Source organism: Sulfuricurvum sp. RIFCSPLOWO2_12_FULL_43_24, from assembly GCF_001829605.1.
Lineage (GTDB): Bacteria > Campylobacterota > Campylobacteria > Campylobacterales > Sulfurimonadaceae > Sulfuricurvum.
In genome coordinates this window covers 1-48,121 of sequence record NZ_MIBT01000103.1, presented here as the reverse complement: position 1 = coordinate 48,121, position 48,121 = coordinate 1, and the positions used below count along the sequence as shown (strand labels likewise).

Here is a 48,121-nt window from a genome sequence, read left to right as displayed (position 1 = left end):
AAATTATATCAAAGCTAAGATTAATTATCCGTAAATATAATGTTAATTATAAGAAAATAGACAGAAATAGAGTGGGAACGAAAAAAGCAAAAAAGAGGATGGACTACTTTTTATCCCTTATATTTTTGACAATTTCTCCATCCAATATTCTTCTTCTTTTTTGTTGTCCTCTTTTTTATATATTTTAATTAGTTCTTTTATTGATTCTTTGTGAGCAATATTTGCACATTTTATAAATAACTGTTTTGCAATACTAATGTCTTTTTGAATCCCTTCTCCATTATTGTACATAGCAGCCAAATCATATGTTGCATTTACATTACCTTGACTAGATGATTTTTCGAACCACTTTTTTGCATTTGTATAATCCCTATAAACACCATCACCTCTTAGAAACATTAATCCAAAAGTCCATTCAGCAATAGCATTACCTTGTAAAGCTGATTTTTCAATCCAATATCTTGCTTCAGGGAACTGTTTAGCTTCAAGATACTTATAACCTATCATTAGCTGTTCATTAGAATCTTGTATATCATTACGGATCATAGATCTAAATTTAAAATTTGTATCCTTTAAAGACAAAAGTAAATTTTTTGCTTTTTCATAGTTTCGATAATCATTGCGTGATTCTAAAAATTGTTGAGACAATACAATGATTTTATTCTCTTTTGCAAAAAATAAAACACCTCTAGTCGCATTGATTCTATGTTCATTAACTAAAACAGATGAACCTTTTGGAAAATCGTAAAAAACAAAATAAACATCATCGGATATTTTTTCTTTTTTTATTATTTGTACATTGTTCATAAATTTTTTAAATGTAATTAATACTTCCTCATCTAACTCTTCTAATCTTTGTGTTTGCGTTTTATTTAAATAGTTATCCCAAAAATCTATTCTAAACAGTTGTCCAACATCATCAAGAAACGTTACGTATCCCTGTGATTTATCATTTGGATTCATAAAGTCATTAATTCTATAGCCTGGCTCAACAAGTGATGGAACAGTAAATTCAAAATCTTTATCCGGTGGAGTGTATATACCACCTTTATATGTTCCTTGGATATCTATATGATTTCTGTATGAACCAATTAAACTTTCAAGAATGTCTGCATTCAAATGCCCAAAATTAAAAAATATAAATATAATTAAAAAACAAATTTTATATTTCACGCTTTACACCTCATCTAACAATCAAAATTAATATTGTTTATTATAAAATAAAAAAACATAAAAAGGTATAAAAAAATAATTAACGTTCTATTATCCTCAATGTCCACGTTATTCATGTTTCCGCTTGAGAAAATAGGCATGCATAGAGGGATTATGTGGTCAGGTATTCAATCTTCACTTTTTTATTACCCCTCTCTCACCCCACGTTTAAAATATTAGATAATTTCAATCTAACACAACACAGGATTACAATAACAGATAAAAAACATTGAGAGAGATATACTTATTTCATTCCATTAAATTTTTCAACATTAATACATAATAATATTTTTTTTTGTTCTGATATAATAACATTTCTAGATATAAAACGGCATATAAAAGGCTCAACAGTGTCCACAAAATTTCTCCTTCTGTCGACGTTGACAACATTTCTTCTAGCCCAAAACAATCCAACCCTCTATTCTTTGTTAGGCAATAAACTCTACGATGCAAATTCTAAATTCGAAACCTTCGTTCATTATGAGATTCTAAAAGACAAAATATTCGCATACAGCGTTCAAAGCAAATCCTTACGCGAACAAGGCTTGTCTTTGGAATCAAAAGGGAATATTTCTGCCAATGAATACAATGAATACCTTTCATCACTGCGATTGCTTGAAAATAAGTATATCGGCATCGTCCATTTGTTACACCAGATGATGTTAAGCAGCATCAGAGAGAATGACTACGATACTTTTTTCAAAATCAACACCAGTGCCCCATCCGATTTTTTGCAATCGTATGTTCTAGAAAGTCAGGCTATAGCGTTTTATCAGAAAAATAAGCACAGGGGGAGGATTGCTTCTTTAGAGCGATTAATCTGTGACAAACAACTCGCCCAGCAAGCCGAATCGCTGCAGACACACGATGGAAAAGGAGTTTACGTGACAAAAAAACCGATCAAAAAATACGGTACCCAAATAGATCAGGAACATACCCTTGTAGGCGGTAGAGGAGGGTTGGAAATCACAGCCAATCAGACGGTAGCCCAGTCTTTCTCGATTGCCCAAAGCGGTAGGCTCATAGCATTCGATCTGATAGACATAAAACACCATCGGTGCACTCCCACGAAAAGCCTGCATGTCTCTTTAGTCACGATGGAAAACGGAAGATTGGGGCCGCATAGCTATTACACCCGGGAGTTGCATCCGAATGAAATTTCTCCCACAACGCGGTTGTATTTCGGACACTATGGGCCGATGGTCAAACCGGGAGAGCAATACGCCATCTATCTCAAGAGCGATGCGGAACCAGGGGGCTGCACGTATGCCTGGAGCGGCGACTATGAAACCTACCATGGCGGCAAAACGTTCATTAATGAAACGGAAAACATCCGGGATATGAAATTCAGATCGTATGTACTAATCAATTGATTTTCGACGGTGCGGCAATGTATTACATTTGAATGGAGTTTAATGAGCGAGTATCCGTCACAAGAGCAAAAATTTATTCATAACTATATGGTGATCAGAGAAATGGAAGAGGCCGGAAGGCAAAAACGTGTTCTTGCCGAAGAGATGCGTCATAGCAAAGAAGTCTGGATCGACATTTATCCAAAATCCGGCGACAGTGCCACAGATCTGGCAGAGATTCAACGGCTCGGGCAGATCGCAGGAGAGATCAAAAAAATCAATGTAGGTCAGGTCGCGCCGATTTATGATTTCATTCACGAAAATGAAGTTTATTATGTTGTGACGGAACCGCCCAAGGGCCGCCCCTTCTCCCGATGGTCGAGATCCGATGAAAATACGCTAAAGGCAATTGCTACAGAAACAGTCCGTCTGTTCCAATGGCTTCAAAACCATAATTTCGGAATCAACCATCTGTCGCCTCACGAGGTCTATTTCACAGCGCAAACGCAAAGTGTACAGCTCCTTTTCAATGACGGATTGTGTATCCGAGCGTCCCGGGAAAGCCGAGAAAAAGAGATCAGAATAATCGGGGAGCTGTTCTATTTTTTGATCACCGGTGAGATGTGGATTGAGGGTAGCGATGTTGAGAAAAAGGTGGAAGAACTCGGTCCAAAAGGCTGGGGTGATTTGATCTCCAAAATGATATCCGACGAGGAAGGCAAACAAATTAAAAGACTAGAAGTGTTATTCCCTTTGATGAGAGCAAATGGAATGGAGGCCAAAAATATGGAGGCCAAGAACATGGAGGACCCTACGATGAAAATGCTCGCGCAGGAAGAGACTACTACCTACAAACAAACCGTTCGTCTCTTTTTTATCTTGCTAGGGACAGTGTTCTTTTACTTCGGATTTGTACAAACGAAGGGCGATAGATTGCAGGATATATCGACATTAGATGTGACACGTTTTCAAGTGATGGGTTATTTCGGGGCAGAAAACGCTCAACAGGCTTTAGGGGAAATCTACGAAAAAGGGTATGGAGTCGGGATCGATCTGCAGCAGTCGATGTATTGGTACAAAAAAGCGGCCCAAAGCGGAAATATTTTTGCCCAAATGAGTTTGGGACGTTTTTATGATCGGGGGATCGGCGTAGACTCAGATCAAAAACAAGCCTTATACTGGTTTACGTTGGCAGCTGCGAACGGTGATAAAACGGCACAGCGAAACATTGAGATCATACACGAGAACGAGCGCATCCTTTCTGCTCCATCAGATACTGAAGAGAGTGTGGAAACAAAGCCCGAAGTTGCCAGTCAGCCCCCCGTACCATCGGAAAATACTCCGAAAAAAGAAATGTCCATCGCACAGACGGAAAGATTCCAGCCAATCTTGGCAGCACCTTATGCCAATAAACCTGTCATAACGCAAGCACCCTACCGCGAGCCCAAAAAATCATCGCAAACGAATATTATGTGGCAGGATAATGAAGATGTTATTCGTGTGAAGCGCTCTTGGAACGGGGCAATGCATTACTGTGAAACACTTTATTTAAACGGCTATAGCGATTGGACTTTGCCCGATAAAGAACTATTATTCGATCTTTTCTTTGAACAAGCGGATTTACAATATGTCGCAAACGATTTGTACTGGACCTCATCAGAAGCTTCACATAATTCCGCATGGCGAATCTATTTTGACTATTCCGGTGGTAAAAATCGTCAAGGAAATATGTCAAGCAACTCTAAAAGTGACGAATGGTATATTCGGTGTTATCGAAAAATACAATAATATAAGTTTATCTAAATAGTAAATTCAGATCATACTATGTGATGCATTGTCGACTATGTTTACAATGCAAATCTGCTTTTTATCATTAGAAATTAGTAAAATATTTAATAACTTCAAAAAGTAAAAACTCCCCCTCTTCCGAGTGGGAATGAAAGAAGCATGTGTCCAGACACACATGCCCTTTTCTTTGCTCCAACGTAATACTTTTCCATCACGTATACAATTATCCATTATTATTTCTTATCGAAAAAGATGTAGAATCAAGTATAAGTTTTGAGCTAACCGGAAAAGATTAACTTTAGTGCTTGAAGGAGAGCCAAATGGAACATGAAACAGCCCGAAGATATACTCGTATCGCCAAACTCTATGATCTGCTCCAGTGGCCTTTGGAACTATTGCATCTCTCCCATCTTCGGAGTGAGGTGATTGCAAAAGCGGAGGGGGAAATTCTTGAAGTGGGGGTCGGTACGGGGAAAAACTTCTCCTATTATCCCTACACTTCCGATTTGATCGGGATCGATTTCAGCAGTGGAATGCTCAACATAGCCAGACGAAAAGCGGCTCAAATAGGTCTAACTCATATAACTTTGATCGAAATGGACATCGAAGCGATGAGCTTTCCTGATAATACCTTCGATACGATCATCAGTACCTTTGTGTTCTGCACCGTTCCCCATCCCGACAAAGGGCTGCACGAACTCTACCGCGTCCTTAAACCCGGAGGCAAGGCGATCTTTCTCGAACACATGAAAAGCGATTCAAAAGGGCTTAATGCCATCCTTTGGGGGATGGAGAGATTTTCCAAACCGCTGCTGGGGACATCGATGCTCAGAGAAACCCAAAAAGGGATCGAAAATTCCGGTTTAAGGATTCTCTCATCCCAAAACAAAGTCTTTGATATACTCCGTCTGATTGTCGCAACTAAACCGTAGCCTGCGCGACCCCTTCCTCTGCCACCTGCACCATTCGATGGAATAGTAATACAGCTTTTTTTTTCAACTAATGCTTTCTTAATTGAAAATTAAAAGAAACACTTCCCGTCAAATCTTATTGACATCCTTTCTTTTGCCTCTGTACTATTAGGGATATCAGGATTGAACGTAAAGGGGCAGTTATGGCACACGAAGGTTTTCACGAAGATCCCACTAAACTCTCAGAATTTACAAAAGATTATCACCGCATTATCCAAAGTACCATGGAAGAGCTCGAAGCAATAGATTGGTACAACCAGCGCGCAGAAGCCTCAAACGACCCCTCAGCAAAAGCGATCATGGAACACAACAGGGATGAAGAGATCGAACACGCGTGCATGGGACTCGAATGGCTTAGACGCAATTCTCCTGTTTGGAATGAAATGATGCAAAAATTTATGTTCACAGAGGGCGATATCATCGTTCAGGAGTCCGGCAACACGGATCAAACCGTTCAGGGCAGTCCCGAAATCGTTGCAGCGCCAACGGGGACACTGAAAATCGGTAACAATAGCTAAGGAGTTGACAATGAAATTTTTAAATCGCGAAACCTCTCCGATTGCGGCGGCTGTCTGGACTCAGATTGATAGTGTATTCACCCCCTTGCTCAGCCAGCGGCTGAAACTGCGCAGTCTCGTCGGGTTTACCCCTGTCCCTTTTGAAACCGATGCCGTCGCGACGGGCAACCTGAAAACACTCACATCCTCGGAAGAACTGACGCTATCGGTAAGAAAACCCATTCCGATGGTGGAAATACGGTACGATTTCGATCTGCCCAAATCGATTGTCGAAGCGTTCAAGCGGGACAAACCCGATTTTGACGACTCGGTCTTCAAAAAAGTTTCCAACCGTTTCAGCGCGGTTGAGAATTCGCTGATTCTTGATGGGGTGAAAGAGGCGGATATCGAAGGGATTTTGAACAAAATCCCGCGCAAATCCATCCATGCCAAACATACCAAGGGGCTGATCGATGCGGTCGCCTCGATGATCGCCGCTTTCGGAGCCGAATTTGTCGAAGGGCCCTACAAACTCGTCCTCTCCACCGCTACACTGATCAAAATGGTCGGAGAAAGCGAAGGGGGAGTCAGTGTCAAAAGCCGTCTGGAGACCCTGATAGGACCAAACTTTTTCGTAGTATGCGAAAACATCGGAGACGACAAAATTCTGGCACTTTCACAAAGAGGGGGAGATTTTATCCTCTATAACGGTCTGGATGTCAGCATCGGATTTGCCGAAGAAAAAGAGGAGAGCTATACCCTCTTTATAAGTGAGAGCTGCACGTTCCGTATCATCAACCCCGAAGCGGCACTCCTGATCACCCTCTAGATACCGTCATGAAGATAGCCATAAGCGGAGCGGGAGGTTTTATCGGCACCCATTTGGTCTCTATGTTCAAAGAAAAAGGGTGGGAGGTATCGCCCTTGCACACAACCGACTTTGATCTTGATGAGACGGCCTTTGGCAAAAAGCTCTTGGGCGCGGATGTCGTTATCCATCTCGCCGGTGCTTCCATCAGCAAACGGTGGAGCGAAGAGTACAAAAAAGTGCTCTACGCAAGCCGTGTCGATACGGCTAAAAAGATTGTCACCGCGATGGCGAAGATGGAACAAAAGCCGCAACTCTTTATCTGCACCTCGGCTGTGGGGATCTACGCGGCGAGCGGCAAGTACGACGAAGAGCACGCCCTCTACGCGGAGGATTTTCTAGGGCGGCTGGCCAAAGAGTGGGAAAGTGCCGCGCTCAAGAGCAAAGAGCTCGGTATCCGAACGATCATCTTCCGCTACGGGATTGTCCTCGGTCACGGCGGGGGGATACTCAAAGAGATGCTGCTCCCTTTCAAACTCGGACTGGGAGGGACGATCGGCGACGGAAAACAGAATTTTAGCTGGGTACATATCAATGACCTGATGCGAGCCTATCTCTTTGCCATAGAACACCCCGAGATGAAAGGGATCTATAACCTGATGGCTCCGAACCCGACCACCAACTACGGTCTGACCAAAGCGCTCGGCTCAGCTCTCCACCGCCCTACCCTCTTTGCAATCCCGAAATTCCTGTTACAGCTGCGCTTCGGTTCCGAAGCCGCCGAAGCAATTTCGAGCGGACAGTACGTCACGTCCAAACGGCTTCCCGAAGCGGGATTCGAGTTTGAATTCAAAACCATCGAAGCGGCACTCAACAACCTCTACGGCTAAATATCAGGAGGAGATCATGTGGAGTAAAGTCTGGTATACGATAGCATGGCTGATTGCGGGCATCGATCTCTTTCTCATTTCACTCTTTCCCGCCCATGCGGACGAACTCTCCGAAAAACTCAATACCCTCAAACTGCCGAGCGGGTTTCAGATCGGCCTATACGCCCGCGACGTCGAGGGAGCACGTTCCCTCGCTCTTGGCGAGCGGGGCACCCTCTTCATCGGTACACGTTCGGAGGGGAAGGTATACGCCTTTCAGGACATCGACGGCGACTTTCGCGCCGACCGGCGCTACGTCATCGCCAGCGGGCTTAACAGCCCAAACGGTGTCGCTTTCCGAAACGGCGCACTGTACGTCGCCGAAATCAACCGTATCATCCGCTTTGATGCCATCGAAAGCCGCCTCGCCAATCCGCCCAATCCGGTGGTCGTCAACGACTCCTTTCCCACAAACCCTCACCACGGCTGGAAATTTATCCGTTTCGGCCCCGACGGATACCTCTACGTCCCGATAGGCGCACCCTGCAACGTCTGTGATTCAAACGATCCGCGCTATGGCTCCATTATGCGGATGCGACCCGATGGAACGGGACTCGAAATTTTTGCACGGGGTGTCCGAAACAGCGTGGGCTTCGACTGGCACCCCCAAAGCGGCACCCTCTTCTTCACCGACAACGGTCGTGACTGGATGGGAAATAATGCGCCGAGCGATGAACTGAACTCGGCACCGAAAAAAGGGATGCACTTCGGCTTTCCCTACTGCCACGCCAAAAACCTCTCCGATTCCAAATTCGGCAAGGGGAAAAAGTGTGCAGATTTTATCCCACCGCTCAGGGAACTCGACCCTCACGTTGCCGCACTGGGGATCCGTTTTTACACGGGCAGCCAATTTCCGCAGGAATACCGGAATCAGATATTCATCGCCGAACACGGTTCATGGAACCGTATCCCCCCGCTGGGTTACCGCATCACTCTTGTCCGTTTTACCAAAGGGCTTCCCCCATCCTACACCATCTTTGCACAGGGGTGGCTCGAAGGGATCACTTCGTGGGGAAGACCTGTCGATCTGCTGATCCTGCCCGATGGTTCTCTGCTCGTATCGGATGACAAGGCGAATGCCATCTACCGTATCTCGTACCGCAACGATAGGTTATAATGTTACACGACAGCCCAAGGTAAAAGAGAGACATGAACAAATTAATTATTTTTATCTATGGGATACTTGCCTACAGCGTTGCACTGATTGCACAGGTATGGTTCATTTTCTATATCGGCGAGTGGGAATTTATGGAGAGAACCATTAGCACGCAATATCCGGTGCCATTCATTACCGCTTTTAGTATTAACCTCGTTTTAGTCTTGATATTTGCTCTGCAACATTCGGTTATGGCCCGTTCATTCTTCAAAAAACATCTCACCCAAATTATTCCACAAGCGGCAGAACGAAGTACCTATGTCCTTTTTTCAGGATTGGCCTTGGGCTTGATATGTTTGTACTGGCAGCCGTTAGAGGGATTTTTATGGCAAGTGGATAATGGAATAGGAAAAACCTTATTAACAGCCGGATATCTGTTCGGCTGGATCTTTTCGCTCTTTTCTACTTTTATCATCAACCATTTTGAACTTTTCGGGTTACAGCAAATTTATTTAAATCTACTCAATAAACCTACCCCGCCCGCTGATTTTAAAGAAAAATTGTTTTACAAATTTGTACGCCATCCGATCCAGCTGGGAGTGCTGATCGGACTATGGCTGACACCGGCTATGTCCTATTCGCATTTGATGCTCTCACTCACACTTACCCTTTATATTTTTATCGGTCTTACGTATGAAGAGAGGGATTTAGTTGCAACGATGGGGAAGACCTATAAGGAGTATCAAAAACGGGTGCGGATGATGCTCCCGTTTCCGAAATAAGATAAGGAAAAAAAACCTAATTATAAAGTTTCAACGTCTTACCGACACTCACATGCCCTTCTCTTTGCTCTATCGTAATACCCTCGCGCCACGGTTGCGGGTTTACCTCAGGAGACATCAACCCCCTCTTCTTATGTTCACGGATCACGTAGCGATCGCTTAGGACAAAGTAATCATTGTACTCTGCGATGTAGGGCATATCCCAAATAATACAATCCTCCGTAGGACAGACATCGGCACACTTCGGAACTGCAGCATCTACACACTCGATACATTTATCAGGTTTCACATAGGTGTATTCACCCTTACTGAGCGGCGACTCATCGGCACTGACAATCGCAGTCGCTGGACACTCTTCTATACAGGCGTCACAATTTATACAAGAGTCGGTAATAATAACAGCCATCAATTGCTCCTTATGTTTATACAATCATATTGTGCTAACTATGCAATATATGTTCAATCAACAAAATATAGATTTTTGCTGTTTAAGAATACTGAATATGATTTTTTTATTATTAAATTTTGCTATAATCAATACCCTTGAAAAATCCGACGGAAGGATAAACAGTAATGAACCCTATATTTAACCGTCATGGGCGAACAATCGGATGGCTTTATAATGGTGTCATCTATGACCGTAAAAATTGCTACAGGGCGTTCATACGTGACGGTAATATCTTCACCTACGACGCCCAACATCTTGGTATCATTTATAAAGGGATCTTTCGTGACAAAAGAGGACAGTGCATAGCATACATGGATGAAGCCTCTGGCGATCCGATGCTTCCCATCCCGGAGATCACACCTGCTCCGCCGATACTCATCATCCCATCGGCTACACCGATCCCTCCTATACCGCCTCAAGTTTCCCCTGCTTCCTATCAATGGAATCCATTGAAGTGGGAAACATTTTTAGACGGATAAAAGACGAGATTTCGCCACTCGAAATCTCTATAGCGGTTTATGCATCTCTAACATAAACGGCTATTCAAAAAAGCTCAAACGATGCTTCTATGTGGCCTGATGACAACGTAAAATCTCAATATTTTCTCCATCCCATACCGTACATAACCGATATTCGTCTGCAAGTCTTTTGATATGCATCGCTTCTTCTATCCCCTCGGGTATAAGTGCGGTGGCGGCTAGAAAGATTCTATGCCCGTCAAGTTCCAAGAGTTCATGATATTTCAATTCCATTCTCGACAACTCGTTATAGAGATTTCTAACCACAGCATCCTCCATATCTTTTAATTTTACCATTGTATAATATTTTAGATAGTTTTTTTACATTTTATTGCAATATTATATTTATAAATAGAAATAAACTGCATTTTATACCCACTGCTTCAAATCAACCATGCATTTTATTCTGGAAAAAATCAAAAGAGGAGAATTTCATAATAAAGGGGGTAAAGAATATCGTTTAATTGCCGATTTAGCTTATCCAATAATTTAAGTGAGCCGTATCAATGAAAACAACCAAACTTTTTTCTCGATTTATGACACTTTTTCTTCTTCTGCTTTTTGGATTCGCACTAGGTGCCAAATCAGCAGGATTGGAAAATTCTCAATTTGCCGTACTTATGAGTGTGATAGCAGTAATCTCCTTCGTACATTTTAAAATGATCCGTAAGAAGTTTGCTTGATATCAAAGGGGTAACCCCTTTTCTTATTGCGTGAGCGCGTAATCGAATTCGCAATATATATTATTGTCAGGATCTCGATGGATAATATGGTTGGCTTCTAACAAGCGTTCGCAAACACCCTCAATCGTTTCCCCTTTTTTTAAAATGATGAGACTCCCTTTCAAATCATACTCTTTATAGAGATTCACCAGTTTATCCAAAGCACGTCGAGCACCCACATGATCCACAAAGGTAAACAACACGGAGATGTAATGTTCATTCACTTTTTTGATAATATCGCTTTGTCGCACGCTGTCCATCAAATGCACTTTGTCGATATCATAATCATCACAGGCAACCAAAGCAAGATTTGCTTCAACGTTGTAACGCTCAAGCGTGTAGAGAGCCATTTTGATGTCCTGTTCAAACGCGAGTTTTAAATCAAATATGTTCAACTCTTTCATGCGATCCCTTGTATCTCAGCTATAAATATTTTAATTCACTTGGTCTGATATTTTATCTAAAATCCCTAACGAGATACCACATCTTCATATTTTTAGCAAAAATCACTACAATACGCTAACTGATAATACGATACCAAGGATACACCATCAAACCACCTGTCAATAGAAAGCCTGCACCAAAACGAGATTTTAAAAATCCTCCCAAAAACTTTGCACGCAAAGCACCGCCCAAAAAAGAGAACATCGAAACGACCCAAAAAAACGAGATCAAAACGATGTTTATGAACTGGTTCAAAAGCAGTCGTGCCGTTGCAGGTCATGTCATGACCAAACAAGATGTCATCAGCGCGATTTTAAAAAAACTCGATTCAAAACAAGACCGCCCTTTTCAAATTGCGATGGATGAACTAAAAAATGACGGTGTTATCGAGATCAAAGAAGACGGCGTGACCGTCGTACTGACCCAAAAAGGTGCCGAAAAGCTCTAAGGAATCATGATGCTTAAAAAACTGATCCTCTCCCTATTGACATCTTTTGCTCTCATCACCTCAGCCCATGCAGCCGAAGCAAGCGCGTGGGAACTGTTTGCTTGGATGGAAGACGCCCTTATCGGTGATTGGAAACTATCACCCGCCGAAGGACAAATCGGAACGGAATCCTACAAACATAAGGCGGTATTGCCCATCACAGGGACCGACGCAACAGGAATGTCATTCAAACTCATCGGCGGTGAAGTGACGATCCAAGAAGAGTTGCTTCCGGGTACTGCCAAACAAATGGTGAGTATGTACCATTGCAAAGATATCGCATGTACCAACCTCAAAGCAACCCATTACTGTTCCAAACAAAACCAACCCGAATTTCTCGCTAATCTGCGTGAAAGTACCCCGAATCGAATCGTATTCGACTGTGATATGTCTACCGAACTGTGTCAATCGGATGAGGATCACATTCACCAAATCGTCCATGAACTCTCTAATGAGGGAAAACATCTCAAAAGCTCCTATTTCGCGTGGAAAGAGAAAAAGCTCAGTTTTACCCACTCGATCTACCATTTCGATCGCAAATAGCTGTTGTAGAGGACCATTATTGCTATCCGATGAATTCTGCAAAACTTTTTCCATAAACAAACCACGATTTTGACGACATAATTATTTAACAAAAAACATAGTTAATACATCTCTAAAGCAATACGTCCTACAATACTTTATACAATCAATTTCAAAGTATAAAATCACTATTTTATCTTATAGACAGTAGGGACTATTTTTTGACATCATATAAAGGCTTTATAAAGACATTTAGCACAATTTCATTACAACGCAAATTGCTGTTGTTCATTGTTATTGCCCTCTCCATGATCTTTACTCTCAGCGGTATGTTTATTTATACACTGGTAAATGACTCCTTTATACAATCCGAGAAAAAGCACATTAAAATAATATCTGAATCACTTTCATCAAAAGTGAGCATATGGTATTTTATCAACAAAGACAATCAGCATCTCAATATGGATGAGTTTCTCAAAAGTATGCTGATCGACTATCATTTAGAGAATATAACCTTTAAAGACCAAAATGGAATCCTAATTTCCGAAGTCAAGTCATCCGAATACACGCTGGATGATCCGTATAATTTAACCTATGAAAAAGCCGTTTATACCCCGGGAGAAGGCAATGAGAAAAACAAGCTAGGAACGCTTCAAATAGCGTATGCGCACCATACGCTCAAAGAACTTTCTATGAAATATTACATGGTTGGAACCATTCTCATTGTATTGCTCACGTTGTATTTTTACCTAGAAATGCGTCTATTAAAAGAGCTTCTTACCCCTTTACGGAAAATTGCTTCCGAGATCAAAGGCTATATACCCGGGGATAAACTCGTTTTTGAGTCTATTAACAGGCATAGGGATGATGTTATATCAGAGATTGTCAACGGATTTCTCCATATGCAGCACAACATTGATGAAACGATGGAAAAAAAAGAGATCGAAAAAGAGAACAATAGAATTAAAGATGCTCTTTTGATGAAGCAGTCACGGTTTATTGAAATGGGGACGATGATCAACAATATAGCCCACCAGTGGAAACAGCCCCTCAACATTATCGAGCTGTGCATCACCGATTTAACGGTAAAAAGTATGATGGGAAGTGTCGATCAAGAGTATCAGCACAAGCTGTTTAGCAACATGCATAATCAAGTAGAGTTCATGTCAAAAACCATTGATATCTTTAAAAACTTTTTGAATGATGATCAAAGTGACAAAAAGATGGAGGTATTTACCCTCAAAAAAGCCATCACAGACAGTATGCATCTGCTTGGGAGCAGATTAGAAAACAACAAGGTATCCATAACATTTAATCTCGATGAAAAAGCATGTGCTTACGGTTCGATCAGTGAAATGGAACAGGTAATCTTAATCATTATTAACAATGCCATAGATGCTCTTAGTACTAAAATAACGCTCGAGTGCACACAGAGTAAAAAGGGCAATCTTCTTAAGATATACGATAACGGTGGAGGATTTTCACCGGATATCATTGACAAAGTATTTGATGCCTATTTTACAACCAAACACCAATCTCAGGGGACAGGGTTAGGCCTTTTTATTGCAAAAATGATTGTCGAAATAAAGCTTAACGGCACCATCGAAGCTCACAATTTTAAAGATGGGGCACTCTTCATAATTAAACTCCCTTTTCCACCGACCTATTCTCCACCACTCACTTAGGCTATAATGCGATAATTAATAGAAGGTAGCTTCACCATGTCCAAACACCCGACCCTCCTCCAACAATTTCGCTCTTTTTGTTTCCAGAATAACGCAACCGATATTGAAAAAGCGATCGAATATTTCACCGTGTTCGGCGGGATGGGATGGAGTGTCGATATGACAAAACCTCTCGAAGAGCTGATCGAGGAAAAAGTACTCGCCAACTACCGATACATCCATGCCGATTTGACCAAAATTACCCAAAGCAACAAAGCGCACCATGCACTTCTCTCGGCATTGGCACTCGGTGATCGACGAGAATATTCAGCCTATCGCCGTGCTAACCTAACCCGCAAAGAGGGAGAAGAGTCCGCAGCCTTTTTGATCAAATTCGGCTTACTGACTCGGCAAGGCTCACAAGAAGAACCTGCCGATGAGAGTGAAGAGGTCTCCGATCGCCTTATTTTTACCGCTCCGTTTTTGCGCTTTTGGTTCTCTTCCGTATCACCGTATTACAAAGGGATTAAAGAGGGAGATTTCACCGAGGTCAAAGAACGGTGGGAAAATACCAAACAGACTTTTTTTGATCCCATCTACGAAGGGCTAATCATCGCTCTGGTCAAACAAAGCTATAAAGAGGACTGGGTCGCTAAAATCGGCTCCTACTGGGATAAAAACACCGAAATCGAGATTCTCGGACAGAGTAAATCGGGTAAGGTAATAGCAGGATCGTGCAAATATGCCAAATCCAAAGCCAACAAATCGGAGCTAACCAAACTTCAGGAAAAATGTACGAAGGCTGCACTGAAACCCGATTGGTTCGTCATTTTTTCCAAAAGCGGATTTTCGAGTGAATTTAAAAAAGAGAAAAGTGATACCCTAAAGCTCCTTTCCCTCAAAAATCTCAAAACACTGATGGACGAACTGAGCGAAAAAGATCTTCTCGTCAATACCAATAAAAGATACTGAATACTGTATACCTTTTAATCACTCAAATCGGCAATGGCTCCATCTATTCGGCTATACTATTGTTACTCACTACCATTGAATCGGCTCCCGTATTGGGAACTTTTTACATCCTTAGAGGGTAAAAAGGATACCGATGCCACTCTATCATCTCGAACTCCTGGGGCGTGATGCCTATATCGCCTCTACTGCCCTCATCCAAGATACAGAAAGTATACGTTTCGCTAATCAGTCACTCGCGTGGTGGGACCGCCATTTCAGTTGGAATACACAAGGATGTGTCGTCCTCTGTGATGAGCGCAATGAGCATTTATGCTATCTTTTTTCCAAAATCGATCGTTACAGCCAATATCTCACACTCTATAATCTCTTTACCCCTCTCATTTCCCAACGCAAGGGGTACGCAACTCAAATACTCCGGCTGATACTTGATCAGGCTCTCGAGAAACATGTTCGCCGAATCACGTTCACATCCATCTCAACCTCTCTGGATTTTTATACCCTTCTGGGGTTCATTTACTGGGGAATCAATGATATCGGTGATTACTACTGTAATCTCCCGCTGCCAAAGAATGGCTTGGAGGGGGTGATAGGAATGATCCAAGAGAATGATCTCAAAACGCTGATTGGCTCAAATATGGACAAAATATATGCCAAAATAGAGGGAAATGAGCATCATCTTTCCCCTGCACGACTCCTTATCTACGAAGCGGATATTCTAAAACTCGGAAAAAATTACGTTCGCGAAAAGTTAGGCGTTCTAAAAACCGATGCAATAGTGTAAAATTTCAAAAACAAAAAAAGGATCATCATGGCATGGGCAACCGCACGACATATTTTAGTAAGTACGGCAGACGAGTGTAACGCACTCAAAGCAGAAATTGAAAACGGAGCCTCTTTTGCTGAAGTGGCGGCAGATCATTCTCAATGCCCATCCGGACGCAAAGGTGGTGATTTGGGACGTTTTACACCCGGTCAAATGGTAAAAGAGTTTGATACGGCAGTATTTACCGGTGATGTCGGTGTTTTATACGGTCCGATAAAAACACAATTCGGCTACCATCTTTTAGAAGTAACCAGCAGAGGATAATCTCATTTCCCCTCCCTTCGGCACACCTCTATCTGCCGAAGAAAATCCATTCCTTCACCGTAAAGTTCTCCTGATGATTGAAATCAAATAAAAATTAATCCAGTTTTTAAATATTGTTATTAGTAAACAAAAACTATCATAATGCAATATCGTTTATTTTAAACGACCCCAATACAGACTTGAATAAAGGAGTATATTATGGAAAAAGCATTTATGACGTGGAAAGATGGAGCCCCTTCATTTGACATCATTGGCCATGGACTCTTTATCGGTATTTTAGCCGGCATTAGCGAAGCGGCTATCGTCCGCTTTATTTTGGATATTTTTGGAGTATTTGATAAAACTCCTATTTTCGGCTAATTTGCCTACTATATTAATCCTATCTTAGATCCACAAACTATTAAAAAATATTATAATTTAATAACCTATCCTTGCTTATTATTTAGTTATATTGATTTAAGGAGTTCATCATGTTACGCTTGATTTTTTCTACGCTCTTAGCCGCTTTATTGGCAACGGCGCTTAATGGTGTCGAATACGACGGTGAAAAAAGTATTATTTTTGAGACGAAATACGACATCTGTATCATCCCCCCGCAAGTAGACGATGCCATCGCCAAAGGGATCAACGTTATCGATGTGAAAAAAGCGAAAGCGCTGTATGACCAAAAAGCCTATTTTTTTGATGCCCGTGAAAAACGCCATTATGTAAAAGAGCATATAAAGGGTGCGTACCCCGTCTATTTCGACGTATCGAAAGCCGAATATATCGTCATTCAACTTCCCGAGGATAAAGTGCAGCCGCTTGTCTTTTACTGCTACGGCGAAACATGCGCCAACTCGTATGAAGCCGCTTTGGCAGTACGAAAACTGGGATACAAAAATGTTTATTGGTTCCTGAACGGATTTGGAGAATGGAAAGAGAACAAGTATCCCGTTATCGAAAAATAGGAGAAATATAATGGTGTATTAATGCAATAGACTCTACAATGGTTGACCAAAGCCGTAAAAGAGTCAAAAATGCAGAAATACATCCATTATGATCCCTCTCCTGAAGATATCCACTTATATCACATGCAAGTCAGTTCTGACAACAATCACCACTATTATAAAATACATCTCTCCGAACTGACCGAAGGGCAGCGTAAACATATCTCCCAAAAGTTTGGAGTGATGCTCAATATTTTAGAAAGCGAACCTTATCTCGTACTGGTACGTATTACCGATATTTAACGATTCCCAATTTGGGTTTCCCCCTCTGAGCCGCTATAATGCGATATGCAAAACTCCTCAAAACTTTCGTATGATGTAATCGTAGTCGGTGCCGGAGCAGCCGGAATTATGGCCGCTATCACGGCGGCACGAACGGGTAAGAAAGTACTTCTCTGTGAAAAACTCTCTAAAATCGCCGCCAAGCTCAAAGCGACCGGCGGCGGCCGATGCAATCTGACCAATACCCTCTCCAATGAAGATTTTATGGCGCGTTTCGGACGAAACGGACGATTCATGACCCCTGCCCTCAATGCTCTGGATCATCGTGCACTCATCGCCTTTTTTTCCGAAATCGGGGTAGAGAGCCATGCACCGGACGGGTATCGGGTATTTCCAATCTCCCACAGTTCGGTAAGCATCATTACAGCCCTCGAAGAGGAGATGGAACATTTGGGGGTAAAACTGATCACATCCTGCCGTATCGAAGCATTAGAGCATGATTGCGAGCATGTGCGCGGAGTCAGGACCTCCGATCAAACCTACATGGCCCCCAATGTCATCATTGCAACCGGAGGCATGGGATATCCTCAATTGGGAGCTGAAGGGGATGGATTTACCATCGCTTCCGAAGCAGGACACAAAATCACCGAGCTTTATCCTGCCATGATGCCTCTGCGCACACGTGAGACATGGGTGGCCGAGTGCCGCGCCGACACGATCCCCAAAGTAGAAATTCGCATCGACCTCCCCAAAGCCAAAAATATCCGCGCTTTTGGGGATTTGATCTTTACCCAAAACGGCATCCGAGGCCCTGTCGTCCTCGACGTTGCCCGCGAAATCACCCCATTGATCGAAAAGTACGGTTCCGTCCCTCTGATGATCAACATGACCAAAGGGCTAAATGAAGAGCAGCTGCGAGCCCATATCAAAAAAGCAATCGATAAAAATCCGGAACAACCCATATTAACCCATATGATGACTCTCCTCCCCGAATCTCTCTGCCGCGCCCTCTGCACACTCGCTAGTGCTGATCCTGAGAAAGGGTTTAATAAACTCGAAGGAATTCAGCGTGATAGCCTCATCAAACTCCTCGCGTGGACGCCGCTCACCGTCATAGGACACGATGGATTCAAAATGGCAATGATCACCCGTGGCGGTATCTCACTCAAAGAGATCTCCCCCGAAACAATGGAGAGCAAAATCATAAGCGGTCTCTATTTTTGCGGTGAAGTGATGGATTTAGACGGTCCCTGCGGAGGGTACAATTTGCAGTGGTCGTTTGCCAGCGGGTATTTAGCGGGACATTTAAAAAAGTAGTAACAAAAACAAAAATTTCATAAAAAAACCAAAATAATTGTATCATGTTCATTCGAATACCAATTTTTAAAGGCTTTTGATGAGTATCCCAAAAAGTTATCCCTTTGTTTTCACCGGTTCCGGGGGTGAATATTTCCGTATTTGGATCGTCAACCTCGCATTGACGATCATCACTATCGGGATCTATTCCGCATGGGCAAAAGTACGAACCAATCGATGGTTTTACGGGCATACGTTGCTGGACAATACCCCGTTTTCATATCTGGCGACGCCGATGCAAATCCTCAAAGGGCGACTGATTGCCGCCGCTCTTTTGATCGCCTACACCATCACCAGCTCTGTTGCACCGATGATTGCAGGTTTGATTATGCTGGGTATTATGATCGCTTCACCCTGGATTATCGTTATGGCATTGCGTTTTGCATCCCGTCAAAGTGCTTATCGCGGATTGAAGTTTAACTTTATCGGGACCGTCGGCGAAGCGGCTATCGTCTATTTACTCCTCCCTGTTCTTTCCTTTGTGAGTCTTGGTCTGGCCCTCCCCTACACAGCGTATCGTCAAGTAAAATTCTTGGCCTCAAACTATGTCTACGGAGAAACACCGGCAACGTACGATGGGTCATTAAAGCCGTTTTGGGGTGTCTATCTGATCGCTCTTGGGTTGCTCTTTATTCCAATGGGGATTTTCGCCTACGGTATCTTCAGTGCCTATCAACTCTCAACGATGGGAATGCCGAAAGAGCTTATCATCACGGCAATCAGTTCGCTGATTCTCGTCGGACTCATCTCTTTTTACCTTATTATTCCTATCCTTATCGCTTTTATCCAAGCCCGAAAAGCCAACCTTTTTTACAACCATCTCGTCTTGGGAACGGTCCGTTTTAACTCAACACAACGCGCACGCGATCTGATCTGGATTTACATCTCCAATCTGATCCTTATTGCTGTTACCTTCGGGCTTTTTATCCCGTTTGCCGCTGTCCGCCTCGCCCGTTACCGATCAGAGCATTTGAACCTTCTCTCGGATGATTTAGGCGCTTTTGCTACCCAAGCACGTGAGAACATCAGTGCCCTCGGCGGAGAGATCTCCGATCTGTTCGATATGGATATCGGTATCGCATGATAGAGTTCGCAGGGGAATATTATGACGGGAAAACCTCCCGTCTTTATCCGGCAATTATCACGGTCTATGAGACGATTCTCACCCTAAAATGTGCCGATTTTAGCCTTGATATACCCCTGTCGAATGTTACTATCGATCCAACGGTCGGAAGCGCACGCACGGTTATTCATCTTTCGGATAATGCAGAGATCCACAGCAGCGATAGGGATGCGATTCGACGTTTGGAAATAACATTAAAATCTGCTACACCCGAAAATCTTGCCCGTCATCTCGAAAACAGACTCCTCTATGCGGCAGCTGCACTGATAGTGACGGTGGCAATTATTGCCTCATTATTACGCTGGGGACTCCCCGCACTCGCCCAATACGCCGCGACCGTATTTCCAACTGATACAGAAGCGAAAATAGGGGCTGAAACATTAGAGACACTCGATGAACTCTATCTTAATCCAACGACATTAACCGTCCATCGACAAAAAGAACTGTTAGAGCATCTCAAACTCATGTGTACGACACAAGAGTGTCCGCCGTTCGAGCTTTTATTTCGGAACAGCACAACCATCGGAGCAAATGCTTTTGCGCTTCCGGGAAATAAACTCATCATTACCGATCAGCTTATTGACAAAGCCAAACACGATGAAGAGATCATGGCCGTCTTAGCACATGAACTCGGACACATCAAACAAAAGCATATTGTACGAATGATGCTTCAATCCATCGGTTCGGGAGTTATTTTGGTCATGGTGACCGGTGATATCAGTAATTATTCCGATCTTGCCGCAGGGATTCCGGCGATATTGCTCCAACAGGGGTATTCACGTGATATGGAGGATGAAGCTGACATATTCGCCCTTGAAACACTCCTCAGAGCGCATATACCTCCGCACCGCTTTAGCGATATTCTCATCCGAATCGATCCGGACACCAACACGTCATCAACACTCTTTTCAAGTCATCCCGATACCAAAGAGCGGGTTAAAGCCTTTTCCCGTTAGGCTATAATAACGCGATTTTATTTGACTTTGAAATGACCGTATGAAAAAACTGCTGATTATTCTCCTCACCCTCGGACCTATTGTTCTTTTTACCGGGTGTATTTCTCACTACTGCATTCGAGGCGATTCCCCCCAGCTGGATTCAAACCTCACACACTTTTTACACCAATGGCGCGATAATACAACGGCTCCGATCCGTGATGGAAAATACACCCATATTTATCTGAACGGAGATGGTTCACAGGGAAAAAAATTGGCTCTCACGTTTGATGATTCTCCGGATGAGAACAATACCGACAAGGTTTTGGATATTCTCAAATTCTACCGTATCAAAGCGAGCTTTTTTATGATCGGCGCACCGATGGTCGATCAGAATATTACCGTCACAAAACGGGCGTTTGATGAGGGGCATTTGGTACTGAACCACAGTTTCACCCATCCCCATTTTAGTAAGATCGATAAAGAAAGAATCGTAGATGAACTCAATGCAACATCCCATCGGATCGAAAACATTACCGGAAAACATCCCCTCCTCTTTCGTCCGCCGTACGGTTCGATCAACCAAGAGGTAATGGATACGATCAATGATCAAGGATATACAACGATTCTTTGGTCCCTTGATTCACTCGACTGGGCACTCCAAGATAAAGATGCTATTACCGAAAATGTGATTACCCATGTGCAAAACGGAGATATTATCCTGATGCACAGCAGTCGTGCCAATCATGCGAGCGTCGAAGCACTCCCGGGTATCATCGAACAGCTCCAAAGCAAAGGCTATACGTTCCTACGTCTCGATGATATGCTGGGGATTAAAGCGTACCGATAAACATTGACACCGAATCACGTGGCGAACTTGGGCACTAAAGCGCTATAATAATTTTTATGAAAACGACAACACTCCTTTTTCTCCTCCCTCTTTTCATCTTTGGCGGATGCCAAAAAGCAGACACGCAAACATATAACGGATATGCCGAAGGGGAGTATATCAATATCGCCTCAACCCAAAGCGGCAAACTCGATAAACTTTTCGTTAAACGGGGAGATCAAGTATCTCTTCATTCCAATCTTTTTGCTTTGGAATGCGATAGCGAGCTATTGGCACTGCAGCAAGCTGCTGCTGATCTCTCTGCGGCGGAAGCAACCCTCAAAGATTATCAAAAAGGCTCTCGTCCCGAAGAGATCGAAGTACTCAAGGCTCAACTCTCTCAAGCACTCGCCAATGCGGACAATGCCGCTATACAACTCAACCGAAATAAAGCACTCTATCCCGCCAATGCCGTCTCAAAAACTCAACTCGATGATTCCGAAGCTCTGGCAAAAACGACTGCCGCTAAGGTCAAAGAACTCAAAAATACGGTGGACGTGGCGAAACTTTCCAAACGTCTCGATCAAATCACCGCACAAAAAGCCCGTATAGAGCAGCTTACATCAGCAGTCGCACTGGCGCAATGGAAAGTGGATGAAAAAGGGGTGAAATCACGCTATAACGCGCTGGTTTTCGACACACTCTACCGCGAAGGGGAATTCGTCCCTCTGGGAGGAATCATCATTAGACTCCTCCCCCCTGAAAACATCAAAATCCGCTTTTTTGTCCCCCAAAAAGTTTCGGAATCCCTCCGAATCGGCCATGGAATATCGATTATTTCCCGCAATGACGGGAAAAAGATCAGCGCCAAAGTCACCTATATCTCTCCCGAAGCGGAATTTACACCTCCGATTATCTACAGCAACGAGACCAAAGATAAACTCACCTACATGATCGAAGCGTATCCTGATCGGATCGATGCACCGTTCCTCCATCCGGGTCAGCCTGTGGAAGTCTCACTTGAACGCCATTGACACTGCAATCGACGTTCGAGGTCTGAACAAATATTTTGGCGACAAGCACGTCGTTAAAGATTTATCGCTTACGGTCAATCGCGGAGAAATCCTCGGATTTTTAGGGCCCAACGGAAGTGGAAAAACAACCGCTATTCGGATGCTGTGCGGGTTACTGACCCCTGATAGCGGTGAAGGTCACTGTCTGGGCTATGACATCACGACCCAAAGCGATGCAATCAAACGGGAAGTAGGATATATGACCCAAAAATTCTCCTACTGGGAAGATTTAAGTATCCGCGAAAACCTCGATTTTGTTGCACGGGTGTACGAACTTACCAACCGTAAACACATCGTTGACGAAGCACTCGAAACGCTCGGACTTACCTCCCGTTCCTCCCAGCTGGCACGTTCTCTCTCAGGAGGATGGAAACAACGTCTCGCACTTGCAGCCTGCATGCTACGCCATCCTAAACTCTTGCTGCTTGACGAACCCACGGCCGGGGTAGATCCCAGTGCACGACGCGATTTTTGGGAAGAGCTGCATCAACTCGCCGCTCAAGGGGTTTCAGTACTCATCAGTACCCACTACATGGATGAGGCAGAGCGATGCCATAAACTCGCTTATATCGCGTACGGAAATCTCCTCGCACAGGGAAGTGCCCAAAGCATTATTGAACGCCAAAGACTTTTTACCTATGAAATTATGGGTGATCGGTTGATGGATATTTCAAAATCGCTTGAAAAGCACTCTGCCATCGAGCAAACCGTTATTTTCGGATCAACCCTGCATGTCAGCGGAAAAAATCCTCAAGCGATCGAAGAAGTACTGAGCGCAGAGTACTATAAATCCATACCAACCTCTTTGGAAGATGTCTTTATTTATCTCATGAAACAGACGCATGATAATTACGGAGAGACTCGTGATACCCTTTAATGCTTTCAGTTTCAAACGTTGGTGGGCAATCGTGCTTAAAGAGTTTTTACAGCTCAAACGCGATCGTGTGACGTTTGCCATGATGGTGGTTTTACCCATCATCCAGCTTGCACTGTTCGGATTCGCGATCAACACCGATCCCAAACATCTCCCAACCGCCGTCGTCTCTTATGATAAGAGCGAATTTACCCGTACATTACTCTCATCGATGCAGACATCTGAATATTTTGCCATTGATACCCAGATTACAACTCCCCAAGATGCCCAAGAAGCCCTGCAAAAAGGGGAAATCCAGTTTATCCTCACCATCCCTCCGGGTTTCACCCAAAAGCTTCTAAGAGGCGAAAAACCCTCTATTCTCCTCGAAGCCGATGCGACTGACCCTATCACAATTTCCATTGCCCTGTTGTCAATCGAAGGGATCGCCGAGCAAGTGGTTAAAAAAGATTTAACAGGATCTTTATCAGGACTTTGGTCTCAAAAAAAACCGTTTGATATACGGGTCCATCGCCTCTATAATCCCAACGGTATCAATCAGTACAATATCATTCCGGGACTCATGGGAACCGTTATGACCATGACCCTCACCATGATGACGGCGCTCGCTATCACTCGCGAACGTGAACGCGGTACGATGGAAAATCTCCTTGCCACCCCCGCACGACCGCTGGAGATTATGACAGGAAAGATTATCCCGTATGTTTTTATCGGGCTTATCCAAGCCTCCTTGATCTTATTCGCTTCCCATTTTGTATTCGACGTCCCCTTTAACGGTTCGATTATTTTAGCCTATAGTGTTGCTCTGCTCTTCATTGCCGTCAATCTCACGATCGGTATCACCATCTCCTCATTGGCGCAAAATATGCTGCAGGCGTTACAGCTGACAATCTTCTATTTTCTCCCCAGTATTCTCCTCTCAGGCTTCATGTTTCCCTTCTCCGGAATGCCGACATGGGCACAGCATATCGGCGAGATACTTCCACTCACTTACTTCAACCGTCTGATTAGAGGTATCGTCCTCAAAAACAACGATTTTGCGATGCTTTGGCCTAATATTTGGCCGTTGATCATCATTGCTTTGGTGATGATGACGCTTGCCGTCAAGTTTTACAAAAAGACCCTCGATTAAGCCATCTGAATTACGCTATAATTACACAATCATTTGCGTTTTCGGTCTACGCTTGAGACTCTTCACCGACCGCTTATCCCCACCTCATGTATGAGGCTTATGTATCCAAGGACTTTTTATGTCATCGACACCAATCAAACGCCAGAACCATCGTATCCACCCGTGTAACCGCCCACGTAAAAATGAACTTATCCATTTTTTAATCGATCGCAATGCGGGAAAAACCATTCTCATCGCTACCTCTAATGATGCCGGAGAGCTTCCAGCCCTATTTGCAGGAAAAAACATCACTGTTCTCAGTGATGCCGAATTGGCAAAAACTCCTGATTTACGCTGTGAAGTACTCATCAGCTATGATCTCCCGGAAAAAGCGATCGTCTATATGTCACGATATGCACGAGCGAGAGAGTATGCCCTCATCACCCTCGATGAAGAGGATCAAAAACGTCTCTATCCTATCGAATTGCTCAACGGACGCACTATCACTCAAGAGGTAGTCAAAGGATTCGAACCTGACTTCGGAATCGCAGTCGACAATCAGCAAAAAGCCGAAGCAAAAGCGCGCCGCGAAGAGCGCGAAGCTCGTGATGCACAAGATCCGAGAAATCGTGATAAAAAGCCGGTCCGTGATACCCGTCCTGAACGCAAGCGCGATGAGGGGGATGGTTTTTCCGCTAAAAAACAGTACAACAGTAAACCTCGATTCGTCGGTAAAGATGAAAGCGGTAAACCGATCTTCGAGGGGAAAACCCGCGAGCGGAACCATTACATCGACGGTACACCTCGTTCAGATGCAGAAAAAGCAACCCGAACTCCTTACAGCAGCAAACCAAAATTCTTCGGTGACAAGGAAAAAAGCTCCGACGAGCGAAAGCCATCCGATAGAGAAAAAAAGCCTTACGGGGAGAAGAAAGCTTACGGAGACAAACCTGCCTTTGGTGAGAAAAAAGCCTATGGCGACAAAAAACCGTTCGGAGATAAGAAGCCTTACGGTGACAAACCTGCCTTTGGTGAGAAAAAAGCTTATGGCGACAAAAAACCGTTCGGTGACAAGAAGCCTTACGGTGACAAACCTGCCTTTGGTGAGAAAAAAGCTTACGGAGACAAAAAACCGTTCGGTGACAAGAAGCCTTACGGTGACAAACCTGCCTTTGGTGAGAAAAAGGCTTATGGCGACAAAAAACCGTTCGGTGACAAGAAGCCTTACGGTGACAAAAAACCTTATCAGGATCGAAAACCATCCGAAGCACCTGCAGCACCAAAACGGACACCTCGCCGAATCGATGTAAAATCGTTTAAATCACCAAAAGATAGCGAATAAACTCTGATAAATCGATGTCCTTAATGGTGTATTAACGCTAACTGAAATACAATACCTCTATAACAATCCGATAAGGAGAAAATAGTGGCAGGTATTTCGACAAAAGGGAGCTATGGCCTTGCAGCCATGTATGAGTTAGCACTTCATTACGGGCAAGGCCATCTTCAAATTCGTGATATTGCTGAAAAAGCCAATATCCCCCAAAATTATCTGGAACAAATCCTTGCAACATTGCGTAAAGAGGGGTTGATTCAAAGTATACGGGGAGCCGGCGGAGGCTATTTACTGGCTAAATCTCCAAATACCATCTCAGTATTTGATATCTTAATCGCGTTGGAAGGGGAGTTGTGCAACCCATCGGACGAACGATTGCAACCGATTTTGCATCTGTATTGGAATCGTATCCGAGATGATATGAGAGGTGTTTTTAACGAAACACTCCAAGATCTCGTCGATCAAGGCAATGCCCTCGATCAACAATCAATGTATTTTATATAATCGGAACTTCCTGACGTTGATACTGCGGCAGTTTTCCGTAAAGTTTAACTACATTGCCAAACACAATCACCGCCGGACCATCGACATTCTTAGCGGCTCGTTCCAATCCTGCCAAGGTCGTTATAATACTTTCTTGTTCAGGGCGCGAAGCGTTCGATACGATCGCTACCGGCAGATTATGGGGAACTCCGATCGCATACGCCGACGTTTTAATCTTTCGTGCAATACTCAGCCCCATCAACACAACCGTGGTATGGTTAGAGAGTTTTAACAACGGCAGCCAATCGGCATTAAATTTACCCTCCTTCAAATGCGCCGATACTACCGAAAAACTGGCAGCGTATCCTCTCGCGGTCGGAGGAATACCGGCACAGGCAGGTCCGCTTACTGAGGAAGATATCCCAGCGATCACATCAACGTTGTAGCCTCTCTCCAGTAAATAAAGCGCTTCTTCCGCTCCCCGTCCGAAAATGTAGGGATCACCGCTTTTTAAGCGTGCAACGCTGTATCCCTGATCAGCATAATCCGCTATTAAATGATTGATCCGCTCTTGGGTAATACTATGAGATTTTTTTGGTTTTCCTACATAGAGTTTCCGTGTTTCAGGTGGGATCAAATCTAAAATCTCTTTACTTATGAGATTATCATACAAAACAATCTGAGCTTCACGGATAATCCGATACGCTTTGAGTGTCAACTGTTCAACATCTCCCAAGCCGCAGCCTACGAGATATACTTTTCCTTTTCTCGCCGAAAATGAATAATGTGATTCGGCCGAAATCGGTTGTAATATTTTGGTCATCCGAGCCTCTTTATCGATTTTTTAATTGCTTCCAATAACGCATCGATATCGTCTATATCCTGCGAATAATGGATACTGATACGCAACCAACCTGGCCGCGCTTGGAAGGGTGTATCATCCTCCAGTCCTAATAAATCATGTCCGTAAGGTCCGGCACACGAACATCCCGCACGTGTTTGAAACCCTTTTGATTCCGAGAGAAGCGCACACAAGGCGTAAGGATCAATCCCTTTTACATTGAATGAGACAATCCCTATATTTTCTGCCTTTCGACAGCCGTAACAGGTCGCACCCCTAATCTCTTTTAATCCTTCGATAAAACGCCCATACAAGCTTTTTTTACGTTCCGCTATCCACTCAAATCCGAGTTCGTTACGAAGCTGATACGCCAAAGCTGCGCGAATAAGCTGTAATATCCCCGGTGTTCCTGCATCTTCACGATCTTCGACACCATCAATAAAATAGTGGCTGGTACGGCTAACATAGCGTACCGTGCCACCCCCGGCAAAGGTAGGTTTGGCATCTGCATCGAAAAGATTTTTTCGGATTGCCAACAAACCGCATGATCCCGGTCCGCCCAAAAGCTTATGCGGTGAATAAAACATCGCATCATAAAGCTCGCACGGTATATTCAGATACGGTGACGAAGCTGCCGCATCAAAGCAGACAATAGCTCCGTAACGTCGAAGTATTGCCGAGATCTCTGCATAAGGGGTAATCGTTCCGGTCACATTGGATGCGATACAAAACGACCCGATAAGCTCTCGATCTTTGTTCTCTTCCAAAATTTCTTCAAGCTGCTCAAGATCCACCAATCCTTTTGCATTCAATCCGATCCGTACCGTTTCACAAAGTGCTTCACGATAGCTGATCTCATTGGAATGGTGTTCATACGGTCCGACAATCACCAACGGCATTTCATTGACAGGCGGCAATGAACGATAACGTGCACGTGTTGCCGGGGGGATATAAAGTCCCAAAATTTCCTGCAGCCGTTTCACCGCTCCCGTAGCACCGCATCCACACGGCATCAAGGCAAATGAACTGTCCAACCCCAATAAGGTTTTTAAATGCTCTCTCGCCTGACGGTAATAACGATCCGTCCGTGCGGCCATTGATGCCTCTTTAGAATGGGTATTCGCATACGTTTCAAGCACTTCCCGAACCCGTGCTTCGATTGGTTCATACGCCAAACCCGACGCCGTAAAATCGAAATAGGTTTTTTTATGGACACCAATCGTATTTCGCCCTAATTGGGCGTATTTATCACCCTCTTCAAGGAATGGACGGAATAACTGATTCATGTGCGTATTTCTCCAATAAAAAATTTCCAAAATCGACACTCTTACTGGTTTCAAACTCATGGATCAATGTTTCAATAAGCGGTGCAACCTCATCGGCAGAAACTTTGACCCCCGTTTTTACGGCAAAACGGCTTTGTTCACCTTCAAGATGCCCCCCAACAATTAAATCGAAACCCTTAAGACGTTCATCGCCCCGTTTTACGATGGCTCCGACAAACCCCAAATCTACGATGTGCGGATGGGCACACGAGTTTGGACAGCCGTTAATGCTGATACTCACCGGTTCGTCAAAATCGGGGAATTTACCATTCAGATAATTCACCACCTCAATCGCCAAATCTTTCGTCTCACTCACCGCAAACTTACAAAAATTGAGTCCCGTACAGGCCAACGTTCGTGCTTCAAAAACACTCGGATGGGGATGAAATCCCACCGCCTTCAGGGTATCGAGCATCGGCTCCGTTACATCGGAATGGACGTTCAGGATCACAAAATTTTGTGTCGTTGTCAGCGTTATCCCCTCAGCACCGTAAAAATCCAAGATACGTCCGAGTTTCAACAAATGTTCACCCTTGATCCGTCCGCTGGTCAATGCACACCCTATCGTGTTATACCCTTTACGTATCGTAGAGGCAACGCCGAAATGAGTGCGTCGCGGATACGGTGTAAAAGGTGCCGTATCGTAACGCTCCAACTCCACACGGGATTCTTTTTCCAGTTCAGCAACAAAGCGTTCAACACCCCAATCATCAATCAAATGACCCAAACGGGCTTTGCTTCGATTGTCACGTCTACCTGCATCCCGATAGATACGGGCAACCGCTTCGGCAATCTTGACAATATCACGACGTTTCACATACCCGATATGATCGGCGATACGTCGATTACTCGCCTGTCCACCTCCGACGCTTACGCTGAATCGGAGCTCATCACCGTTTTTGACAGCGGTAAATGCCAGATCCTGCACTTCGTGCTGAATACAATGTTTATTACACCCGCTGACACCAATTTTGAATTTACGAGGTAAATTCGAAAAATCGGGATTTCCCCGATACAGGTTGTTCAATGCAACCACCACATCACGGACATCATCGATCTGAGCGTGATCAATTCCATTCACCGGACAACTCACAATATTACGCGGGCAATCTCCCGATGCACCGACCACACTCAGCCCAACACTGGAGAGACGTTCCAATATTTCAGGGAAATCTTCTATTTTCAGCCAATGAAACTGAATATCCTGTCGGGTCGTCAAATCACCGCTTTCACGGGCAAATTCAACGGAGATTTTTCCTAAAACTTCAACTTGTTTAGAGGTTAAACTCCCTCCCTCAAGCTTCACACGCAGCATATAATACTGAGTAGTATCATCCGCTTCCTGAAGATTACGGTTTTGGGTATAAATTCCATACCATTTAAAACGATCAATATCTTCAGGATCAATCACCTCGCCGGTTAAAGCATATCGATAAATGTCGGCGATGACTTCCAATCCATCTTTCTCGCGTTTAATACGCTCAATTCGTTCAGCTTTTGTTTCATTCGCCATAACATTTTCCTTATTCGATTATCGCAGCATTCCAATGCGGAAAATGCCGCCGTATAAGAGCATTTAGCTCTATCTCAAATTCAGATACGGTACTTTGTACCGCTCTCTCCTTCTCCGCGCTTTGGGTAATCATTCCGGCAGCTACAGTATTATTCGTAATTTTATCGATGAGGATAAAGCCCCCCATCTCTCGGTTTTCTTCGTATAAATCAAAGGCAATCGCTTCACCCAAAACCAAACGGACCGATCCGATATCATTGAGCCCTAAATCCACTGCATCATGACGTTCTTGGGTATTGACATCGACACGATAGTCAATTCCATCCGCGTACACGGTCGTAACGGTTGATGCTCGTTTAAATAGATAGCTTTTACCCGGGAGAAATCTCTCCTCATCCATCCATACCAAATTTGCTTTGATCGCATTGCTTTGCAAAATAGACTCATCCGTTTTAATCAAAACATTTCCGCGACTGATATCAATCTCTTCATTCAATGTAAGCGTTACCGCTTCTCCGGTTGAGGCTGATTCCAAATCCCCGTCATACGTTACAATCGATTTCACCGTTGCCTTTTTGAGCGACGGATACGTTGTAATAGAATCCCCTATACGCAGTGTTCCTGATGCTATCGTTCCAGCGAATCCTCTAAAATCGAGATTCGGACGATTGACATATTGTACCACCATACGAAACGGCCCCTCAACCGAGGCAGATGCGAGGGGAACCTCTTCAAGTATCTCCAAAAGTGTTGATCCCTGATACCAAGGGGTGCGATCACTTTTCGTGACCACATTGTCTCCATCCAGTGCCGAAAGCGGTACCGAATAAATACCTTTGATTCCAAGTCCTTCAGCAAATGCACGATACTCGGCATTAATCTTATCAAAGACCTCTTGATCGAAATTCAGCAAATCCATTTTATTGATGGCCACAACTACATTGCGAATCCCCAAAAGACGGACAATATACGAATGACGGCGCGTTTGTGTCACGATCCCATAACGAGCATCGATCAAAATGATCGCTAAATCCGCTGTCGAGGCTCCTGTCGCCATGTTACGGGTATATTGTTCATGCCCCGGTGTGTCGGCGATGATAAACTTGCGTTTATCGGTTGAAAAGTAGCGATACGCCACATCAATCGTAATCCCTTGTTCCCGTTCACTCTGCAAACCGTCCACAAGAAGTGCCAGATCAATCTTATCCCCTGTCGTCCCCGACTTTTTACTGTCATTTTTTATCGTTTCGAGCTGATCTTCGAAAATCATTTTTGAATCGTGCAACAGACGCCCTATCAACGTACTTTTACCATCATCCACGCTCCCGCAGGTAATAAAGCGAAGCAACTCTTTGTGTTCTTGTTCTTTAAGATAACCCTCGATATCGGTGGCTATCAAATCTGATTGATGTGCCATTAGAAATATCCTTCAATTTTTTTCTTCTCCATGGAACCTGAGCTGTCGGCATCGATCAGACGCCCTTGACGCTCAGACGTTTTTGTCAAAAGCATCTCTTGGATAATATCCGGAAGCGTTGTAGCATCACTGTTCACCGCACCGGTCAACGGATAACACCCTAACGTTCGAAAACGGATATTTTCAATGCTTGGAACTTCGCCTTCTTGGAGCGGGAACCGCTCATCATCCACCATTATTTTTACCCCGTCACGCTCAACGACCGGACGTAATGCTGAGTAATAAAGCGGAACAATCGGGATACTTTCAAGATAAATGTATTGCCAAATATCGAGTTCCGTCCAGTTCGAGAGGGGAAATACACGAATACTCTCCCCCTTATGAACCCGTCCGTTGTAGATATTCCACAACTCAGGACGCTGGTTTTTCGGATTCCATCGATGGTTTTTATCTCTGAACGAATAAATCCGCTCTTTTGCCCGACTTTTCTCTTCATCACGACGCGCACCGCCGAAAACGGCATCAAATTCATAATAATTCAAAGCCTGTTTTAACCCTTCGGTTTTCATCACATCGGTATGCACGGCACTTCCGTGGATAAAAGGGTTGATCCCCCGTGCAATCCCATCGGGATTTACATGGGTTAGCAACGTTAATCCCAACTCTTTAATACGACGATCACGAAACTCGATCATCTCTTTGAACTTCCATGTCGTATCGACATGCAGTAATGGAAATGGCAACTTTGCCGGATAAAATGCTTTGATCGCTAAATGAAGCATCACCGATGAATCTTTACCGATCGAATAAAGCATTGCCGGATTGTCAAATTCCGCGACCACTTCGCGCATGATGTAAATCGCTTCGGCTTCTAATGCCTTAAGATGTGTTTTTCGTTCTTGACTAATCATGGTCTTCTCCTTTACTACCGTTTTTCAATCAAATAAAAATAGCCCAATCGGCCAACTCTTTGCGGCTCGAGTACTCATTATCCTCGAGTAATCCATCCAAAATATCCAACAAAAATTTCATTGTCATTTCCTTTTTATGTGGAGTCCACACTCCTTATGCTCAGGATTTTCCCACCACCATCGTCCGGCTCGGAGATCTTCTCCCTCGCGTATTGCTCGCGTACACGGTGCGCATCCGATACTCGGATAACCTTGATCATGCAGCACGTTGTAAGGGACCTTATTCTCTATCACATAATCCCAGACCATTTGTTCACTCCACTCGATGAGAGGATTGAGTTTTATCAGGCCATTTGCCTCATCCCATTCGACGAGTTGCATCGTCTCACGTGTAGGAGATTGAGATCGGCGTAATCCTGTAATCCATACTTCTAAGCCGCTCAAAGCCCTGCGCAGCGGTTCTAGCTTTCGAACCTGACAGCATGCTTTTCGGTTTTCGATACTCTCTCGAAACCCGTTAATCCCCTGACTTTTATAAAGCTCCTCGAGACTCGTTTTGTCGGGGCAAAAAACCTCGACATTAATCCCGTATTTTCGATTCGTTTGATCCATCAGGGTATACGTCTCTTCAGGAAGTCTTCCCGTATCGAGTGAAAAAATCTTTGCTACCGGATCAATTTTTACCATCAGATCGGTCAAAACCTGATCTTCCACACCATAGCTCGAAGCTAAAGCAATCCGGCCTTTATACGTTTGTAAAAAGTGAGAAAGTACCGTTTCGATCGATGCATCCTCAAACCACGCATTTAATAATTCAAAATCGTTTTTCATCCCATCAACCTATATCTGATAATCGTTTTCGACCACTTTGACTCGACCGAAATTCGTTTTATTCCATGCTCGTTCATGTAAATAATATAAAAACATCTTCGTAACCACTTCGATGGAGCCGATTGAGACGGCCATCACTAAATCCCCTGTGATAAAGTAGGATACGATCATGGTATCTATAGTCCCTACGGTACGCCATGAAATAGCTTTAATCACACTTCTATAATGTTTTTCTCCCATTACGACCCTTCCTTAATAACGCATTTACGTATTCTCAGAGGGGTATTCATAAAGCTCCGTACTAAGATACCGTTCTCCGGTATCGCACAAAATCGTTACGATCTTTTTCCCTCGATTTTCAGGACGTTCTGCGATCTTTTTCGCCGCAGCCACATTGGCTCCCGATGAAATTCCCACTAAAAGTCCTTCCGTTTTTGCAATCGTTCTTGCCGTTGTAATCGCTTCATCATTCGTGATTCGAATGATTTCATCATAAATACCCCGATTAAGCACTTGAGGAATAAAACCGGCCCCAATCCCCTGTATTTTATGAGGACCTGCCAACTCTCCCGAAAGTACCGCTGAAGCATCCGGTTCTACCGCAATGATTTGAATGTTGGGGTTATACTTTTTGAGTATTTCTCCCACACCGGTAATCGTTCCGCCCGTTCCGATAGCCGCGACAAAAATATCGATTTGCCCATCGGTATCTCTCCAAATCTCTTCCGCCGTCGTTTCTCTATGAATCTGGGAATTATCAGGGTTGTTAAACTGTTGTAAAACAACCGCTCCGGGAATTGAATTCCCAAGCTCGATTGCTTTGACTACGGCTCCGCCCATCCCCTTTTCAGGTTCGGTCAAAACGATCTGCGCACCCAAGGCCGCCAAAAGACGTCGTCTCTCCAGGCTCATTGAACTTGGCATTGTCAAAATTAATTTTAAACCCAGGCTTGCGGCGACACTTGCCAAGGCAATCCCGGTATTCCCGCTTGTCGGCTCAATAATGACACTCTCTTCGGTAATCTCACCACGCTGTAGGGCTTGGAGGATCATATTGCATCCAATTCGGTCTTTAACCGATCCAGATGGATTCATAAATTCGCATTTTCCTATGATCGTTGTTAATCCGTCCGAAAAATGGTTTAGCGTAATGAGCGGTGTATTTCCGATCAGTTCCGTGACATTGGCTGCAATTTTCATTGTTCACTCCTTTCCTTGGTGAGATTCATCTTAAATGAATGCTCATTCGTTTCAAACTGGAAGAATTATACGGAGATATTTTTTCATTGTCAAGTAATTCTATTGAATTAGTAGTGTTTATTTGATATTTATTTCAAAAATCCCTATTTTGTGGACTTTAAAGATACAATATTATTCATAGTGATTTACTAAGGTATTATTTAAACCAACTCTTACAGAGGTCAAATATGGTATATTTCCCACTTCTTTCATCGACCTGTGCTACTATTTCCAAAAAATTTGAGGATATTTATGGCTATTATTTCCATCGCTTCCACTAAAGGTGGAGTAGGTAAAACCTCGCTGGCTTTTTCACTTGCCAAAGATCTGCGCTATCGCTACGCGACCAACGATATGTCGGTTGTTCTGACGAAGTATAAAAATGCCCGCTATTATCCCAATAAAATTCCCCTTTATCCCGATACCGTCTATGACTTCGGGGGATTTGAAAATCCACATGCCAATGAGATACTTCGAGAATCCGATATCATTATTCTCCCGACAACGAACGATCTCAACTCTATTATGAAAAGTTTGGTATTTATTAAAAATTTTAAAGAGAAGACAATCCTTGTCTTTGCCAACATGCTCGAAAATCCCAATGATGCGGTGATGATTCGGGATAAGATCCATGAACACTTCCCGAATCTTGCCTTTACGTATCTGCGCCGGACAAAATTATTGAAAAATGCGTTGGAAAGCGGAATGAGCGCTACAGAGCTGTATGAGAGCAATAATCACACCCAACACTTGTATAAACAAGCGTATGGAGAGTATTCGAAGATTTTGAAGATTTTTACCGAAGAGAATTCGGTATATTAAAGTCCGGCAACTTTTTTCAGTTCCAGCCGATCGTACATGGCAAGCATATTCTGATAATCAGCGTGTAAAGCAGTACTAACGAAAAGCTCTTCTCCGTTTACAATGCTTACCGCTTTGTCAACTCGCTCAGTAGTATAAAGATCATAAAGGGCATGAACATAGTCGCTAAATTCAAGCCCAAATTCCGCCATTTGAATCAATTCAACAATCAGAACGCTCATCGTATTGGTGCTAAATTCCAGATAGCTTATCGCCTCTTCGATATTCCCTAACGATAGATGCAACTGAGCTTTGAGCTCTCCGATAGTGAAATTTTCCTCGAAAATAACCCCGATAAATTTCTCAACATTCAGATGATCTTCGAGGGCTTCGATCTCATCCAACACCGTTTCAGGATCATAATCTGCAAAGTTCAAAATCACTTCACGATACGCTTTACCCCGATTACGGTTGTTGTAAATCAAATCATCGATCGGGTACACCTCGGAAACTCCGGGGACAATCATCTGACAAGAATAAAAGCCGAGATAATTGTAATCTCGAATATAGACATCTTTACCCATCGAAGCAAAGATAGCAGAGAGATAGGCAAATTCCTCTGCGGTACTTTCACCGCTGTATCCCCATGCAGCCAACTCAAAACTCTTTTTGGCACTCAAAAACTGTATCCCCATCTTGCCGTTGGAATCGATAAAATGCGATTCCAGATTAAAGCTCTCGGAGACAACCGACATATCAAACGTCGGTACTTCGAAACTCTCCAAATTTTCTAATCCGCGTCCCTGCATCAGCTCCGTCATCGTCCGCTCCAGCGACACTTCCAGTATTGGATGAGCGCCGAATGAGACAAAAAGTGTGGCGTTTTCTGGGTTAATAAATGAAATTGCGGTCACAGGGTATTTACCACCTAATGACGCATCCAAAACATTAACGATATAGCCTAATTCGCGTAATTTCATCAAATCGCTGTAAAGACGCTCAAACTGCTGCAAAAATTCATCGCTGTAATGCGGCAAAGCGTAACCGTTTTTGATAATCTCTATCTTCGCATACCGCTCCAGTATTTCACTCATCGCCTGCACTTGTGCCTCTTGAGCCGTATTCCCCGTAGCAAGCCCGTTACTGACGTAGAGATTGCTGAGGATATTGATCGGAAAATAGACCACCTCATCACTGGAGAGTTTATGAAACGGCAATGCGACGATCTTATCCTCGTAATCGCTGTTAAAATCGAGGAGTTCATCCATGCTCAGTTCACTATTGGGATCAAACAACTCCATCAACTCACGATTCAGATAACCGCCGCCAAATTCAAACGCCGCCTCATCGGGATAATACTTCCGCTGGGGGAGGTGAAAATCGATAAAAAAGTTGTTGGTTTGAAGCCGTTCGATGTATTCACCCAATGCACTTGCCGTAGAGGCTTGTGAATAGATCCCTTTACCGTTGGAATAAATATGTTTTGGGGCTTCAAGTGAAGCGAGATTCACCGAGTAGCAGTTGTTGAGGGGGTGTTTCTCTTGCGAGTAGCTAACGATACATCCCATCTCGCTTAATATACTCTCCATTTTTTTAATGGATTCTTCTACGGGGGCATTTTTAGAGACTAAATTCATTTCGGTTCACTTTTGAAAAATTGTGGCTAAGTATAGCCAAAAGAGTTAGCTGATTAATCCGTGTCCCTAGCATATCTCTAAAATTTAAACTTTTACTTAAATATGATATTAGTTTGTCATTAGCAAATACTATTTAACTATTATAAATTATTATAAGGATATATCTTCTGAATGAGGGAGTTAAAATGAAACATGATCTTATGGAATTGCCCTTTGAGCAAACTGCATTACAGCCCTATATTTCCGCTGAAACAATCGCTTATCATTACGGTAAACACCATGCCGGATACGTCAACAAACTCAATTCTCTTATCGAAGGGACAGAATACGAGGAAAAACCGTTAGAGTATATTGTCAAATATGCACACAATGCTATTTTTAATAATGCGGCTCAAATCTATAACCATGATTTTTACTGGAAAGGGCTTAAGAATATACCCTCTGCCCCTTCGGTAGAACTTTTAGGGTTGATCGAGCGTGACTTTGGTTCAATGAAAGCATTTAAGGATACTTTTTTAATTGCCGGTGCAGCTCTTTTCGGTTCGGGATGGGTATGGCTTAGTATTTCGAAAGAAAAGAAACTAGAAATTAAAATGACCTCTAATGCCGATACACCGATACGTCACGGAGACACCCCTTTATTGACCTGTGATGTGTGGGAACATGCCTATTACATTGATTATCGAAACACTCGCCAAGAGTATCTTTCAAATTGGTGGAAACTGATCAATTGGAATTTTGTTTCAGATAATCTTTCAGATTTTATGAATGATCCGATTGCAGGTTATAATCAACCGTGCAACGCTATAAATTCAGTCTGTGAGTATGTTGATTTTATGCAAAACAATGAGCGTACACCTTCTTAATAGGTATACAGGTAAAACCTAATCGAGTAAAGGATATAAGATGTCAACCGCATTATCCCGCAGAAGCTTTTTTAAACATATGTTGGCAATCGGAGCAGTCACTTTTTTGACTTCTCCATTGCAGGCTAAAGTGACACAAATATTCGTAAAGTATCAGCAAAAATCTACCAACGGTAAAAAATGCAAAGAGTGTCTCCATTTCTTAGCAGCTACAAAAGAATGCAAGCTAGTGGAAGGAAAAATAGATCCGGAGGGTTGGTGTACGTATTACCTAAAAAATCCAAAAAAAGCCTAATATTACTCTAAAAGTTCACTAAAATCTTCTTTTCCGACATTGCATACCGGGCATACCCAATCATCGGGGATATCTTCAAAAGCGGTACCGGGAGCGATGCCGCCATCAGGATCTCCTACTACCGGATCATAAATGTAGCCGCATACGTTGCACTCATATTTTTTCATCTTCTACCCCTTATTAAATGGTTTTTTCCATTTCCTCATTAAGCCGCTGAAAATCAACTTCATGCGAATACAACGGCATATCTCCGCTTTGACTTTCATCCCGAAGAGCATCTTCCAACACAACTTTTTGCGGACTTTTATAGATAACTCCGATCGGAAACGGATGAGACTCCAGCGATTTTTCAAACGCTTTGACCTTATCCTCAGGGTTATAGTCACTCTCTAAAAGATAAACGTTCTCTTTGAACCATTTGAAGGTATTGGTTTTATTAAACGTAACGCACGGCTGAAAAATATCGATCAAAACATACCCCTTATGAGCAATGGCAATTTTAAGCATTGCTTTGCAGTGCTCTTTATTCCCCGAAAACGTCCGGATAACGAGGGATGCATCAAGCGATATCGCCGTAGCGATGGGATTAAACGGCTCGACATGAACCCCCTGCGTCTGTACGGGTGTCTTAAACCCCCGCTGAGACGTCGGAGAGGCCTGCCCTTTGGTCAACCCATAAACCATATTGTTATGGACGATGTTGATGATGTCGGCATTTCTTCGGATCGCGGAGATAAAATGGTTTCCCCCTTCCCCGTACATATCGCCATCCCCCCCTTCGGCGATTACCGTTAGAGAGGGGTTGGAGACTTTCACCCCCTGCGCGATCGGCAATGCCCTGCCGTGGAGTCCGTTGAACATATGGACATGCATATATTGGGGTGTTTTCGCCGCCTGCCCTATCCCTGAAACCACCACCGTTTGATTCGGATCAAGCCCCATCTCATCCAACGCTTCTTTTAAATGCGAAAGAATGGAAAAGTTACCGCATCCGGGGCACCATGCGTTATCCTCTACGATTCGATCAAATCGCGTATTCATCGGATCTCCTTTAACAGTGATACGAGCTTTTCGGAGAGTTCATCGACAAAAAAGCTCAACCCGTCAGATTTCAATATCTGTGCATCTGCGGTGATTCCGTGCAGTCTCAAGAGTTTTGCAAACTGCCCGGTGGCATTGTTTTCAATCACGATAAGACGTTTGGCTTTTCGAAGCGGCGCAAGCTGGGATTCGCTAAGAGGGTGAACCCACGAGAAATGGACGCACGAAAGCCTCTCATCCGCTATCCTCTCTACCGCTTCCTTGATGATGTGTTTCGTACTTCCCCACCCGATAAGTACGATTTCACCCGTTCCTTCGATTTCAGGGAGGATAGCCTCTTTCTCTATTAAAATACGTTTTCTGAGCCGCTTGCCGTTTTGCTCGTTCCGCACAGACATACTTTCGGTGATCAGCCCCTCTTCGGTATGTTCGTCCGAATCGACCAGTACCAGCCCCTCACCGTATCCCGGAACTCCTCTGGGACTGATCCCCTCTGGAGTGAGAAGATAGCGTTTATAATCCGCCTCGGTTTTGACGATGTGATGAACACTCTGTTTCGGATCGATTGCAAACCGCTCGACATGAAAATAGCTGTCCGCCAAATACTGATCGCTCATGAGTATCACCGGAACCTGATAAGCATCGGCAAGCTCAAACGCTTCTCGTGCAAGCTCGAAGCACTCTCTCACATCTCCCGGAGCCAGCACGATTCGCGGAAACTCTCCATGTCCGATATAAAGTGCCAGTTCCAAATCCCCCTGCTCCGTTCGTGTCGGAAGTCCCGTAGCGGGGCCGGGACGTTGCGCCAGATAAACGACCATCGGGGTCTCCGTTATCCCTGAGAGACTTATCCCCTCTCCCATCAGAGAAAACCCGCCCCCGCTCGTCGTCGTAATCGCCCGTCCGCCGCTGTACCAAACCCCTAACCCCATCTGAAACGCCGCGATTTCATCTTCGGCCTGCTCGACGCAGATACCGAATTTTTGGCTCTGTTTCGCTAAAAAGGTCAACACCCCCGTCGAAGGGCTCATCGGATAACTGGAGATGAAATTGCATCCAGCAGCAATCGCGCCGAATCCGACCCCCTCCGTTCCGCTCAAAAAGAAATCGTTCTTCTCTTTGATCGAAGGATGCGGTGCGATGCAGTAGCGGCAGTTTCCGTTCTCACGTGCCAGTTTTGCTCCAATCTCCAATGCTTTAAGGTTTATCTCTAGTAACTCATCACGGTACAACTCCGCAACAATCTCCTTCAACACCTCACCATCGCAACCCAGCAATCCAAAGACCAGTGCCGCCGCAATGGTGTTAGAGACGATGGGGTTGCCTATTTCTTTCGCCAAACTCTCCAAATCATAATCGTACACTACGCAGTCGCACTCAAAATCCCCTTTTTTGGCGATCACAAACGTCTCATTATTTATCCTCTCCTGTGCGTGAGCAAACGCGTTTGCATCCAGCGGTACAAAAATATCGACCTTGTAATCGGGTGCATTGACGGGCTTATCGGAGATTCGTATCAGCGTCGTATTGCTCCCGCCACGGACTCTGGACATAAACTCTTTGGTCGAAAAGGTATAAAATCCGGAGCGCTTAAACCCTTTGGTCAAAAGAGTTTCGATACTCGCGATCCCCTTCCCCGCACTCCCCCCGATCAATACCGAAACCGAACTTCTCATTTTTTCGCCCCCCAGGTGATTTTTCCGCCGTAATAACCGACAATCGTTATCGAGATGACCGTCATGAAAATAACGGCGTGATAGATTATTCCATCTACTCCCGTGCTAAAAGCGACATTAGGGTTCAACAGTTTTTGCCCAAGCGGAATTAATCCGACGATGAGGGTGAACAATGCCCCGATCAGTTTGATGACAAACGGTTTCGAGATCGAAAAATCATAATTAATCCACCAGCTGAAAACACCGGAGATCAAAGCAAAAAATCCCGCTATCGTCGCAATCAAAAACGATAGGAAAACAGCCGTTTCATACCCAGCGGAGGGATTGTCTAAAAACAGAATATCTACAAATGCACTGAAATAATGCAATGCAATCGGAAAGTGTATGATAAGCGGATGGGGATGGTATTTACTGTACCATTGCCGATACCGATCTTTTTTATTTTCGGGAGTTAATGAGCAAGGGGAGACAAATTGGCCGATACAGGGATAATTTTCAAACACCTCGTCACTATGGGGCGCATGCGCCATTGCGTCAGTCAGATCACACCCCGCGAAATGTTTTTTAAAATGGGACCCCTCTTGCCAGAATTTGGACGAAGTGACATCGTACACCTGATTTTTAAAGGCGATGTAAGCGGGCATACCGTCCTTCCCGTTGTATTTTCGAAGCTCTTCCTCACTAAATTGCTGCATACAATCCTGCTTTTATTACGTTACAGATACTTTAGTCCAATTTGGTAAATAAAAAAATACAACTACAAACTAATACTATTTATAAAACTTATTTTTTAGCTTTTATATTAATTCCGTTCGCCCTGAGCTTGTCGAAGGATAGAGTGGATCATGGTTCGACAAGCTCACCACGAACGGAAACTAAATTTTTGACGTTTCAAACTCACTCACGACTTACCGCGTTTTGAGAAGCGAATCGGGATTAAGAGAGATCGAATCGATCCCACTCTACTGAGTGGAAATAATGACTGCTTTTAGACACGAACCTAAATTATGCTACAATAACTCATCAACATAAGTCAAATAAGGGTTATCGTGAAATTTGAATGGGATGAGAATAAAAATCAAGCCAATATCAAAAAACATGGTATCAATTTTGCAGAAGCAGTCTATGTATTTTCCGATCCATTTGCACTCAATATCCCAGACAATGAACACTCCGACGTTGAAGAACGCTGGATTCTTTTGGGTAAAAGTTTACAAATGAGCGTTTTATTGATCGTTCATACCTATCGTGAAGGTGATTCAATTAGAATCATCTCCGCTCGAAAATCGACTAAAAATGAACAACGTATTTACGAAATGAGGTGCCAAAAATGAAAAAAGAATACGATTTCACTAACGCCGAACAAGGCAAATTTTATATCCCGCTCGAAGAGATCGAAGCGCCGATCTATCTCGATAAAGATGTCGCCCTCTTTTTTGCCGACAAGCTCAAAGGAAAAAATGAAAATCTCCAAAGTCTCATAAATGAACTTTTACGCAAAGATATTGAAATCGCTAATCGCTTTTCAGCATAATTTATTGATTTTCTAACTCACTCACAACCTGTCGCATTTTGAGGAGTGAATCGGGGTTAAGAGAGATCGAATCGATCCCCTCTTCCACTAAAAACCGGGTAATTTCAGGATAGTCCGATGGAGCCTGACCGCAGATACCGATGTATTTTCCCCGCTCTTTGCACGCACGAATAGCCTGTGACAGTATCCGTGTCACAGCAGGATTACGTTCATCAAATACGGCCGCGACCAATGCACTGTCACGATCAACTCCGAGGGTGAGCTGCGTAAGATCATTGGAGCCGATACTGTAGCCGTCGAAGATTTCCAAAAACTGATCTGCGAGGATGACGTTGGAGGGGATTTCACACATGGCATAGATTTCTAAACCGTTCTCCCCCTGTACCAATCCCGCCTCATGCATAACTGCGATTGCTTTGCGCCCTTCATCAGGCGTACGGACAAAGGGGAGCATCACTTTGACATTAGAGAGCCCCATCTCATCCCGTACCCGTTTGAGCGCTTCACACTCCCACATAAACGCCTCTTTGTACTCCGGTGAATAATAGCGGCTGGCTCCGCGAAATCCGATCATCGGATTCTCTTCATCATTTTCATACGACTTACCGCCGACCATATGTTTGTACTCATTGGATTTAAAATCACTGGTTCTGACGATAACAGGACGGGGATAAAACGCCGCCGCAATCATCCCTACCCCTTCCGCTATTTTGTCGATAAAAAACCTCTTAGGATCATCATATCCCCGCATCGCTTTTCTCACAGCTTTCATCTCATTAATTTCTTTGCCCTGAGAAAGTTCTACCAATGCCATCGGATGTGCCGCCACGTAATTGGTAATGATAAACTCCATCCGTGCCAATCCTACTCCGTCATTTGGGAGTTTAGCCACTTTGAATGCGATATCGGGGTTACCGACGTTCATATAGAGCTTCGTTACAGTCGGAGCAAGATTGCCCAAATCGATATTGGTGATCTCATAATCAATCAGCCCCGCATACACACGACCGCTCTCCCCCTCAGCACAGCTCACCGTCACTTCATCGCCATCATGCAGCATGTCCGTCGCATTCACCGTTCCTACGATTGTCGGAACACCGATCTCACGTGCTACAATAGCGGCATGACATGTCCGTCCTCCTCGATTGGTGATCACAGCCGATGCTTTTTTCATGATCGGTTCCCAGTCAGGATCGGTGATGTCGGCGACAAGGACATCGCCGGCATTAAATTTCTCACCCTCATGAGGAGAATGGATGATTTTTACCCGACCGGAGCCGATTTTTTCCCCGATTGCTTTACCACTCAATAAAATTTTATTCTCTATTGCTTCACTCAAATGATATTGTTCCAAAGAATTATTGCTGAGTTTACGGCTTTGAACCGTCTCAGGTCGTGCTTGAACGATAAATAACTCTCCGCTAAGGCCGTCTTTTGCCCATTCGATATCCATCGGACGATATTCTCCTGCGATAGCGGTGTAATGTTCTTCGATCGTCAATGCATAAGTAGCCAATGTCGCTACCTCATCATCATTAATCGAAAAAGTCTCTTGGAGTTCCTTAGGGGTTGAGAGGTTCATTGTATGATGACGTTCATCATACGTCATGCTCAGGGCTTTGGAGCCGAGTTGGCGTTTAAGGATGGATATTTTTCCCTCTTTGAGTGTCGGTTTAAAGACGTAGAATTCATCGGGATTCACCCGCCCGCCGACAATGTTCTCCCCCAATCCCCAAATCGAGTTGATGAGGATCAGATTCTCTGAACCGTTTTCGGTATCGATGGTGAACATCACCCCGCTGCTCGCCTTATCGCTGCGTATCATTTTCTGCACTCCCACCGAGAGGGCGACGGCAAAATGATCATATCCCCGACTGTGACGGTAACTGATCGCACGGTCGGTAAAGAGGGAGGCAAAACACCGCTTGACGTGTTCGATGAGCATTGTCTCACCACGTACATTCAGATAGCTCTCCTGTTGACCCGCGAAACTTGCATCGGGGAGATCTTCTGCCGTTGCGGAAGATCGTACCGCAACATCCACACTCACCATATCGTATTCACGTTCCATGATACGGTAACTTTCGGCAATTTCAGTTTTTAATATTTCTGGCATTTCACCCGTTAGTATTAAAGAACGTATCGCATCCCCGCAGCGATTCAGTGCTTCGATGTCGGTGAGATCCACCCCCTCAAAAAAATGTCGTATCGGAGCTTCAAAATCATTATGTTTGATAAAAAAACGATACCCATCAGCAGTTACGGCAAAACCTTCGGGAACTTTAACGCCCAATGATTTGAGTGAACTGATCATCTCCCCCAACGAGGCATTTTTACCTCCCACTAAAGCAATATCCTCTAATCTCAATGAATCCAAACGGCGAATATACTTCATACACACTCCCTTTAGGGTCTTAGTATGTATAGAATAGCATATAATACGTTTATCTTTTATCGGAAAACCCATGCACACAATTTTACTGACTACTCTCAATGCCCGCTATGCTCATACCGCACTTGGTCTACGCTCTCTTTACGCCAATATGCACGAGTTACAAAAGAGTACTACTATTGTCGAATTCACGATGAACGAACAGATTCAAAGCATCACCGAAGATCTCCTCAAATACTCTCCTAAAATCATCGGAATCGGTGTCTATATTTGGAATGCGGCGCAAAGTGCAGAATTGATCCAAACGCTCAAAAAAGTCTCTCCGGACACGATTATCGTCCTCGGCGGCCCCGAAGCAGGGTATCTACCCCACCGTGTTGATTTGAGTAAAGCCGATTACATTATCAGTGGTGAAGGAGAGGTGGCGTTTTATGAGTTGTGCAGAGAGTTGCTGAATCCCGTTCGTGGCGAGCCTGTCGAACCATGTACCCTTCGACAGGCTCAGGGCGAACGGAAGCCTCAATTTATTAAAGCTCCGCTTCCCGACCTTAAAGCGATTAACCTCCCCTACTCCGCTTTCAATGACGAAGACGTAGCCCATCGCTACATCTACGTCGAAGCCTCACGCGGATGTCCGTTCGAGTGTGAATTCTGCCTCTCTTCCATTGACGAAAAGGTACGAAATTTTCCCCTCGATCAGCTTCTCGAAGAGTTTGAGATACTTTGGCAGCAGGGAGCACGCAGTTTCAAATTTATCGATCGTACTTTTAACCTCAACATGACATTCGCAAACCGGATATTGGACTTTTTCCTCTCCAAAGAACCGCCGTACTTTGCCCATTTCGAAGTCATTCCCGATCACTTTCCTGAGGTGCTGAAAGCAAAAATTTCCCAATTTCCCGCAGGATCGTTGCAACTCGAAATCGGTATCCAAACCCTAGACCCTGAAATTGCAAAAGGGATCAATCGACCTCTAAAACTCGAAAAGATTTTTGATAACCTCCGCTTTTTAGAAAATGAGACCTCTGCTCATATGCACCTTGATCTCATCGTCGGATTGCCGGGAGAGAGTATCGAGGGATTCGGACGAAATCTCGATAAACTCGTTTCTCTCACCCATAGCGAAATCCAGATCGGTATCCTCAAAAATCTCTCCGGTACCACCCTCTCACGCCACGATCAGCGTCATGGGATGATCTACAGCGATACACCCCCCTATGATATCCTCCAAAATAATCTGCTCAGCTTTAGTGATATTCAAAAAATGAAGCGGTTTGCGAGGTTTTGGGATATTTTCTACAACAGCGGAAGTTTTACTAAAACGGTTCCGTTGCTGTGGAGTTCTCCACTTAACCGTCATTGCGGACTCGATCCGCAATCTGAGATCCTGAATCAAGTTCAGGATGACGAAGAGAAAGTACGGGATGACAAGTTGCCAGCCGTATTTAAAAACTTCTACACCTTCAGCCTCTGGATCTACACCCAAACCCTCTCCACGTGGAAAATATCACTGGAACGTCAAATCGCATTGATCCATGCCTATCTGTGTTTATATCACGACAAAGAGATTGTTGAAGCGGCATTAATAGACGATTTGGCACAGCGTCCTGAGAAAACGATCCCTTTTTTCCTGCGACAATCGACCCAAGATAAAAAAATAAAAGAAACTCATTCGGTTACTCCGAAACGGCAAGCAAAACGGATTTAAAAAAGAGTGTGTTGAGGGTGCCAGAGGGTGACGAATCCTCTGGCGGAAAGCTTAACATAAGGAGAATTGAAAGGGCCCGAAGGCCCTGAGAAGAAAAAAGACTTCTTAGAATTTCAAAGAAGCAATGATACGGATAGTATCGGTATCTTTATCTGCAGCACTGCCATCTCCAGCATTACCTGCACCATCAATTTCATACTGAGTATAAATTGCAGTCAAGCCAACTGGTCCAACTTTAGTGTTCGCCGATACATCCCATGCAGAGAAATCAGTATTACGTGTACTTGCTCCACCTACAGCCGTTGCAGTTCCACCGTTATCTCCAGTTTCAGCTGAACAATAGCTAGCCGCAAGAGTTACACCCGGAACAGCTTTGGTTGAAGCACCGATTTTCCATGCATCAGTGTCCGGAGCCGCTACGATCTCACCATCCATGTAGATACTGCCAAGAGTTGTGTACAACATTGATTTATCACCCGTTGCAACGTTGGCAAAACCGATTGAACCATCACTGACAGTTGAATACGCTGCATACACGTTTACCGGTCCTACATCCGCCGCTGCTTTAACCGAAAATGCATCTGTGGTACGGTTAGTAGTAGTAGAAGCCGGTGTACCAATAGTTGCTGAAGAGTTGTCAGGATTCATACCAGCAACTTGTACACCAAAATCAACCATACCCATGACTTTAGCATCCGCTTGCAACCAGTAAGCATCTGCAACATCCGGCACATTATAGTACCATGCTTGTAATGTAGTACCCGGCAATGATTTGTTGATTACAGCCGCCGCATACGCACCGTTTACAGCGAAATCACGGAATTCACCGTTGTAGTTTACAGTACTTCCGCGTGATGTTGTGCTCAAGAGACCAGCACCGTTATGTTTTCCAACCCATGCTGCTGCAAGGATAGTATCCGGCAAGAAATAACCATGTGCTACAACCGCTTCGAAAGTGTTGTCAACAACGTTCCATGATTCGGTAAAACAAAGAGGTGTTTGCAACGCCATACGACCCATTGCAACATCGAAATCTTTTGTTGCATATTTAAGATTTAATACTTCAACCCATGCTTGATCATTCAATGCGCCAGTTGCCGCAGCACCTGTATCAATATCAATTTTTGCAGCTGGAATAGCACCTACCATGTTATTTTCAAGACCAAGAGTAGAGATAGCCGTTACTTTAACCGCACCGCTCAAGTTATCAGCCAAACCTGCTGATGCACCGAATTTCAATGCACCCAATGCCATAGAGTTAGCCGTTTTATCAAAAAAATCTTGTGTCAACTGTGCTGCAGTTGCACCCGCTCCACTGTACTCTGATGTTTGGTACCAAAGTTTTGCTTCACCATCAACTTTAATATTATCAAGAGCATATGCGCTTGTTCCTAATGCCATTACAGCGACTAGACTAAGTTTTCCTAATTTCATTCATTCTCCTTCAAGAAACCGTTCGAGATA

At 44.0% G+C, this 48,121-nt stretch carries 54 protein-coding genes; 33 read left to right on the top strand and 21 right to left on the bottom strand.

The genetic code is table 11. The features are described from left to right. Window positions 1-117: 117 nt before the first annotated feature. Entirely contained in the window at window positions 118-1,173 is a 1,056-nt protein-coding gene (locus A3G19_RS09905; RefSeq protein ID WP_015653350.1) for a tetratricopeptide repeat protein, read from the bottom strand. 389 nt (window positions 1,174-1,562) lie between these two features. Between A3G19_RS09905 and A3G19_RS09900 the strand changes: the two genes are divergently transcribed. The 6 genes from A3G19_RS09900 to A3G19_RS09875 all read left to right on the top strand — a co-directional run bounded on the left by A3G19_RS09900 (window position 1,563) and on the right by A3G19_RS09875 (window position 7,518). Next, window positions 1,563-2,585 (top strand): hypothetical protein, encoded by a 1,023-nt coding sequence (locus tag A3G19_RS09900; protein WP_294872463.1) that lies wholly within the window; start codon window positions 1,563-1,565, stop codon window positions 2,583-2,585. Window positions 2,586-2,627: 42 nt separating this feature from the next. Further along, entirely contained in the window at window positions 2,628-4,352 is a 1,725-nt protein-coding gene (locus A3G19_RS09895; RefSeq protein ID WP_015653348.1) for a tetratricopeptide repeat protein, read from the top strand. A gap of 320 nt (window positions 4,353-4,672) precedes the next feature. Then, on the top strand, window positions 4,673-5,284 hold the full coding sequence (locus tag A3G19_RS09890; RefSeq protein WP_294872460.1) for a class I SAM-dependent methyltransferase: 612 nt from the start codon (window positions 4,673-4,675) through the stop codon (window positions 5,282-5,284). 182 nt (window positions 5,285-5,466) lie between these two features. After that, complete coding sequence (locus A3G19_RS09885; protein ID WP_294872457.1) at window positions 5,467-5,841, top strand: ferritin-like domain-containing protein; 375 nt, start codon at window positions 5,467-5,469, stop codon at window positions 5,839-5,841. 10 nt (window positions 5,842-5,851) lie between these two features. Beyond that, complete coding sequence (locus A3G19_RS09880; RefSeq protein ID WP_294872454.1) at window positions 5,852-6,649, top strand: family 1 encapsulin nanocompartment shell protein; 798 nt, start codon at window positions 5,852-5,854, stop codon at window positions 6,647-6,649. Window positions 6,650-6,657: 8 nt separating this feature from the next. Next, entirely contained in the window at window positions 6,658-7,518 is an 861-nt protein-coding gene (locus A3G19_RS09875) for a TIGR01777 family oxidoreductase (protein ID WP_294872451.1), read from the top strand. A 291-nt stretch (window positions 7,519-7,809) separates the two neighbouring features. Here A3G19_RS09875 and A3G19_RS09870 read toward each other — a convergent pair whose 3' ends face one another. Further along, window positions 7,810-7,953, bottom strand: coding sequence for a hypothetical protein (locus A3G19_RS09870; protein ID WP_294872469.1), 144 nt, complete (start codon window positions 7,951-7,953; stop codon window positions 7,810-7,812). On the opposite strand from A3G19_RS09870, the gene A3G19_RS09865 reads away from it, so the two are divergent. Next, window positions 7,943-8,674 (top strand): PQQ-dependent sugar dehydrogenase, encoded by a 732-nt coding sequence (locus A3G19_RS09865; RefSeq protein WP_294872466.1) that lies wholly within the window; start codon window positions 7,943-7,945, stop codon window positions 8,672-8,674. The two genes, A3G19_RS09870 and A3G19_RS09865, sit on opposite strands and share 11 nt — an antisense overlap. Before the next feature lie 32 nt (window positions 8,675-8,706). Beyond that, window positions 8,707-9,435, top strand: a complete 729-nt coding sequence (locus A3G19_RS09860; protein WP_294872449.1) for an NnrU family protein — start codon at window positions 8,707-8,709, stop codon at window positions 9,433-9,435. 16 nt (window positions 9,436-9,451) lie between these two features. On the opposite strand, the gene A3G19_RS09855 is transcribed toward A3G19_RS09860, so the two are convergent. Further along, window positions 9,452-9,841: a 4Fe-4S dicluster domain-containing protein gene (locus A3G19_RS09855; protein ID WP_294872446.1), complete on the bottom strand. Its 390-nt coding sequence runs from the start codon at window positions 9,839-9,841 to the stop codon at window positions 9,452-9,454. 167 nt (window positions 9,842-10,008) lie between these two features. Here A3G19_RS09855 and A3G19_RS09850 point away from each other — a divergent pair, with 167 nt between their 5' ends. Beyond that, window positions 10,009-10,362 (top strand): 4-fold beta flower protein, encoded by a 354-nt coding sequence (locus tag A3G19_RS09850; protein WP_294872443.1) that lies wholly within the window; start codon window positions 10,009-10,011, stop codon window positions 10,360-10,362. Window positions 10,363-10,449: 87 nt separating this feature from the next. Here A3G19_RS09850 and A3G19_RS09845 read toward each other — a convergent pair whose 3' ends face one another. The 3 genes from A3G19_RS09845 to A3G19_RS09835 form a co-directional block, all read right to left on the bottom strand. Further along, the gene (locus A3G19_RS09845; RefSeq protein WP_294872441.1) at window positions 10,450-10,698 is read right to left on the bottom strand and encodes a hypothetical protein; all 249 of its coding nucleotides are present in this window, start codon (window positions 10,696-10,698) and stop codon (window positions 10,450-10,452) included. Window positions 10,699-11,107: 409 nt separating this feature from the next. Beyond that, the gene (locus tag A3G19_RS09840; protein ID WP_294872439.1) at window positions 11,108-11,527 is read right to left on the bottom strand and encodes a hypothetical protein; all 420 of its coding nucleotides are present in this window, start codon (window positions 11,525-11,527) and stop codon (window positions 11,108-11,110) included. Between the two features lie 115 nt (window positions 11,528-11,642). After that, complete coding sequence (locus A3G19_RS09835; RefSeq protein ID WP_291750941.1) at window positions 11,643-11,798, bottom strand: hypothetical protein; 156 nt, start codon at window positions 11,796-11,798, stop codon at window positions 11,643-11,645. Between the two features lie 10 nt (window positions 11,799-11,808). Between A3G19_RS09835 and A3G19_RS09830 the strand changes: the two genes are divergently transcribed. From A3G19_RS09830 to A3G19_RS09745, 18 genes are all read left to right on the top strand, one after another. Then, entirely contained in the window at window positions 11,809-12,015 is a 207-nt protein-coding gene (locus A3G19_RS09830; protein WP_291750940.1) for a hypothetical protein, read from the top strand. A 9-nt stretch (window positions 12,016-12,024) separates the two neighbouring features. Continuing rightward, window positions 12,025-12,597: a hypothetical protein gene (locus A3G19_RS09825; protein ID WP_015653335.1), complete on the top strand. Its 573-nt coding sequence runs from the start codon at window positions 12,025-12,027 to the stop codon at window positions 12,595-12,597. A gap of 257 nt (window positions 12,598-12,854) precedes the next feature. Then, complete coding sequence (locus A3G19_RS09820; protein WP_294872435.1) at window positions 12,855-14,261, top strand: HAMP domain-containing sensor histidine kinase; 1,407 nt, start codon at window positions 12,855-12,857, stop codon at window positions 14,259-14,261. 36 nt (window positions 14,262-14,297) lie between these two features. Next, the gene (locus A3G19_RS09815; protein WP_294872432.1) at window positions 14,298-15,212 is read left to right on the top strand and encodes a DUF234 domain-containing protein; all 915 of its coding nucleotides are present in this window, start codon (window positions 14,298-14,300) and stop codon (window positions 15,210-15,212) included. Window positions 15,213-15,345: 133 nt separating this feature from the next. Beyond that, window positions 15,346-15,993 carry a hypothetical protein gene (locus A3G19_RS09810; RefSeq protein WP_294872429.1) on the top strand — a complete coding sequence of 216 codons (648 nt, stop codon included), beginning with the start codon at window positions 15,346-15,348 and terminating at the stop codon, window positions 15,991-15,993. Between the two features lie 27 nt (window positions 15,994-16,020). Beyond that, a complete protein-coding gene (locus tag A3G19_RS09805) occupies window positions 16,021-16,299 on the top strand; it encodes a peptidylprolyl isomerase (protein ID WP_294872426.1) in 279 nt (92 codons plus the stop codon). Window positions 16,300-16,497: 198 nt separating this feature from the next. After that, window positions 16,498-16,659, top strand: a complete 162-nt coding sequence (locus A3G19_RS09800; RefSeq protein ID WP_294872424.1) for a hypothetical protein — start codon at window positions 16,498-16,500, stop codon at window positions 16,657-16,659. Window positions 16,660-16,769: 110 nt separating this feature from the next. Next, complete coding sequence (locus A3G19_RS09795) at window positions 16,770-17,249, top strand: rhodanese-like domain-containing protein (protein WP_294872421.1); 480 nt, start codon at window positions 16,770-16,772, stop codon at window positions 17,247-17,249. Between the two features lie 42 nt (window positions 17,250-17,291). Then, a complete protein-coding gene (locus tag A3G19_RS09790) occupies window positions 17,292-17,531 on the top strand; it encodes a hypothetical protein (protein ID WP_294872418.1) in 240 nt (79 codons plus the stop codon). Between the two features lie 45 nt (window positions 17,532-17,576). Further along, window positions 17,577-18,827: an NAD(P)/FAD-dependent oxidoreductase gene (locus A3G19_RS09785; protein WP_294872415.1), complete on the top strand. Its 1,251-nt coding sequence runs from the start codon at window positions 17,577-17,579 to the stop codon at window positions 18,825-18,827. A 79-nt stretch (window positions 18,828-18,906) separates the two neighbouring features. Then, window positions 18,907-19,950 (top strand): YjgN family protein, encoded by a 1,044-nt coding sequence (locus tag A3G19_RS09780; RefSeq protein WP_294872413.1) that lies wholly within the window; start codon window positions 18,907-18,909, stop codon window positions 19,948-19,950. Further along, window positions 19,947-20,945: a M48 family metallopeptidase gene (locus A3G19_RS09775; protein ID WP_294872410.1), complete on the top strand. Its 999-nt coding sequence runs from the start codon at window positions 19,947-19,949 to the stop codon at window positions 20,943-20,945. The genes A3G19_RS09780 and A3G19_RS09775 overlap by 4 nt, the downstream gene beginning before the upstream one ends. Window positions 20,946-20,985: 40 nt before the next feature. Further along, window positions 20,986-21,774, top strand: a complete 789-nt coding sequence (locus tag A3G19_RS09770; RefSeq protein WP_294872408.1) for a polysaccharide deacetylase family protein — start codon at window positions 20,986-20,988, stop codon at window positions 21,772-21,774. A gap of 56 nt (window positions 21,775-21,830) precedes the next feature. Continuing rightward, window positions 21,831-22,787, top strand: a complete 957-nt coding sequence (locus A3G19_RS09765) for an HlyD family efflux transporter periplasmic adaptor subunit (RefSeq protein WP_294872405.1) — start codon at window positions 21,831-21,833, stop codon at window positions 22,785-22,787. Continuing rightward, the gene (locus A3G19_RS09760) at window positions 22,774-23,703 is read left to right on the top strand and encodes an ABC transporter ATP-binding protein (RefSeq protein WP_294872402.1); all 930 of its coding nucleotides are present in this window, start codon (window positions 22,774-22,776) and stop codon (window positions 23,701-23,703) included. Before A3G19_RS09765 ends, A3G19_RS09760 begins: the two co-directional genes overlap by 14 nt. Further along, window positions 23,690-24,832, top strand: a complete 1,143-nt coding sequence (locus tag A3G19_RS09755) for an ABC transporter permease (protein ID WP_294872400.1) — start codon at window positions 23,690-23,692, stop codon at window positions 24,830-24,832. Before A3G19_RS09760 ends, A3G19_RS09755 begins: the two co-directional genes overlap by 14 nt. Before the next feature lie 118 nt (window positions 24,833-24,950). Further along, window positions 24,951-26,153 carry a hypothetical protein gene (locus A3G19_RS09750; RefSeq protein ID WP_294872397.1) on the top strand — a complete coding sequence of 401 codons (1,203 nt, stop codon included), beginning with the start codon at window positions 24,951-24,953 and terminating at the stop codon, window positions 26,151-26,153. 84 nt (window positions 26,154-26,237) lie between these two features. Next, window positions 26,238-26,651: an Rrf2 family transcriptional regulator gene (locus tag A3G19_RS09745; protein WP_015653319.1), complete on the top strand. Its 414-nt coding sequence runs from the start codon at window positions 26,238-26,240 to the stop codon at window positions 26,649-26,651. Here A3G19_RS09745 and cobA read toward each other — a convergent pair. The 8 genes from cobA to cysK all read right to left on the bottom strand — a co-directional run bounded on the left by cobA (window position 26,644) and on the right by cysK (window position 34,668). After that, a complete protein-coding gene (cobA, locus tag A3G19_RS09740; protein ID WP_294872394.1) occupies window positions 26,644-27,453 on the bottom strand; it encodes a uroporphyrinogen-III C-methyltransferase in 810 nt (269 codons plus the stop codon). The genes A3G19_RS09745 and cobA overlap by 8 nt on opposite strands. Further along, entirely contained in the window at window positions 27,450-28,757 is a 1,308-nt protein-coding gene (locus tag A3G19_RS09735; RefSeq protein WP_294872391.1) for an aminotransferase class V-fold PLP-dependent enzyme, read from the bottom strand. The genes cobA and A3G19_RS09735 overlap by 4 nt, the downstream gene beginning before the upstream one ends. After that, a complete protein-coding gene (locus tag A3G19_RS09730; RefSeq protein WP_294872388.1) occupies window positions 28,729-30,309 on the bottom strand; it encodes a nitrite/sulfite reductase in 1,581 nt (526 codons plus the stop codon). Before A3G19_RS09730 ends, A3G19_RS09735 begins: the two co-directional genes overlap by 29 nt. Window positions 30,310-30,319: 10 nt before the next feature. Continuing rightward, window positions 30,320-31,726, bottom strand: a complete 1,407-nt coding sequence (gene cysN, locus A3G19_RS09725; protein ID WP_294872386.1) for a sulfate adenylyltransferase subunit CysN — start codon at window positions 31,724-31,726, stop codon at window positions 30,320-30,322. Beyond that, a complete protein-coding gene (gene cysD, locus A3G19_RS09720) occupies window positions 31,726-32,637 on the bottom strand; it encodes a sulfate adenylyltransferase subunit CysD (RefSeq protein WP_294872384.1) in 912 nt (303 codons plus the stop codon). Before cysD ends, cysN begins: the two co-directional genes overlap by 1 nt. 123 nt (window positions 32,638-32,760) lie before the next feature. Further along, a complete protein-coding gene (locus tag A3G19_RS09715; RefSeq protein ID WP_015653313.1) occupies window positions 32,761-33,468 on the bottom strand; it encodes a phosphoadenylyl-sulfate reductase in 708 nt (235 codons plus the stop codon). Between the two features lie 9 nt (window positions 33,469-33,477). Further along, window positions 33,478-33,708 carry a DUF2061 domain-containing protein gene (locus A3G19_RS09710; protein WP_015653312.1) on the bottom strand — a complete coding sequence of 77 codons (231 nt, stop codon included), beginning with the start codon at window positions 33,706-33,708 and terminating at the stop codon, window positions 33,478-33,480. A 24-nt stretch (window positions 33,709-33,732) separates the two neighbouring features. Beyond that, on the bottom strand, window positions 33,733-34,668 hold the full coding sequence (gene cysK / locus A3G19_RS09705; RefSeq protein ID WP_015653311.1) for a cysteine synthase A: 936 nt from the start codon (window positions 34,666-34,668) through the stop codon (window positions 33,733-33,735). A gap of 291 nt (window positions 34,669-34,959) precedes the next feature. Here cysK and A3G19_RS09700 point away from each other — a divergent pair, with 291 nt between their 5' ends. After that, on the top strand, window positions 34,960-35,529 hold the full coding sequence (locus tag A3G19_RS09700) for a hypothetical protein (protein ID WP_015653310.1): 570 nt from the start codon (window positions 34,960-34,962) through the stop codon (window positions 35,527-35,529). On the opposite strand, the gene A3G19_RS09695 is transcribed toward A3G19_RS09700, so the two are convergent. Beyond that, the gene (locus tag A3G19_RS09695; RefSeq protein ID WP_294872382.1) at window positions 35,526-37,145 is read right to left on the bottom strand and encodes a YcaO-like family protein; all 1,620 of its coding nucleotides are present in this window, start codon (window positions 37,143-37,145) and stop codon (window positions 35,526-35,528) included. The genes A3G19_RS09700 and A3G19_RS09695 overlap by 4 nt on opposite strands. A gap of 185 nt (window positions 37,146-37,330) precedes the next feature. Here A3G19_RS09695 and A3G19_RS09690 point away from each other — a divergent pair, with 185 nt between their 5' ends. Next, window positions 37,331-38,011 (top strand): superoxide dismutase, encoded by a 681-nt coding sequence (locus tag A3G19_RS09690; protein ID WP_294872379.1) that lies wholly within the window; start codon window positions 37,331-37,333, stop codon window positions 38,009-38,011. Window positions 38,012-38,051: 40 nt separating this feature from the next. Next, window positions 38,052-38,306 (top strand): iron oxidase oxidoreductase, encoded by a 255-nt coding sequence (locus tag A3G19_RS09685; protein WP_294872376.1) that lies wholly within the window; start codon window positions 38,052-38,054, stop codon window positions 38,304-38,306. Between the two features lie 2 nt (window positions 38,307-38,308). On the opposite strand, the gene rd is transcribed toward A3G19_RS09685, so the two are convergent. From rd to A3G19_RS09665, 4 genes are read right to left on the bottom strand one after another with little or no spacing between them, the layout of a single operon-like run. Further along, entirely contained in the window at window positions 38,309-38,473 is a 165-nt protein-coding gene (gene rd / locus A3G19_RS09680; RefSeq protein WP_294872372.1) for a rubredoxin, read from the bottom strand. A gap of 13 nt (window positions 38,474-38,486) precedes the next feature. Beyond that, a complete protein-coding gene (locus tag A3G19_RS09675) occupies window positions 38,487-39,347 on the bottom strand; it encodes a thiamine pyrophosphate-dependent enzyme (RefSeq protein ID WP_015653304.1) in 861 nt (286 codons plus the stop codon). Next, a complete protein-coding gene (locus A3G19_RS09670) occupies window positions 39,344-41,023 on the bottom strand; it encodes a 2-oxoacid:acceptor oxidoreductase subunit alpha (protein ID WP_294872369.1) in 1,680 nt (559 codons plus the stop codon). Before A3G19_RS09670 ends, A3G19_RS09675 begins: the two co-directional genes overlap by 4 nt. Further along, entirely contained in the window at window positions 41,020-41,718 is a 699-nt protein-coding gene (locus tag A3G19_RS09665; RefSeq protein ID WP_294872366.1) for a cytochrome b5 domain-containing protein, read from the bottom strand. Before A3G19_RS09665 ends, A3G19_RS09670 begins: the two co-directional genes overlap by 4 nt. A gap of 354 nt (window positions 41,719-42,072) precedes the next feature. Here A3G19_RS09665 and A3G19_RS09660 point away from each other — a divergent pair, with 354 nt between their 5' ends. Both A3G19_RS09660 and A3G19_RS09655 read left to right on the top strand, forming a co-directional pair. Further along, a complete protein-coding gene (locus A3G19_RS09660) occupies window positions 42,073-42,357 on the top strand; it encodes a BrnT family toxin (protein WP_294872363.1) in 285 nt (94 codons plus the stop codon). Next, window positions 42,354-42,557: a hypothetical protein gene (locus tag A3G19_RS09655; protein ID WP_294872361.1), complete on the top strand. Its 204-nt coding sequence runs from the start codon at window positions 42,354-42,356 to the stop codon at window positions 42,555-42,557. Before A3G19_RS09660 ends, A3G19_RS09655 begins: the two co-directional genes overlap by 4 nt. Window position 42,558: 1 nt before the next feature. Here A3G19_RS09655 and ppsA read toward each other — a convergent pair whose 3' ends face one another. Next, window positions 42,559-44,952: a phosphoenolpyruvate synthase gene (gene ppsA, locus A3G19_RS09650; protein WP_294872358.1), complete on the bottom strand. Its 2,394-nt coding sequence runs from the start codon at window positions 44,950-44,952 to the stop codon at window positions 42,559-42,561. Window positions 44,953-45,022: 70 nt separating this feature from the next. On the opposite strand from ppsA, the gene A3G19_RS09645 reads away from it, so the two are divergent. Continuing rightward, window positions 45,023-46,657 carry a B12-binding domain-containing radical SAM protein gene (locus A3G19_RS09645; RefSeq protein WP_015653300.1) on the top strand — a complete coding sequence of 545 codons (1,635 nt, stop codon included), beginning with the start codon at window positions 45,023-45,025 and terminating at the stop codon, window positions 46,655-46,657. Window positions 46,658-46,762: 105 nt separating this feature from the next. Here the strand turns inward: A3G19_RS09645 and A3G19_RS09640 are convergent, their stop codons facing one another. Then, window positions 46,763-48,058 (bottom strand): hypothetical protein, encoded by a 1,296-nt coding sequence (locus A3G19_RS09640; protein WP_291750939.1) that lies wholly within the window; start codon window positions 48,056-48,058, stop codon window positions 46,763-46,765. Window positions 48,059-48,121: the final 63 nt, after the last annotated feature.

Coding starts and splice junctions, on each gene's coding strand:
- A3G19_RS09895 (WP_015653348.1), top strand. CDS start 2,628: ATGAGCGAGTATCCGTCACAAGAGCAAAAATTTATTCATAACTATATG.
- A3G19_RS09890 (WP_294872460.1), top strand. CDS start 4,673: ATGGAACATGAAACAGCCCGAAGATATACTCGTATCGCCAAACTCTAT.
- A3G19_RS09885 (WP_294872457.1), top strand. CDS start 5,467: ATGGCACACGAAGGTTTTCACGAAGATCCCACTAAACTCTCAGAATTT.
- A3G19_RS09880 (WP_294872454.1), top strand. CDS start 5,852: ATGAAATTTTTAAATCGCGAAACCTCTCCGATTGCGGCGGCTGTCTGG.
- A3G19_RS09875 (WP_294872451.1), top strand. CDS start 6,658: ATGAAGATAGCCATAAGCGGAGCGGGAGGTTTTATCGGCACCCATTTG.
- A3G19_RS09860 (WP_294872449.1), top strand. CDS start 8,707: ATGAACAAATTAATTATTTTTATCTATGGGATACTTGCCTACAGCGTT.
- A3G19_RS09855 (WP_294872446.1), bottom strand. CDS start 9,841: ATGGCTGTTATTATTACCGACTCTTGTATAAATTGTGACGCCTGTATA.
- A3G19_RS09850 (WP_294872443.1), top strand. CDS start 10,009: ATGAACCCTATATTTAACCGTCATGGGCGAACAATCGGATGGCTTTAT.
- A3G19_RS09845 (WP_294872441.1), bottom strand. CDS start 10,698: ATGGTAAAATTAAAAGATATGGAGGATGCTGTGGTTAGAAATCTCTAT.
- A3G19_RS09840 (WP_294872439.1), bottom strand. CDS start 11,527: ATGAAAGAGTTGAACATATTTGATTTAAAACTCGCGTTTGAACAGGAC.
- A3G19_RS09830 (WP_291750940.1), top strand. CDS start 11,809: ATGAACTGGTTCAAAAGCAGTCGTGCCGTTGCAGGTCATGTCATGACC.
- A3G19_RS09825 (WP_015653335.1), top strand. CDS start 12,025: ATGCTTAAAAAACTGATCCTCTCCCTATTGACATCTTTTGCTCTCATC.
- A3G19_RS09815 (WP_294872432.1), top strand. CDS start 14,298: ATGTCCAAACACCCGACCCTCCTCCAACAATTTCGCTCTTTTTGTTTC.
- A3G19_RS09810 (WP_294872429.1), top strand. CDS start 15,346: ATGCCACTCTATCATCTCGAACTCCTGGGGCGTGATGCCTATATCGCC.
- A3G19_RS09805 (WP_294872426.1), top strand. CDS start 16,021: ATGGCATGGGCAACCGCACGACATATTTTAGTAAGTACGGCAGACGAG.
- A3G19_RS09800 (WP_294872424.1), top strand. CDS start 16,498: ATGGAAAAAGCATTTATGACGTGGAAAGATGGAGCCCCTTCATTTGAC.
- A3G19_RS09795 (WP_294872421.1), top strand. CDS start 16,770: ATGTTACGCTTGATTTTTTCTACGCTCTTAGCCGCTTTATTGGCAACG.
- A3G19_RS09785 (WP_294872415.1), top strand. CDS start 17,577: ATGCAAAACTCCTCAAAACTTTCGTATGATGTAATCGTAGTCGGTGCC.
- A3G19_RS09780 (WP_294872413.1), top strand. CDS start 18,907: ATGAGTATCCCAAAAAGTTATCCCTTTGTTTTCACCGGTTCCGGGGGT.
- A3G19_RS09775 (WP_294872410.1), top strand. CDS start 19,947: ATGATAGAGTTCGCAGGGGAATATTATGACGGGAAAACCTCCCGTCTT.
- A3G19_RS09770 (WP_294872408.1), top strand. CDS start 20,986: ATGAAAAAACTGCTGATTATTCTCCTCACCCTCGGACCTATTGTTCTT.
- A3G19_RS09765 (WP_294872405.1), top strand. CDS start 21,831: ATGAAAACGACAACACTCCTTTTTCTCCTCCCTCTTTTCATCTTTGGC.
- A3G19_RS09750 (WP_294872397.1), top strand. CDS start 24,951: ATGTCATCGACACCAATCAAACGCCAGAACCATCGTATCCACCCGTGT.
- cobA (WP_294872394.1), bottom strand. CDS start 27,453: ATGACCAAAATATTACAACCGATTTCGGCCGAATCACATTATTCATTT.
- A3G19_RS09735 (WP_294872391.1), bottom strand. CDS start 28,757: ATGAATCAGTTATTCCGTCCATTCCTTGAAGAGGGTGATAAATACGCC.
- A3G19_RS09730 (WP_294872388.1), bottom strand. CDS start 30,309: ATGGCGAATGAAACAAAAGCTGAACGAATTGAGCGTATTAAACGCGAG.
- cysN (WP_294872386.1), bottom strand. CDS start 31,726: ATGGCACATCAATCAGATTTGATAGCCACCGATATCGAGGGTTATCTT.
- cysD (WP_294872384.1), bottom strand. CDS start 32,637: ATGATTAGTCAAGAACGAAAAACACATCTTAAGGCATTAGAAGCCGAA.
- A3G19_RS09715 (WP_015653313.1), bottom strand. CDS start 33,468: ATGAAAAACGATTTTGAATTATTAAATGCGTGGTTTGAGGATGCATCG.
- A3G19_RS09710 (WP_015653312.1), bottom strand. CDS start 33,708: ATGGGAGAAAAACATTATAGAAGTGTGATTAAAGCTATTTCATGGCGT.
- cysK (WP_015653311.1), bottom strand. CDS start 34,668: ATGAAAATTGCAGCCAATGTCACGGAACTGATCGGAAATACACCGCTC.
- A3G19_RS09700 (WP_015653310.1), top strand. CDS start 34,960: ATGGCTATTATTTCCATCGCTTCCACTAAAGGTGGAGTAGGTAAAACC.
- A3G19_RS09695 (WP_294872382.1), bottom strand. CDS start 37,145: ATGAATTTAGTCTCTAAAAATGCCCCCGTAGAAGAATCCATTAAAAAA.
- A3G19_RS09690 (WP_294872379.1), top strand. CDS start 37,331: ATGAAACATGATCTTATGGAATTGCCCTTTGAGCAAACTGCATTACAG.
- A3G19_RS09685 (WP_294872376.1), top strand. CDS start 38,052: ATGTCAACCGCATTATCCCGCAGAAGCTTTTTTAAACATATGTTGGCA.
- rd (WP_294872372.1), bottom strand. CDS start 38,473: ATGAAAAAATATGAGTGCAACGTATGCGGCTACATTTATGATCCGGTA.
- A3G19_RS09675 (WP_015653304.1), bottom strand. CDS start 39,347: ATGAATACGCGATTTGATCGAATCGTAGAGGATAACGCATGGTGCCCC.
- A3G19_RS09670 (WP_294872369.1), bottom strand. CDS start 41,023: ATGAGAAGTTCGGTTTCGGTATTGATCGGGGGGAGTGCGGGGAAGGGG.
- A3G19_RS09665 (WP_294872366.1), bottom strand. CDS start 41,718: ATGCAGCAATTTAGTGAGGAAGAGCTTCGAAAATACAACGGGAAGGAC.
- A3G19_RS09655 (WP_294872361.1), top strand. CDS start 42,354: ATGAAAAAAGAATACGATTTCACTAACGCCGAACAAGGCAAATTTTAT.
- ppsA (WP_294872358.1), bottom strand. CDS start 44,952: ATGAAGTATATTCGCCGTTTGGATTCATTGAGATTAGAGGATATTGCT.
- A3G19_RS09645 (WP_015653300.1), top strand. CDS start 45,023: ATGCACACAATTTTACTGACTACTCTCAATGCCCGCTATGCTCATACC.
- A3G19_RS09640 (WP_291750939.1), bottom strand. CDS start 48,058: ATGGCATTAGGAACAAGCGCATATGCTCTTGATAATATTAAAGTTGAT.